Here is a 56,794-nt window from a genome sequence, read left to right as displayed (position 1 = left end):
CCGCACCGGGCGGCCGAGCTGGGCGCCTGCCGCCACCTCGGCCGAGGCCAGGGCGATCGTCCCGTCCGGTCCGTCGGCGTGGTTGCGGTAGGCCATCACGGCGACTGCATCGCTGCGTCGCATGATCTCGAGGTCCAGCGTCGAGCCGTTCGCGGCGACCTCGTCGAACCAGAAGGGGATGTCCGCCTCGATCGCCGTGCCCGCCGCGGCGGTGCGCAGGGTGTCGAGGGTGGCGAGGTACTTCGTGATGACGGCCTTGCGGTTCTTCGTCCAGGCGGGGGTCGTGTAGGGCTCGATGTCGACGTGGAGACCCGTGAACAGGCCGGTCGCGAGCGTCGGTCGCAGCCAGTTGGTGACCACCCACGCCGGGTTGTCGACCCATCCCGGGTCGCCACCGAGGGCGTCGACGCGCAAGCCGGCCGCGTCGGCCAGGGCGACGAGCTGCTGCAGCTCGGCGAGCTTCGGCGAGGTGTCCACGTGCGGGGGCACGGCGGCATACAGCTGGCCGATCCCGCGGGCCGTCGCGAGGGTGACGACCGCCTGTGGGTCGGAGGTGTCCCAGACCCACATGGCTCGTGCGGCCGCAGGGCGACCCGCGCGGTCGACCGCGGTCAGCGGGGCAGCCATCGCCTGACCTGCCACCGTCACACCGACGGCACCGACGATCGCCACGAGGGCGACCATAGCCATCAGGCGGAGGGGAGATGCGGGGCGTGGCACACGTTGTCCTTTCGACGACCTCGCCCATCATCGGGGGCCGGCCGCAGTGCCCCTGACCAACTTGGCCAAGCCTTTAAGGTCGTCTAGTCCCTTTGTGCTGGTTCGCCCAGCCAGACAACTGAGATGACGTGCGGTGGTCGAGTAGAGCACCCTTGACCCCGTGGGACACCTCGACATCAACACCGTGAACTTCACCCTGCCCGACGGCAGGCCGCTGCTCAGCGACGTCTCGCTGCGGGTGGGAGAGGGTGCCAAGGTCGCGCTCATCGGCCCCAACGGCACGGGAAAGACGACGCTCGGACGGATCATCGCTGGGGACCTGGTGGCCCACGAGGGGGCGGTGACCCGCTCCGGGGGCCTCGGCGTGATGCGCCAGTTCGTCGGCCAGGTGCGCGACGAGTCGACGGTGCGTGACCTGCTGCTCTCCGTGGCGCCGGCGCCGGTGCGCGAGGCGGCGGCCGAGATCGACCGCACCGAGCTGCTGATGATGGAGCGTGACAGCGAGGCCGACCAGATGGCCTACGCCCACGCACTGGTGGCGTGGGGCGACGTGGGCGGCTACGACTACGAGACGCTGTGGGACGTCTGCACCGTCGCAGCCCTTGGTATGCCGTTCGACAAGGCCCAGTGGCGCAAGGTCACCACCCTGTCGGGTGGAGAGCAGAAGCGGGTCGTCCTCGAGGCGCTGCTGCGCGGCCCCGAGGAGGTGCTGCTGCTCGACGAGCCGGACAACTACCTCGACGTGCCGGCCAAGCGGTGGCTGGAGGACCAGCTCATCGCCTCGCCGAAGACCGTGCTGTTCGTCAGCCACGACAGGGAGCTGCTCAACCGGGTGGCGACGAGGGTCGCCACCCTCGAACCAGGCGGGGCCGGTTCGACCCTGTGGGTCCACCCCGGCCGGTTCGCGACCTACCACCAGGCTCGCGAGGACCGGAACTCTCGCCTCGAGGAGCTGCGTCGACGCTGGGACGAGGAGCACCAGAAGATCAAGGACCTGGTGCAGATGCTCAAGGTCAAGGCCAAGTACAACGACGGGATGGCGCCGCGCTACCACGCCGCCCAGACGCGCCTGCGCAAGTTCGAGGAGGTCGGGCCCCCGCAGGAGACGCCCCTGCGCCAGAACGTCAACATGCGGCTCAAGGGTGGTCGCACCGCGAAGCGAGCCGTCATTGCCGAGCGGCTCGAGCTGACCGGCCTGATGAAGCCGTTCGACCTCGAGATCTGGTTCGGCGAGAGGGTCGCGGTCCTGGGCAGCAACGGCTCGGGCAAGTCCCACTTCCTGCGCCTCGTGGCCGCCGGCGGGAGCGATCCCGACGCCGAGCACCGCCCGGTCGGCGACATCCAACCGGTGTCGGTGACGCACACCGGTCGCCTGCGGCTGGGCTCGAGGGTGCGGCCCGGCTGGTTCGCCCAGACCCACGAGCAGCCGGCCCTCGTCGGCCGGACCCTGCTCGAGATCCTGCACCGCGGCGACGAGCACCGCACCGGACGTCCCCGCGAGGAGGCGGCCCGGGTTCTCGACCGGTACGGCCTGGCCCGCGCCAGCGAGCAGACCTTCGAGTCGCTCTCGGGCGGCCAGCAGGCGAGGTTCCAGATCCTGCTCCTCGAGCTGTCCGGCGCGACCTGCCTGCTGCTCGACGAGCCGACGGACAACCTCGACCTGCACTCGGCCGAGGCCCTCGAGGAGGGGCTCGCGGCGTTCGAGGGGACCGTCATCGCCGTCACCCACGACCGGTGGTTCGCCCGTGGTTTCGACCGGTTCCTGGTCTTCGGTGCCGACGGCAGGGTCTACGAATCGGACGAACCGGTCTGGGACGAGGGCCGGGTCGTCCGCGCCCGCTGAACCGGCCCCCACGGAGCGTCACCGTGGGGATGCGTGTAAAGGTTTTCGCAGCTAGCGTGCGAGGCACCGCAGCGCGCCGAAGGAGTCGCGCCGCGACCTCGGAGGAGCATCACATGCCAGGTCCACGCCGTCTGTATGCCGTGCTGCTGGGTGCAGCCCTCGCGATCGGTTCGGGGGTGGTGTCGGGGTCTCCCGCGGTGGCGGTGCCACCGACCGCAACGGTCACCCTCGTCGGAGACCTGCAGACCGAGCTCGGCTGCTTCGAGGACTGGTCGCCTCCGTGCGACGCCTCCAAGCTGGCCCGGGTCGGCACCACTGCCACCTATGCGAGCACCTTCACCGTGCCAGCGGGGACGTGGGCCTTCAAGGTCGCCATCAACGACTCGTGGGCGGTCAACTACGGGGTGGACGGCAAGCCCGACGGGGCGAACCTCTCGCTCAAGCTGCTCAGCCCGATGCGGGTGGCGTTCAGCTACGACGACACGAGCCACGTGGTCTCCTTCGCCCCCGCAGACCTTGCCGGGGGCACGACGGCCGCCGACGCGGCATACGCGAAGAGCTCCTTGCGCTCCTCCCTGACCCGTGAGCGCTTCTACTTCGTCATGGCCGACCGGTTCGCCAACGCCTCGACGGCCAACGACGCCGGAGGGTTGACGGGTGGACCCTTGACGACGGGTCTGGACCCGACCGCCAAGGGCTTCTACCACGGTGGCGACCTCAAGGGCGTCGAGAGCAAGCTCGACTACATCAAAGGCCTTGGCACCACAGCGATCTGGCTGACGCCGAGCTTCAAGAACAAGGCGGTGCAGGGCGGCCCGGGGCAGGAGAGCGCCGGGTACCACGGCTACTGGGTCACCGACTTCACGCAGATCGACCCGCACCTGGGAACCAACGCCGACATGACGTCGCTGATCGCCGCGGCCCACGCCAAGGGCATGAAGGTCTTCTTCGACATCATCACGAACCACACGGCCGACGTCATCGACTACGAGGGCGGCAAGTACACGTACCGGTCCAAGGGCAGGTTCCCGTACAAGGACGCATCGGGCACGACCTTCGACGACCGTGCCTACATCGACAAGGCGTTCCCGGAGATGAACCCGGCCACGTCGTTCCCGTACGTGCCCTTCTTCCACCCGGGCGGCGACACCGCCAAGGTCCCGGCGTGGCTGAACAACCCGCTGATGTACCACAACCGAGGTGACTCGACCTTTGCCGGCGAGTCCTCGACCTACGGCGACTTCTCGGGACTGGACGACCTGTTCACCGAGCGCCCCGAGGTCGTCAAGGGCATGGGCGACATCTACAAGAAGTGGGTCGACTTCGGCATCGACGGGTTCCGCATCGACACCGTCAAGCACGTGAACCTCGAGTTCTGGCAGAAGTTCATCCCCGACATCCTCGGCCATGCCAAGCAGGCCGGGAAGCAGGACTTCTTCGCCTTCGGCGAGGTCTTCGACGGAAACCCCGCGGTCATGTCCGAGTACACGACGGCCGGCAAGCTCCAGGCCACCCTCGACTTCGGGTTCCAGCAGCAGGGCGTCGACTTCGCCAAGGGCCGGCCCGCCAAGACCTTGGCCGACTTCTTCGCCAAGGACGACTGGTACACCGACGCCGACAGCAACGCCTACCAGCTGCCGACGTTCCTCGGGAACCACGACATGGGCCGCGTCGCGATGTTCCTCAAGGACTCGGCGACCACCGAGGCCGAGCACCTCAAGCGGGTCCAGTTCGCGGACTCGCTCATGTTCACGACACGCGGCAACCCGGTCACCTACTACGGCGACGAGCAGGGCTTCGTGAGCACCGGTGGTGACCAGGCCGCGCGCGAGGACATGTTCGCGAGCAAGGTCGCCCTCTACAACAACGAGACGGTGCTCGGCGGCCCCGACGGCTCCATGGACCGGTACGGCACCACCAACCCGATCTACCAGCACATCGCGGCACTGTCCCAGGTCCGGGCCAAGCACCCTGCGCTCGCGGACGGTGCCCAGATCAACAGGTATGCCGCCGACGGTGCCGGAATCTTCGCGGTGTCCCGCATCGACGCGGGGCAGAAGGTCGAGTACGTGGTCGCGGCCAACAACGACACCAAGGCTTCCACGGCCACGTTCCCGACGTGGAGCAAGGGCAACGGGGTCGTGTTCACGCCGGTGTTCGGCACCGACACCGCGACCAAGCCGAAGGCTGACGGGTCGGTCACCGTCACCGTCCCGCCGCTCACGGTGAGCGTGTGGCGGGCCAACAAGGCCATCGCCACCTCCGGCGCGGTCCCGACCGTCCAGGCCGAGGTGGTCGGCGCAGACGGTGGCCACGGCATCTACGGCCGCGCCGAGATCACGGCGAAGGTCCAGGCCAGCACCTTCGCCCAGACGACCTTCCTCTACCGGCCGGTCGGGACGTCGACCTGGACGACCCTGGGCACCGACGACAACGCTCCGTTCCGCGTGTTCCACGACGTCTCGGGCTTCCCGGTCGACACCTACCTCGAGTACCGGGCCGTCACCAAGGACGCCGCTGGCCGGGTCGCCGCCGACTCCACCTGGGCTGTGGTCGCGAACCCGCCCCAGCCGGTGATCGACAACGGTGACCGGCCTCCCACGCAGCCGACCAGCGTCACGGTGGCCGGCACGCACAACTCCGAGATGGGTTGCTCGGAGGACTGGATGCCTGCGTGCACCCAGGCCATGCTGGCGTTCGACCCCAACGACGGCATCTGGAAGAAGGCCTTCACCCTCCCCGCAGGGTCCTACTCCTACAAGGCCGCTCTCGATGGCGGCTGGGCGGAGAACTACGGCGACAAGGGGATTCGCGACGGCGCGAACATCTCCTACGACACCGACGACGGCAAGGTGACCTTCTACTACGACCCCACGACCCACTGGGCGACGTCCGACGAACAGGGGCTGATCGTCACGGCGCCGGGCACCTTCCAGTCCGAGCTCGGCTGCTCCGCCGACTGGCAGCCCTCCTGCATGCGACCGTGGTTGCAGGACAAGGACGGTGACGGTGTCTTCACGTGGTCCACGAAGCTGATCCCCGCCGGCGACTACGAGTTCAAGGTGGCCTACGGGCTGTCGTTCGCCGAGAGCTACGGGGACGGCGGTGGTCCGGGCAACATCGCCCTGACCGTGCCTGCTGCCGGCGCGACGACGACCTTCAGCTTCGACTCGGTGTCGCACCTCACGACGGTGACGAGCGAGTGAGGGGCTAGCTGACCAACGCGATGCGACGGCCTTCGAGGTGCACGCGGAAGCCTCCCGCGACCACCTCGACGCTGGTCAGGCGCATGCCCTGGGGCAGTCCCTCGACCTGCTGACGCACGGTCACGAGGCGGCGCACGGCAGCCGAGGCCGCGGTGTTGAGGAGGTCCGGGCCGCCCAGGTCCACCGTCTCCGGCTCGATCACGAGCAGGCCGTCCTCGGCGCGCACGGTGCCCGTCGCGGTCACCGGTACGTCGCGACCCAGCAACGTCACGGTCCGGCGCAGGCCCGCGTGGCCCGACCCCGCGGCATACAGCACCACGCCGTCGCCCACCTGCGCGCCGGCGGACGCGAAGGGGAGGACGGCGTCGATGGTCAGGCTGCCCGCGGTGAGGCCCCGCTCGGTGAGGCTCACCTCGCGCCCTGTCGCGCGCACGTCGGTGAGCGGGCCGTCAGCCGTGAGGACGGCGGCGCTGTCGAGGGCGACTGTCGACAGCCAGGTCTGTCCCTGTCCGAGCCGCGTGGGTGCGCCGGGGATCGCCACCGGCGGCGGGCTCGGTGGCGGGTCGTCGTGAGGGACGGACAGCACCAGGGCCGCAACCCCTGCCCCGAGGAGGAGGGCAGCGGCCAGCAGTCCGGTGAGGAGACCGAGCAGGAACCTGCGCATGCCCCATCCTCTCCCGTGCTGGCGACCCTGCCGGCTCACTGGGTGGTGGCGGCGTCCTCGACCTCGCGCTGTCCCACCTCGAGCTCCTCCACGTCGCGCCCCTCCACCTCGCGCTCCTCCACGTCGCGCCCCTCGACCGGCTGGGCGGGCCGCCGGCGCCAGGCCGGGAGGAAGCAGACGAAGCCCAGGGTGCTGATGGCCCCCGCGACGACCATCGCCGTGGCGATCGACGTGCGCGCAGCCAGGAGGCCGAGCAGGGGACCCGCGACAGCGCCGCCCGCCTGCATGACGAGGGAGCCCAGGGACAGGATCGTCGCTCGGTTCTTCGCGCTCGCCTCGCGGTGCATCAGGCCCATGTACGCGGGACTGGCAGCCCCGTGCAGCGAGTAGGTCACGAGGTAGGCCGCGATGAGGGCGGCAGGCCCCAGGACCAGACCCATCGCCACGACGCCCAGGCCGTTGAGCACGCGACCGAGCACGGCGGCCTGCACCAGCCCGAAGCGGTCGGCTGCGCGCCCGCCGAGCCAGGACCCGACCGAGAACAACGCCCAGCCTCCCGCCGCCGCCGGGCCCATCCACGCTCCGGCCCTGGCCTCCGAGCCGAGGAGGTCGGACAGGCGCAGGGGCATCAGCGTTTCGTAGGCCATCATCCCGATGACCCAGAAGAGCTCGACCGTGACCAGCCCGGCCAACACGCGGTTGCGGGTCACCAGGAGGACGCCGTCGCGCACCACCACGGGCGTCTCACGGACCGAGTCGGCCAGCCGGGCCCGCATCTTGCTGTCGCTGCGCGGGGTCTCGAGCAGCAGCACGACGGTGGCGACCAGGTGCACGACGCACAAGGCCACGAAGACCTGGATCGGCAGGAGCAGCGCGCTCGAGTCGCGGAACGGGTGCCAGGCGACCAAGGCACCCGACACGAGTGCACCGCCACCCATGCCGATCCCGACCAGCACGCCCTGAGCAGACATGGCGCGGTGGACGTCGGCCCCTGGTTCGCGCTCGTGAACCGTGTCGACGTACCAGGCCTCGAGGGGCCCGGAGTCCAGCGCCCGGTAGACCCCCATCAGGCCGGCCGACAGGGCGAACTGCCAGAAGGACTGGGCGAAGAGAAAGGCCACGCCGGCGCCGATGTTGACCACCCCGGCGACCAGCAGGAGCGGACGCCTGCCGAGCGCATCGGCGAAGCCGCTCGTCGGCAGCTCGAGCAGGAAGACCATGATCCCCTGCGCGGTCATGTAGAGCGTGATCTGCTGGATGGTGAGGCCGCGCTCGCGGGCGACGAGGGTGAAGATGCCGACCACGAAACCGACGGGGAGCCACCGGGTCGTGCTGAGGATCAGGAAGACCCGCTTGGCGGCTGTGGGGGAGAGGGTGGTCACGACATGTCCTTGCCGGTCGGGACCCGGTCGAGGTCCAGCGGGTAGATGGCGCTGTAGACGGCCAGCCGCCGTGCTTTCGGGTTGCCCTGCCCCACGCGGCGGTACTTGAGGAGGAGCTCGTCGAGCTCGACCTTCAGCTGCTCCACCTGCTCGGGGGTGGCGACGACGAAGTTGTCGCTCATCCCCGCCGCGTCCCGCCACTCGAGGGGCCAGGTCTCCTGGACATCGAGCCAGCGCTCGAACTGCTGGGCGAAGTGGCGGGCGTAGTCGCGCACCAGCCAGTTGAGCGCCGTCTCGGAGTCCTCGTCGCCGGCGAAGTCGCTCGCCTCCCAGGTGTGGAAGTCGGTGGCCGCCTGCCAGAGCCGTCGCTTGCCCTCACCCTCGCCGGTGTCCGAGACCAGGCCCACCGACTCGAGCTTGCGCAGGTGGTAGGACGTCGCCCCCGAGTTGGTCGAGAGCCGGGTGGCGAGGTCGGTGGCGGTCGCCGGGCCGTCGATGCGCAGTGCGCTCAGCAGTCGTGACCGCAGGGGGTGGGCGAGGACCTTGAGCGCGGCGGCGTCGAGCCGCAGGCCGGTCAGGTCGCCGATCTTCGTGGTGGAGGGGGCCATGCGTGCACAATACCTTTGCATAGTTCGTTTGCACAAGTAGTGTGCAACAAAAATGTGCATGGGTATCGCCGCAGGTCAGGGGCTGTTTCCCGGGCTGTCAGAGGCGATTTGGGTGCACAGCGCGTTGCCCGTAAACTTGAGCACTGTTGTGCCGTGCGCCCTCGAAAGGCGACACCCCGGACCGCCCAGCGGTCCGTGCGCCTCGGGCGCACACGGCATACCGAACCATCGCAGTTCCTCATGACCACCGCATTTCCCAGACATGACCGATGTAAAGGTTCAGAACTTTGCGCACCTTCACCCCGAAGCCGGCCGAGGTCACTCGCACCTGGCACGTCATCGACGCCACGGACATCGTCCTGGGTCGCCTGGCGAGCCAGACCGCGATCCTCTTGCGCGGCAAGCACAAGACCACGTTCGCCCCGCACGTTGACGGTGGCGACTTCGTCATCATCATCAACGCCGAGAAGGTCGCCCTCACCGGCGCCAAGCTCGAGCAGAAGAAGGCCTACCGCCACTCCGGCTTCCCGGGCGGCCTCAAGAGCACCTCCTACACCGAGCTGCTCGCCAAGAGCCCGGCCAAGGCCGTGGAGAAGGCCGTCCGCGGCATGCTCCCGCACACCACGCTCGGTCGTGAGCAGCTGACCCACCTCAAGGTCTACGCCGGCTCCGAGCACCCGCACAGCGCCCAGAAGCCCGTCCCGTTCGAGATCACCCAGGTCTCCCAGTAAGGATTTCTTGTGACTGATATCAACACTGAGACCCCTGTCGAGGGTGACGAGGTCGAGCTGACCGAGTACACCTCCGAGTCCGAGGGCCCCGTCTCCGACGAGCCCACCCGTCGCGCGAGCGCCACGGCGCCCGGCGCCGCGACCGGTCGACGCAAGCAGGCCATCGCCCGCGTGCGCATCGTCCCCGGCACCGGCGAGTGGAAGATCAACGGCCGCACGCTCGAGGCGTACTTCCCCAACAAGGTCCACCAGCAGATCGTCAACGAGCCGCTCACGCTGCTCGAGCTCGACGGTGCCTACGACGTGCTCGTGCGCGTCCACGGTGGTGGCCCCTCCGGCCAGGCCGGCGCGGTCCGCCTCGGCGTGGCCCGCTCGCTCAACGGGATCGACGAGGAGCTGAACCGTCCGGCGCTCAAGAAGGCCGGCTTCCTCACCCGTGACGCCCGCGTCCCGGAGCGCAAGAAGGCTGGTCTCAAGAAGGCCCGCAAGGCTCCGCAGTACTCCAAGCGCTGATCCTGGCTCCTGCCAGCAGCACCGCCCCAGGCGGCACCCGACAGTTCGGGTGCCGCCTGCGGCGTTGTCAGGAGTAGGTTCGCTCCAGTTGCGTCCGTGTGCCCGGGCCAGGCCGACGAGGTATGCCGGGTGCGCACCCTGATCGTCGGAAAGGCTCCCCTCCATGCCCACAACGGCACGACTCTTCGGTACCGATGGTGTTCGCGGCCTCGCGAACGTCGACATCACGGCCGAGCTCGCGCTGCGGCTCAGCGTGGCGGCAGCGCACGTCCTCGGTGACGACGCCCGCCGCGCCGGTCGCCGCCCCAAGGCCGTGGTCGGCCGGGATCCCCGCGCCTCGGGTGAGTTCCTCTCTGCCGCCGTGATCGCGGGCCTGGCCTCGGCCGGGGTCGACGTCTACCACGCGAACGTGCTGCCGACGCCCGCCATCGCGTTCCTCACCGGGGACACCCATGCCGACTTCGGCGTGATGCTGTCGGCGTCGCACAACGCCATGCCCGACAACGGCATCAAGTTCTTCGCCGCAGGTGGTCACAAGCTCGACGACCAGATCGAGGACGAGATCGCCGCCCGGCTGGACCAGGAGTGGGACCGCCCCACCGGCGCCGACGTGGGTCGGGTCGTGACGATGCCCGACGGGCACACCCGCTACATCTCCCACCTCCTCACGGTGTTGCCCAACCGGCTCGACGGCATCAAGGTCGTCATCGACGGTGCCCACGGAGCGGCGAGCTCGGTCTCGCCCGAGGTGTTCCGGCTGGCCGGCGCCGAGGTGTTCGAGATCGGCACCGAGCCCGACGGCCTCAACATCAACGACGGATACGGCTCGACCCACCTCGACCACCTCAAGGCCGCCGTGCTCCGCCGCGGTGCGCACCTCGGCATCGCCCACGACGGGGACGCCGACCGCTGCCTCGCCGTGGACGCGAACGGCGTCGAGGTCGATGGCGACCAGATCATGGCCATCCTCGCGGTGTCCCTGAAGTCGCGGGGAGCCCTCGCCAAGGACACGCTGGTCGCCACGGTGATGAGCAACCTGGGTCTGCTCCAGGCCATGGAGCGCGAGGGGATCGCGATGCGGCAGACCGCGGTGGGCGACCGCTACGTCCTGGAGGACATGCGGGCGTCGTCGTACTCCCTGGGTGGCGAACAGAGCGGCCACGTCATCTTCCTCGACCACGGCACCACGGGCGACGGTGTCCTCACCGGCCTGATGCTGGCTGCTCGCGTGGCCGAGACCGGTCGGCCGCTCTCCGAGCTGGCCACCGTGATGCGCCGCCTGCCTCAGGTCCTGATCAACGTCAAGGACGTCGACAAGTCTCGCGTCGAGTCCGACGAGGAGCTCCAGCAGGCCGTCAAGGCCGAGGAGGTGGCGCTCGCCGGCACCGGTCGGGTGCTGCTGCGCAAGTCCGGCACCGAGCCTGTCGTCCGTGTCATGGTCGAAGCCGGCGAGCAGCAGCAGGCCCAGGCAGTGGCCGACCGTCTCGTCGAGGTCGTCAAGGCCCGACTCTCCCTCTGACGCCACACCGCGCGCCGCGAGGCGAGGCGTGCCGGATGGTCCCCACCCGGCATATCTGCTCGAAAAGCGTTGCTGGCTTAAGCGGACTCGTCGAGGAGGCCGACGATGTGCCGGGCGATCTCGAAGGAGCTGGTCGCGGCCGGCGACGGGGCGTTGAGGACGTGCACGACCGAGCCGGAACGCTCGATCAGGAAGTCGTCGACCAGCGAGCCGTCGCGCTTCATGGCCTGGGCGCGGACCCCTGCCGGGGCCGGCACCAGGTGTTCGTCGCGCACGTCGGGGACGAGGCGGCGCAGGCTGTCGGCGAACCGGTGGCGGGACAGGGACCGCACGATCTCCGCGGAGCCGGCGCGGTAGTTGCGGGCGGCGAGCCGCCAGAAGCCCGGGTAGGTCAGGGTGTCGCGCAGCTCACGCAGCTTGACGGTGCGCCAGTCGTACCCCTCTCTGGCGAACGCGAGCACGGCGTTCGGCCCGGCGTGGATGTGCCCACCGATGCCCCGGGTGAGGTGCACGCCGAGGAACGGGAAGTCCGGGTCGGGTACGGGGTAGATGAGGTTTCGCACGAGCGGTGTCGCTTCGGGCGTCAGCTCGAAGTACTCGCCGCGGAACGGCACGATGCGGGCCGAGGGCTGGTGGCCCAGGCGGCGCGCGACCTCGTCGCAGTGCAGACCGGCGCAGGCCACGACGAGGTCCGCCGCGATGTCGCCCGCCGTGGTGCGCACGATGGTCGTGGCCGCCGAGCGGACGGCACCGAGGACCTCGGCCCCCAGTATGAGGGTGGCGCCTGCCCGTTCGAGGCGCCGCACGAGGGCCTCGCACACGGCGCCGTAGTCGATGATCCCCGTCGCGGGAACGTGGAGGGCGGCGAGCGCGCTGACGTGCGGTTCGTTCTCCCTGGCCTGTTCCCCGGTCAGCCTGTTGACGACCAGACCGTTGGCGAGGCCGCGCTCCTGCAGGCGCGCCAGACCCGGCAGCTCGTCCTCGCGCGTGGCCACGACGAGCTTGCCGCAGATCTCGTGGGGGATGGCCTCCTCCTCCGCGAAGGCAACCATCGATGCGGCGCCGGCTCGGCACATCAGAGCCTTCTTCGAGCCGGGCGCGTAGTAGAGCCCCGAGTGGATCACCCCACTGTTGCGCCCGGTCTGGTGGGCCGCCCAGCGGTACTCCTTCTCGACCAGCGTGACGTGGGCGTCAGGGTGCTCTCGGCACAGCCGCTCCGCGACGGCGAGCCCGATGATCCCGCCGCCGATCACGAGATAGCGCAGCGGCGTCGGCATGCGCCCAGCGTAGAACCGGCCGGGACGGACCCGTGGCGGAACGACCATGATCGGCGCGCCGGAATGCCCATGGCCGGCCAGCGGTTGTCACGACCGGTTGGTGAGCCGAGGATGTCACCACCCGTCACCCCACCGAAGGCGAGCGCCATGCCCCACGAGTCACTCACCGAACCGCTCTACTCCATCGCGGCCACCGCCCAGGGCGGCAGGGCCGGCCACGTCACGAGCGAGGACGGAGTCGTCCACCTCAAGCTGGGCAAGCCCGGCAGCAAGGCCAACCCCAAGGCCAACCCCGAGACGCTCTTTGCCTCCGGCTTCGCCGCCTGTTTCGGCAACGCCCTCAACTCGGTGGCCACGGCGATGGGTCTGGACACCTCGGACTCGACCGTCACCGCCACCGTGACGCTCGGGAAGACCGACACGGGTGTGGGTCTCGCGGTCGCCCTCGTCGCGGACGTGCCGGGCCTCGACCGCGGCACCGCCCAGCAGCTTGTCGACGCCGCCCACGAGCGCTGCCCCTACTCCAAGGCCACCCGCGGCAACATCGACGTCACGGTCGCCCTCGCCTGAGTGCGGTCAGACCAGCCGCGACAGCAGGCCGGTGTCGACGTCGTACATGAAGCCGCCCACGGCGACCTGGTCGCCGATGAGGGGGTGCGACCGGACGGCGCGCACGTCGGCGAGCAGCGCTTCCCGCTGGTCGTCGATGACGTGGAACCCCTGCCACGAGGCGTCCTGACCGGCCGAGGCACCGACGCGCTCGCGCAGCTCGGCCTCGGTGTTGCTGGCCATCGCGCACCGGGTGTGGGGGACGATGAGGATGCGCTCGACCCCGAGCAGGTGCACGCCGAGGACCAGCGCCTCGAGGGCGTTGGCCGTGATGCGCCCACCGGGGTTGCGGAAGATCTTGGCGTCGCCCGGGGACAGGCCGAGCATCCGCAGCGGGTCGATGCGCGAGTCCATGCAGGTGACCACGGCGACGCCGCGGTGCGCGATGCCGTCGAAGCCGCCGAGCGTGAAGCGGGCGGCGAACGCCTCGTTCGCGGCGAGGAGGTCGTCGAATCCTTGGGGGGCAGGAGTTTCGTTCACAGGAGTCCCGGTCGCTTGGGGATGGACATGGCCATCGGCTTGATGGTGGACGCGAAGAAGTCGTTGCCCTTGTCGTCGACGACGATGAAGGCGGGGAAGTCCTCGACCTCGATCTTCCAGACGGCCTCCATGCCGAGCTCGGGGTACTCCAGCACCTCGACCGACTTGATGCAGTCCTGGGCGAGCCGGGCGGCCGGACCGCCGATCGAACCGAGGTAGAAGCCCCCGTGCGTGTCGCACGCATCGGTGACCTGCTTGGAGCGGTTGCCCTTGGCCAGCATCACCATCGAGCCGCCGGCAGCCTGGAACTGGTCGACGTAGGAGTCCATCCGACCGGCTGTCGTCGGGCCGAACGAGCCGCTCGCATAGCCCTCCGGCGTCTTCGCCGGGCCGGCGTAGTAGACGGCGTGGTCCTTGAGGTACTGAGGCATGCCGTCGCCGGCGTCGAGCCGCTCCTTGATCTTGGCGTGCGCGATGTCGCGGGCCACGACCAGCGGACCGGAGAGCGAAAGTCGTGTCTTGACAGGGTATTTCGTGAGCTCCTCGCGGATCTCGTCCATCGGCCGGTTGAGGTCGATGCGCACGACGTCGTCGCCCTCGTCCTCGAGGTGCTCCTCGGTCGTCTCGGGCAGGAACCGCGCGGGGTCGCGCTCCAGGACCTCGATGAAGACACCCTCGGGGGTGATCTTGCCCAGCGCCTGGCGGTCGGCCGAGCAGGAGACGGCGATGGCGATGGGGAGCGACGCGCCGTGGCGCGGGAGCCGGACGACCCGGACGTCGTGGCAGAAGTACTTGCCGCCGAACTGGGCGCCGATGCCGAAGTTGCGGGTCAGCTCGAGGACTTGCTCCTCGAGCTCGGTGTCGCGGAACCCGTGCGCCGCGATGGACCCCTCCCTGGGCAGCTCGTCGAGGTACTTGGCCGACGCGTACTTGGCTGTCTTGAGGGCGAACTCGGCACTCGTGCCGCCGATGACGATGGCCAGGTGGTACGGCGGGCACGCGGAGGTGCCGAGGCTGCGCAGCTTCTCGTCGAGGAAGGCGAGCATGCGCTCGGGGTTCAGGACCGCCTTGGTCTCCTGGTAGAGGAACGACTTGTTGGCGCTGCCACCGCCCTTGGCCATGAACAGGAACTTGTATGCCGTCTCGTGCCCCTCGGCGGTGTCGGCGTAGAGCTCGATCTGGGCGGGGAGGTTGGAGCCGGTGTTCTTCTCCTCCCACGTGGTGATGGGCGCCATCTGCGAGTAGCGGAGGTTGAGGCGGGTGTAGGCGTCGTAGACCCCGCCGGCGATGGCGCGCTCGTCGGTGCCCGCCGTGAGCACGTGCTGGCCGCGCTTGCCCATCACGATCGCCGTGCCGGTGTCCTGGCACATGGGCAGGACACCGCCGGCGGCGATGTTGGCGTTCTTGAGGAGGTCCAGCGCCACGAACTTGTCGTTGTTGCTCGCGTCCGGGTCGTCGATGATGCGACGCAGCTGGGCCAGGTGCGCGGGGCGCAGGTAGTGCGCGATGTCGTGCATGGCCGTCTCGGTGAGCGTCCGCAGCGCCTCGGGCTCGACCTGCAGGAACGTGCGTCCGCCGGGTCCCTCGACGGTGGAGACGCCTTCTGTGGTGACCAGGCGGTACTCGGTCTCGTCCGGGCCGATCGGCAGCAGGTCCGCGTAGTCGAAGTCGTTCTCGGGCATGGTTGGGGATGTTCTCCTTGGTCTACAGCTCGTCGAGGGCGGGGGCGTAGGCCCCGGCCTTCCCGACCGTGACCCCGCTGGTGGCTGTGCCACGGGCGACGGCCGGTCGGACGTCCTCCAGTGTCGCGCTGCGGAGGCGCTCGCGCGCACCCGGGTCGCCCAGCAGGCCGGAGGCGAGCAGGCCGGAGATGAGCCCGGCCATGAAGGAGTCGCCGGCCCCGACGGTGTCGACGACCCGTTCGGCTGCGGTTGCGGCGCTGCCCTCCTCTCCGGTCCCCGTCACGCGGAAGACGACGCCGTGCTCGCCGCGCGTGACGACGCAGAGCGAGGCACCGAGCTCGCCCCAGTGGGCCATCACCTCGGAGGGTGCCTGCCCGGCATACAGCAGCTCGAGGTCGTCCTCGCTGGCCTTGACCACGTCGGCGAGGGCGATGATGCCCTCGACCTGCTCGCGCACGTCGTCGAGGTCGCCCATGATCCCCGGGCGGATGTTGGGGTCGTAGGAGACGGTGCCCAGCTCACGCATGGTCCGCAGGCCCTCGAGCACGCTGGTGGCGCCGGGCGCCAGGACGGCCCCGATCGAACCGGTGTGCAGGTGGCCAGTGCCGTCGGCGGGCTGGATGGGCGGGAGGTTCCAGTGCAGGTCGAACACGTAGGTGGCGGCACCCGACGCGTCGAGCCGAGCCACGGCCGTGGACGTGGGGTCGTCCCCGCGGCTCGTGGGGAGCACGGTCACGCCGTGGCGGGCCAGGTGCCCGGCGATGCGCTCCCCGCGCGGGTCGTGGCCCAGCGACGTGGCGAGGTCGACGGGGTGGTCGAGCCGGGCCAGGCCTACCGCGACGTTGGCAGGGCTGCCTCCGACGTGTTCCACCAACTCGCCGTCCGGGTCGATCACGATGTCGATGAGGGCCTCGCCCACCACGAGGACGCGGGGGCGGGTCACGACGAGGCCCCGCGGGCGTGGTCGAAGTCGATGGACGAGTAGGCGCGCAGCTTGGCGAGCTGGTGGTGGCTCTCGATGAGCCGGATGGTTCCGGACTTGGAGCGCATCACCAGGGAGTGGGTCGTCACCCCGCCCGCGCGGTAGCGAACCCCCTTGAGCAGCTCGCCGTCGGTGATGCCGGTGGCCACGAAGAAGCAGTTCTCGCCGGTGACCAGGTCGTCGGTCGACAGCACCCGGTCGAGGTCGTGCCCCGCGTCGACGGCGCGCTGGCGCTCGTCGTCGTCCTGCGGCCACAGCCGGCCCTGGATGACGCCGCCGAGGCACTTGATCGCACAGGCCGTGATGATCCCCTCGGGCGTCCCGCCGATGCCGAGGAGGAGGTCGATGCCGGTGTCGTCGCGGGCCGCCATGATCGCGCCGGCCACGTCGCCGTCGGAGATGAAGCGCAGCCGTGCCCCGGCGTCGCGCACGTCCGCGGCGAGCTGCTGGTGGCGGGGGCGGTCGAGCATGACCACCGTGACGTCTTCGACGGTCTCCTTCTTGGCCTTGGCGATCCGCTTGATGTTCTCGGCGACCGGGAGGCGGATGTCGACGACGTCGGCGGCCTCCGGACCGGTGACGAGCTTGTCCATGTAGAAGACGGCGCTGGGGTCGTACATCGACCCGCGCTCCGACACGGCGAGCACCGAGACGGCGTTGGACTGGCCCTTGGCCGTGAGCGTCGTGCCGTCGATCGGGTCGACGGCGACGTCGCACTCGGGACCGACGCCGTCGCCGACCTCCTCGCCGTTGTAGAGCATGGGGGCGTCGTCCTTCTCGCCCTCGCCGATGACCACGACGCCCTTCATCGACACCGTGCTGATGAGCGCGCGCATGGCCTCGACGGCGGCGCCGTCGGCGCCGTTCTTGTCGCCGCGGCCGACCCAGCGGCCACCGGCCATGGCGGCTGCCTCGGTCACCCGCACCAGCTCGAGGGCGAGGTTGCGGTCAGGTGCCTCGACACCCACGCGCAGGGACGAGGGGAGGTGCTGCTCGGACATGCATCGATCCTTCACACGGCGACGGGTGAGCGCGTGCAGCCTATCGGTGGCGGGGGCGGTTGGCGCCGAGCGGTGCGCGTCATGGACGATGGGGGTGTGAGCGCGCCCGCACCCCGTAGTTCCTATGCCAACGGCTCCGCGGCCAACATGGTCCGGTCCCTGGTGGTCATCGGCGTGATCGTGGCGGCGCTCATCGCCATCGTGCCCCGGGTCAACAGCGTGTCGCAGCCTCCGGTCGACGTCGCTGGAGCCTCCGTCGAGGTCGCCAGGGAGAGCGGCTGGCCGATCGACCGGCCCGAGGCGCTGCCCGACGGCTGGAAGGCGACCAGCGTGCGCTACGTGCGTTCCACGGGCGGCCTGATGACCTGGCACGCGGGCTACCAGTCGCCGACGGGCAACTACATCGCGATCGAGCAGACCAAGGACGCGACCGACGAGTGGGTCTCCGCCCAGACCAACCGGGCCACCAAGACCGGTGAGGTGCAGGCCGCCGGCAAGACGTGGGGCACCTACGTGCGCAGCGGCAAGCTGCAGAACAGCCTGGTCCACCGGGCGCAGACCCCCACCGAGCTCACCACGATCGTCACGGGCACCGGCACGTTCGAAGAGCTGACGGCCTTCGCCGAGACGCTGCGGCCGGTCGCGACCGGCTGACGCCGCGCCCGCGACGGGTCAGCCGGACCGGCCGGGCTGTTCGGCGTCGTCCTGGGTGAGGGCGGCTTCCGCTCCGTCGAGCCAGGTGCTGCAGTGCGCTGCCAGTGCCTCACCGCGCTGCCACAGGCGCATGCTCTCCTCGAGCCCGAGCTGTCCACCCTCGAGCTGGGCGACCACGTCGATGAGCTCGTCGCGCGCCTGCTCGTAGGACAGCTCCGCCACGTCGTCGAAGGCACTGTCCGTCTCGAGGGCACTGTCCGTCTCGACGGCACCGTCGCTCCCGACGGTGCCGTCGCTCTCGACGGCGGCCGCCGTCGCCTTGTCTGCTCCCTTGGCCATGGTGAAGGAGCCTAACCGGAGGAGTCCGGGAGCCCGACGACGCTCGCCGCGAAGTCACCACGAGCCACCCGAACCCGCAGCACCTCGTTGACCGTCACGTCGGCCTGGTCCATGACCACGCGTCCGTCGCGGTGCTGCACCACGGCATACCCGCGCTCGAGTGTGGACAACGGCGACAGGGTCCGCACCTGGGCTCGGAGGTGGGCGATCTGGTCGGTGGCGCGGTGCACGGACGCGAGCACGCGGCGGTGCGCGCGGTCGGTGAGTGCGTCCAGCTCCTGGCGGCGGGCGTCGATCATCGCGGCGGGCCGTGCCATCACGGGGCGGGAGCGCAGGGCGATGAGGTGCCTGCGCTCGCTGGCGATTCGCGCGTGCAGTGCGCGTCGTCCGCGGTCGCGGGAGTGGCGTACGCCATGGCGTTCGGCCTGCGCATCGGGTACCACCCGCTTGCCCGCGTCGGTCGGTGTCGAGGCGCGCCAGTCCGCGACGTGGTCGAGCAGGGGGGTGTCGACGTCGTGGCCGATCGCCGAGACCACCGGCGTGCGGGCCGCGGCGACGGCGCGGACCAGGGCCTCGTTGCTGAACGGCAGGAGGTCCTCGACCGACCCGCCGCCGCGGGCGATGACGATGACGTCCACCTCGGGGTCGGCGTCGAGCTCCTGCAGGGCCGCCATCACCTCCTGCACCGCCGAACCACCCTGGACGGCGACCTCGCGGATCGCGAACCGGACCGTCGGCCAGCGCCGGCGCGCGTTCTCGACGACGTCCTTCTCGGCGGCACCGGCCCGGCCGCAGATGAGGCCGACGGTGCGTGGCAGGAACGGCAGCGGGCGTTTGCGGTCGGCGTCGAACAGTCCCTCCGAGGCGAGGGTTCGCTTGAGGTGCTCGACGCGCGCGAGGAGCTCGCCCACCCCGACGGGCCGGATCTGGCGGGCGTCGAGCATGAGCGAGCCGCGCTGGGTCCAGAACACCGGCTTGGCCTGGAGCACGACACGGGCGCCCTGGGTCAGCGGGGTCGGCATCGCGTCGAGGGCGTTGACCTGGATCGCGACCGACAGCGACATGTCGACGTCGGGGTCGCGCAGGGTGAGGTAGGCGGTGCGCTGGCCCGGTCGGCGGGTGAGCTGGACGACCTGGCCCTCGACCCAGAGGACCGACATCTTCTCGACGTACTCGGCGATGCGCATGCTCAGCAGGCGCACCGGCCACGGCGACTCGGCCGAGGTGTCTGCGGCCTTCTCGGGCAGCGCCGGTCGCTGTTCTGGGCCGCTCACGCCGCTCACTCTAGGACGTGGCCACCGACAATCCTTCGGGTATGCCGCGTGGTGACCACGCCGCGTACCCTCACCGGCGATTGGGGTGCCGTGCGGAGGCAACCTACGATGGACCCATGACTGACGCCACGGAACGACCCACCAAGCGCGTGCTGCTCGCGGCCCCGCGGGGGTACTGCGCCGGCGTCGACCGGGCCGTCGTGACCGTGGAGAAGGCCCTCGAGCTGTACGGCCCGCCCGTGTACGTGCGCAAGGAGATCGTGCACAACAAGCACGTGGTCACGACACTGGAGAAGCGCGGCGCGATCTTCGTGGAGGAGACCGACGAGGTGCCCGAGGGCGCCACGGTCATCTTCTCGGCGCACGGCGTCGCCCCGGTGGTCCACGAGGAGGCCAAGGCCCTCAACCTCAAGACCATCGACGCGACCTGCCCCTTGGTGACCAAGGTGCACCGCGAGGCGGTGCGGTTCGCCAGCGACGACTTCGACATCCTGCTCATCGGCCACGAGGGGCACGAGGAGGTGGTCGGCACCTCGGGTGAGGCGCCCGAGCACATCACGCTCGTCGACGGGCCCGATGACGTGGCCAACGTGACCGTCCGCGACCCCGACAAGGTCGTCTGGCTGTCGCAGACCACCCTGTCGGTCGACGAGACCATGGAGACGGTGCGCCGGCTGCGGGAGCGCTTCCCCTCGCTGCAGGACCCGCCCAGCGACGACATCTGCTACGCCACCCAGAACCGCCAGCTCGCCGTCAAGCAGATGGCTCCCGACTGCGACCTGATGATCGTCGTGGGCTCCCGCAACTCCTCGAACTCCGTGCGCCTCGTCGAGGTCGCCCTGGAGCACGGCTCCAAGGCGGGGCACCTCGTGGACTACGCCGACGAGATCGACGAGACGTGGCTCGAGGGCGTGGCCACCGTGGGTGTCACGTCCGGCGCCTCCGTCCCCGAGCTGCTCGTCCGTGACGTGCTGACCTACCTGGCGGAGCGCGGCTACGCCGATGTCGCGCCGGTGGTCGCAGCCGAGGAGAGCCTGCTGTTCTCGCTGCCCAACGAGATCCGGCGCGACCTCAAGGCCCGCGGCCTGAGCGACAAGATGCGCCACGACGCGGCGTTCGAAGAGGCCGGCTCGCTCCACTGATGTCGAGCTGACCAAGGGCTTGGTCGCGTCCCAGGTGGCGCACGAGGAACGACCGGGCAGCGAGAGGTCGGTCACGACGCGCGCTGTCCAGCACGATGGTGACCACGAGATGGACCCGGCGCGGGTACCGTCTGAGCCATGATCGGCCTGACGAGTGCGCGAACGCGGCTGACGCAGCGGCTCGTCGCCCGGGCCACGGGTGGCGGGCCCGTCGACCTCACGAGCCTGGAGGCCGTCCCACGCCGGCTCCTGCGACCGTTGCGACGGTCGGGGCTGGACCCCGTCCACCGCATCGGCTCCTCGGCCCCGGACCCCGTGCACCGGCTGGCGCACATGTTCGGCATGAACATCTGGCTCGTGTCGGGCCAGGAAGAGGTCAAGGCCGTGCTGGCCGACCAGCGACGGTTCAGCAACGACATCCGGCCCTACGTCGGTGCGGCCGGGGCGAGTGTCGGTGGGCTCGGGTTCACCGACCCACCCGAGCACACCCGGTTGCGGACCCTGCTCACCCCTGAGTTCACCATGCGCCGGATCAACCGGCTGACGCCTCGCATCGAGGCGATCGTCGACGAGCAGCTCGACCAGATGGAGGCCGGCGGCCCGGTCGTCGACCTCGTCGAGCGGTTCGCGTTCCCGATCCCGTTCCTCGTGATCTGTGAGCTGCTCGGACTGCCGGCCGAGGACCGCGCGCGGTTCATGACCCTCAGCCACGCCAGGTTCGACGTGACGGCCGGCGGCGCGGGCGCCTTCGGTGCCATCTCGCAGAGCCAGGTGTTCCTCCTCGACGCCACCCGCAAGCAGCGGGCTGACCCGGGCGACGGTCTGCTGGGCCGGATCCTCGCCGCAGTGGGCGACGAGGTCGGCGACGAGGAGGTTGCCGGTCTGGCAGACGGTGTCTTCACGGGCGGCTACGAGACGACGGCCAGCATGCTGGCACTCGGCGCACTGGTCCTGCTGCAGGACCGAAAGCACTTCGAGCTGGTCCGCGACGAAGACAGCGCGATCGACCGGGTGGTGGAGGAGATGCTGCGCTACCTCAGCGTCGTCCAGATCGCCTTCCCCCGGTTCGCCAAGGAGGACCTCGACCTCTTCGGCAAGCGGATCCACAAGGGTGACGTCGTGATCGCCGCCCTCAGCCGGGCGGACCGGGACCACCGGGTCGGGCCTGACCTCGGCACCTTCGACCCGAACCGGCCACCGTCGCCCCACGTGGCGTTCGGCTATGGCTTCCACCGTTGCGTCGGCGCCGAGCTGGCTCGCCTGGAGCTGCGGATCGCGTTCCCCAGGCTGCTTCGCCGGTTCCCGGAGCTGGCCCTGACGGTGAAGCCGGAGACCCTGGCGTTCCGCGACAAGTCGATCGTCTATGCGGTGGACTCCCTGCCGGTCCACCTCGGGGCGGCGTCGAGGTCGTCGAAGGCGAGCTGAGGACGCTCCGCGTCGGCGGTGGCCGCCTCGATGAGCTCCATCGCCGTGAGGACCCGGGGCCCCGCCTCGAGCGCCTGGGGGCTGGGCAGCGGCTGCTCGACGATACCTGCCTCGTGCATCCTGCGTGCCGAGACGAGGACGCGCGACTCCAGCGCCCCGACCATCTGGTTGTAGGCCTCGACGGACCTCTGCAGCGCGGTGCCCATCTTCATGGTGTGGCTTCCCAGGGTGCCCAGCCGGTCGTAGAGGTCGCGGCCCAGGGTCATCACCTCCCGCGCGTGGGCCGTGAGGGCGTCCTGCTGCCAGGTGAAGGCGACGGTGCGCAGCAGGGCGAGCAACGACCCGGGGCCGACCAGCACGACCCGTCGGGCCATGGCGTCCTCGTGCAGGGCAGGGTCGGCCGACAGGGCGGCGGCGAGCATCGCGTCGCTGGGCACGAAGCAGACGACCATCTCGGGCGAGTTCTCGAAGGCGGTCCAGTAGTCCTTGGCGGCCAGGGCCGTGACGTGCGACTTCAGGGACGCCGCGTGGGCTCGTAGGAAGGTTGCGCGCTCACTCGCCGACAGGTCCTCCGCCTGGGCCGACAGGAACGCGCCCATCGGCGCCTTGGAGTCGATGACGAGGTACTTGTCCCCGGGCAGCCGCACCACCACGTCGGGGCGCACCTGACGCTGGTGCCGGCTCACGCGGCACACCTGCTCGTCGAAGTCGCACCTCGCGAGCAGCCCCGCGTGCTCGAGGACCCGGCGCAGCTGCACCTCTCCCCATGCACCGCGGACCGTCGAGGAGTTGAGCGAACCGGCCAGTGACTGCGTCTGGCGGCCGAGGGCGGTGGTGGTCTCGCGGACGGCGGCGATCGTGGTCTCGAGGGCGGCGAACTGGCTGGTGCGGTCGCGCTCCAGGGTGCCGACCTGCTGCTCGACCCGGGCCAGGGCGTCGCGCAGGGGGAGCAGTGCCGCTGCTGTCTGCGCGTCGTCGGAGACGGCCGCCTCGAGGTCGACCACGCGCTCGCGCAGCAGGTCGGACTCGGTGCGCGCCGACGCGAGGGCGGCGGCGCCGGAGGTGCGCGCGACCCACCACCCGGCCGCCGCGCCGACGACCAGGCCGAGGATGAGGATGCCCACGAGTTCCATGCGCCGACCTTCCCACCTGGCGCCGACAGCCGTGTCTAGGCTGGCCGGGTGCCCACCCCACACCTGACGGACGGAGACGACCTCAGCCTGCGTGTCATCGAGGACGACGGTGGCCTTGGTGACCACGCCTTCGCGGTCGTGTGGGAGGGCGAGCAGGTGGGGCGCATCGAGGTGATCGAGGACGGTTCGGGGGACGCCGACCTGATCTGGGCGGTCGTCGCGGAGTACCGCGAGGTGGGGATCGTCGAACGCTCCCTTCGCCTCGCCGTCTCCTGGACCTTCGAAACCCTCGATGTGCAGCGGATCGAGGCGCGGGTCGACGATGCCGACCGAGCAGGCGTGCGCGCTGCGCTTCGGGCCGGTCTGCGCAAGGAGGGGGTCGCGCGCGGTGCACTCTCCGGCCCGGGCGACCGCCGCGACACCATGGTCCTGGCCCGGCTGCGCACGGACGCCGCACCCGACAGTCGCGACGGCTTCATCGCGCTGCTCAACTCCTCACTCCCGACCAAGCGCGCCATCGCCCAGGGGGTGCTCCGGGACTCCGAGGGCCGGGTCCTGCTGTGCGAGCTGACCTACAAGGCCGAGTGGGACCTGCCGGGCGGTGTGGTCGACCCATCGGAGTCGCCGGCGCAGTGCGTGGTGCGCGAGGTCAAGGAGGAGCTCGCCATCGACGTGGAGGTCAAGGGACTGCTCGCGGTCAACTGGCTGCCGCCGTGGCGCGGCTGGACCGACGCGACGGTCTTCGTCTTCGACCTCGGGGTCGCACCTGACGACCTCATCGCCCGCACCACGTTGGAACGCCGGGAGATTCGTTCGCTGCACTTCGCGGGCGAAGAGGAGTGGGAGGAACGTGTCGCGCCCTACAACCAGCGCCTGCTCGCCTTCCTCGCCGTCCATGCGGGCCCCACGGCATACCTCGAGGACGGACTCCCGGCCCTGTGAGGTGAGGTCGACCACGTATGCCGCTCGGCAGCCGCCGCTGCGTATGCCGCGCGGCAGCCGCCGCTGCGGCGGCCCGGGGGAGTCCTGGGAGGGCCGTCTCCGTGGCATCGCCGCAGGTCAGAGGGCTCTTCGATGTGCATTGAGGGACTGTGCCCGATAGCCTCACAGGGTCATCGGGCCGGGGAAACCGTCGAACACGGAGTGCACCATGACTGACTCGAGCATGCCGCCGCTGACCGCGGACGACCTGGCCGCCGAGGGCGCCACCGCCCTGCCCGACAAGGAGGTCATCAGCCTCCTGGACCTGAACGCCGACCTCGACATCGGCCTCGACGCCGCGGCCCCCATCGACCTGGCGGTCGCCGCCAACGCCAACGTGGCGGCGCCGATCGACGCCGCGGTGGGCGCGAACGTCCTCTCCGTGGGCTCCGAGGCCCAGGCGCTCGCCGACCAGGGTGTCGTCATCGACCAGGGCATCACCGGCGAGGCCGTGGCGGACGCTGGTCAGGACTCGACCATCGACCAGGCGGCACCGGACGCCGCAGCGGCTGACGCGCCCGTCGACCCGACCACGCCGGCGAGCGGAGCCACGGACGCGGCGGCTCCTGTCACCAGCGACGGTGCGCTCGACGGCGACCTGCTCAACGTCGACGTCGACCTCGCCGCCGACCTCGACCTCGCTGCCCCGATCGCCGGGGCCGTGGCCGCCAACGCCAACGTCGCTGCGCCCATCGACGCCGCGGTCGCCGCCAACATCGGGTCGATCGACTCCGACGCCGCGGCGCTCGCCCAGCAGGACGCGATCATCGTGCAGCACATCGACGCCGACGCGAACGCGACGACCGACCAGTCGTCGGACATCTCCCAGTAGTCGGCGCGGAGTCTTCCTGACGTGACACCTTTCGAGGGCCGAGGGGCCCCCGCTGCACCGGCACCTGCCCCAGACCAGACCCGCGCAGGTACCGCACCCCCACTCTCCGATGGGGGTGCGGTGCCGGTGCGTGCGGACGGAGTGCAGCTCCTCGGCGCGGTGCCCGGGTCTGGCTACCGCGTCGCGCCCGCTCTCGTGCGCCGCGGCGACGGCCAGACGATCCAGCTCACTCCGCTGCTCTACGCCGTGCTGGAGCAGGTGGACGGCCGCCGGTCGCTGGCAGAGGTGGCCGAGGCAGTGGGAGAGGCCGTCGGTCGTCAGGTCTCCGCCGCGGACGTCGAGACGCTGTGTGACAGCAAGCTGCGCACCCTCGGGCTCCTCACGAAGGTCGACGGCTCGGACCCGGAGGTGCGCCGCTCGAACCCGTTGCTCGCGCTGCGGTTCAAGTACGTCGTCTCGGACCCGGAGGCGACCAGGCGAGTCACCGCGCCGTTCGCCCTGCTCTTCGCGCCCGTCGTCGTGGTGGTCCTCGTGGTCGCCTTCTTCGCGGTGTGCGGCTGGGTGCTGCTCCACAAGGGACTCGCGTCGGCCACCCATCAGGCCTTCGACCAGCCGGCCCTGCTGCTGGCGGTCTTCGCCCTGACCGTCGTCTCCGCTGGCTTCCACGAGTTCGGGCATGCCGCAGCAGCCCGCTACGGCGGGGCCACACCGGGGGCGATGGGCACTGGCCTGTACCTCGTCTGGCCGGCGTTCTACACCGACGTGACCGACAGCTATCGCCTGGGTCGCGCTGGGCGGGTCCGCACCGATCTCGGCGGCCTCTACTTCAACGCGATCGTCGCGGTCGCGATGTTCGGTGTGTGGTGGGCCACCGGATGGGATGCCATCCTCCTGATCATCGCGACGCAGGTGCTCCAGATGGTGCGCCAGCTGGCGCCGCTCGTGCGCTTCGACGGCTACCACGTCCTGGCCGACCTCACAGGGGTGCCCGACCTCTACCACCGGATCAAGCCCACCCTTGTGGGCCTGCTTCCCCGGCACTGGAACGACCCGGAGGCCACGGTGCTCAAGCCGTGGGCCCGGGCGGTCGTCACCCTGTGGGTGGTCGTCGTCGTGCCGCTGCTGCTGTTCTCCCTCGTGATGATGGTCCTGAGCTTCCCTCGGGTGGCGGGGACCGCGTGGGCGTCCGTCGGTCGGCAGTGGGCGCGGCTGGAGACCCAGCTCGGAGACGGCGACCTGCTCGCCGTGCTGGTGCGGGCGCTGTCCATCGTCGCCATCGCCCTGCCCGTCCTCGGTGTTGTCTTCATCGTCACCCGGGTCGTGCGGCAGGTCGTCGCGGGCACGTGGCGGGCCACGGAGGAACGTCCGGTGCGGCGTGCCCTCGCCGGCGTGGTCGCGCTGGCAGTGGTGGCCGGGCTCGCCTGGTCCTGGTGGCCGCAGCCGGGCACCTACCGGCCCGTCCAGGCCTACGAGCGGGGAACGTTGGCCGACGCGGTCTCGAGCACGCTTCGGTCGGGAGTGCCCGCCACGCTGCAGGAAGGTCGAGAGGGTGCCGGGCAAGCGGTCTGGCCGCAGGGGGCCGCCCTGCCGACGGCCGAGGAACCGGAGCTGGCCGTGGTCATGGTGCCGCGGAGCGGTCAGGCCCAGGCCGGCGAGGAGCCGCCGACCTGGGTCTTCCCGTTCAACCGACCGTTGCCGCCCGGTGAGGGCGGCAACCAGGCCATGGCCGTGAACACCACAGACGGGTCCACGCTCTACGACGTGGCCTTCGCCCTCGTCTGGGCGGACCGCGACACGGTGGCCAACACCAACGAGGCCTACGCCCTGGCGTCCTGCGCGGGGTGCCAGACGGTGGCCGTGGCCTTCCAGGTCGTCCTCGTCCTCGGGAATGCCCACGTCGTCGTGCCGGAGAACGTCGCGGCTGCCGTCAACTACAGCTGTGTCCAGTGCGTCACCGCGGCGCTCGCGACGCAGCTCGTGGTGACCCTCTCCGGTCCGCTCACCGAGCAGAGCAGCGCCGACCTCGGCGAGCTGTGGAAGGAGATCGCGGCCTTCGGAGAGTCCATCAGGGGCGTCCCGCTCAGCGAGCTTCAGGATCGGCTCACTGAGTACGAGCGACAGATCCTGGCGATCGTCCAGCAGGACCCGGCCTGGGTTGCCCCGGCCGGGAGCAACCCGTCGAGTCCGACCGCGCCCTCGACGGGCACCTCGTCCGCCACCTCGCCGTCAGGAGGCCCGGCCGGCACGGTGTCCCCGACCGCCGGACCCACGGGGTCGACCGGCAGCCCGTCGTCGTCGAGCACGTCCACTGGCCCGGAGGGCTCGACGAGCCCGACGGACAGCACGAACCCGACGGCCCCCTCGTCCGAACCCTCGCCGACTGCGTCAGCGGCCCCTGCGGACGTGGCGGAGGCCACGGCCACGCCCTGACGGGCGGCTGCGCGGCATACCCTCCAGTGACGTCAGGTATGCCGCGCGGCGCACGGATGGGAGCAGCGAATGGTCAACGGGGCCAGCGAGTTCGACACAGGGACAGCGGTTTCGGCACGGGTGGGGGAGCCTGGGGCCTACGACGCCGCCCTCGGCGAGGGCTGGCGGATCGGTGGGGGAGTCAACGGCGGGGTGCTGCTCGCCATCGCCGGCCGCGCCCTGGCCGCTGAGCTCGGGACAGCGGACGGCGACCGCCCCGCGCACCCGGACCCCCTGGCGATCAGCGCCTACTACCTGACACCCGGTGTCCCGGGCCCGGCGACGGTGCGCACCTCGATCGTGCGTCGCGGACGTGCGGTGTCGACCGGCCAGGCGTCCCTGCTCCAGGACGACGGCTCGGGGGGCGAGGTCGAGCGGGTCCGGTTCCTCGCGACCTATGGCGACCTGGAGTCCGTCGACGGCGACCTCACGACGTCAGCCCAGCCACCGGAGCTGCCTCCGCCGGACCAGTGTGTCTCCGCCGCGCAGGCGCCGCCCGACTTCCTCAAGCACGCGTCACTGCTCGAACGCCTCGACATGCGGCTCGACCCAGCCACCACGGGCTGGGCCGTCGGCCAGCCGTCGGGCAACGGCGTGATCCGGGGCTGGCTGCGCATGGCCGACGGCCGCGAGCCGGACCCAATGCTGCTGCTCCTGGCCGTCGATGCGCTTCCTCCGGTGGCGTTCGAGCTCGGGCTGCCGGGTTGGACCCCGACGCTCGAGCTGACCGCCCACGTGCGCGCGCGGCCAGCTCCGGGGTGGCTCAGGGTCAGCCTGACGAACCGGACGCTGGCTGGAGGCTTCCTCGAGGAGGACGCGGAGGTCTGGGACAGCGAGGGTCGGCTGGTGGCACTCTCGCGCCAGCTCGCCCGGGCGACGCCCCCGAAGGCCGGCTGACCGGCATACCCCTGCCCTTGCGTGGTCGGTCGGCGTGCGGGGCGCCGGTAGACTCTCGGCCTCGTGGCCCTCACTATCGGAATCGTCGGACTGCCCAACGTCGGCAAGTCCACGATGTTCAACGCCCTGACCAAGAACAACGTGCTCGCCGCGAACTACCCGTTCGCGACCATCGAGCCGAACGTCGGGGTCGTCCCCCTGCCCGACGCGCGACTGCAACGGCTGGCCGAGATCTTCAGCTCCGAGCGGATCCTGCCTGCGACGGTGTCGTTCGTCGACATCGCGGGGATCGTGCGCGGCGCCTCGGAGGGTGAGGGGCTGGGCAACAAGTTCCTCGCCAACATCCGCGAGGCCGACGCCATCTGCCAGGTGGTCCGCGCGTTCGAGGACGGCGACGTCGTCCACGTCGACGGCAAGGTCTCGCCCGCGTCCGACATCGAGACCATCCACACCGAGCTGATCCTCGCCGACCTGCAGACCCTCGAGAAGGCCGTGCCGCGCCTCGAGAAGGAGTCGCGGATCCAGAAGGAGAAGAAGGCGTCGTTCGACAACGCCGTGCTCGCCCAGAAGGTGCTCGAGGAGGGCAACACGCTGTATGCCGCGGGCGCGGCTGCCGGTGTCGACCTCGCCGAGGCGCGGAGCCTGGGCCTGCTCACGACCAAGCCGTTCATCTACGTCTTCAACCTCGACGAGGACCAGCTGGCCGATGCCGAGCTGCACGCCTCGCTGCGTGAGCTCGTGGGACCGGCGGACTCGGTGTTCCTCAACGCCAAGCTCGAGGTCGACCTCATGGAGATGGAGCCCGACGAGGCCATGGAGATGCTGGAGTCCTTCGGCGCGGAGGAGTCCGGGCTCACGCAGCTGGCTCGCACCGGGTTCCACACCCTCGGCCTGCAGACCTACCTGACGGCCGGTCCGAAGGAGTCCCGCGCCTGGACGATCGGGCAGGGCTGGACGGCGCCTCAGGCCGCAGGGGTCATCCACACGGACTTCCAGCGCGGCTTCATCAAGGCCGAGATCGTCTCGTTCGAGGACCTGGACGCCACTGGCTCCATGGCCGCGGCCAAGGCTGCCGGCAAGGTGCGCATCGAGGGCAAGGACTACGTCATGTCCGACGGCGACGTAGTGGAGTTCCGCTTCAACGTGTAGCGCATCTGTGCAGGTCCGTCGCTGAGCTGACCCCCGGCGCTCGGTCGCGAGCACAGTCACCGTGGTGGCGACGTCCCTCACGCAAAATACGCCAAACGCGCGATGACAAGGCTCACCCGGGCATGGAGAGTCGAAGCGTGGGCAAACGCAGTTCACGCCTGTGCAACCGCACCGCACTGGGCTCAGGTGGCGGGAACGGCCACGCGGGCTTGCGCGGGTGCATGGTCGGCCGCCCACCGACTGGTGTCCACCGTGAACGGTGAGCGGCGGGTGCCGGAGGCCGAAGATCTCATACCTTCGGGATCTTCCGGCGTCATGGAAGGCGGCAACCCCAAGGTCACTGCCCATGTCACCGTCTGCCCCTCGGGGTTGAACCCCGACGGAACCGCGCTCTTCGACGACATGCATGACGTGCTCACCGAGAAGAGAGCCGAGCCGCACTTCCTCTACGACCCCGTCACGGACCGGCTGGGTCAGTACTTCCCGCTCGACCGGTCTGCGCGGGCGCTGTCGAACGAGCTCAACCCTGACTTGACCGTGAAGCGTCGCACCAACGGGTCCGGGCTCGTCAACATCCAGATCGAGTTCATCGCCTGGCCGGGCCCGATCACCGACGCCCACGGCGTCACGACGCAACACGCGGTCTTCACGGACGAGTGGAAGCCAGGACCCGGCTACCGGGCCATGATGCGCGCGATCCACTCCTGGGGAGTTCCGGACCAGTGGAACGGCCGACTCTCGAAGACGCAGTTCGACCCCGTGCCGCGGACGTGGGCCAACTACAGCAGGGCCGGGTGGTTCGGCCACTGCCAGGTGCCCGGCAACGACCACTGGGACCCCGGCGACATCGACCAAGCCGCCATTTTCGCGGCAGCAGACGCCATGTTTATCGCAGCACAGGAGGATGACGTGAAACCCGAAGAGCTGATGGACTTCGACACGGTCCCGTCGCCGATGTTCCCGGACAACCCGACCGTCAGCGTGCGCTCCGCGCTCAAGTTCGCCATGCAGTGGTCCCTCGCGGGCCGCAACGCCGCGCAGGCCGCTGCCCGCGATGCGGCGTCGGGACTCGAGATCATCAAGGCCCTTGCTGCGGCACAGAGCAACCAGCTCACCGAGGCCGAGATCGAGGCCGCGGCCGAACGCGGTGCCCGCAAGGCGGTGGAGGAGGGCAATGGCCCTGTCTGATGCGCTCCGTGAGGAGTACAACGAGCTCTTCGCGTCCTGCACCGTCCGCGCTGCACGGGTGGCCACGATCGACGCGGTCGCCGACCGGGCGGTCGCGAACCAGAGCCGCTATGAAGCTGTCGCCAACAAGGTCGGAACCCCTTGGTACGTCGTGGCGGCCATCCACAGCCTCGAGTCGGGCCAGAGCTTCAACGGCCACCTGCACAACGGAGATCCGCTGACCGCCCGGACGGTCCAGTTTCCACCGGGCCGACCGACTCATGGCAACCCTCCCTTCACCTGGGAGGAGAGCGCCGAGGATGCCCTGAGGGGCCACGGTTTCCATGAGGTCGGTACCTGGACGGTCCCCGTGTTGCTCTTCAAGCTCGAGGAGTACAACGGCTTCGGCTATCGCGACTTTCATCCCGAGGTCCTCTCGCCGTACCTCTGGAGCTTCACCAACCACTACACCCGCGGCAAGTTCGTGTCGGACGGCAACTTCAGTGCCACGGCGGTCTCCGAGCAGTGTGGTGGCTTGGCGCTGCTCAAGCGGATGCTCGACCGACAGCTGATCCCGCCTGCGGACGCGGCTGGCATCTTGGCAGTCGAGGTCGACACGACCCCAGAGGAGCTGATGGACTTCGACACCGTCCCGTCGCCGATGTTCCCGGACAACCCGACCGTCAGCGTGCGCTCCGCGCTCAAGTTCGCCATGCAGTGGTCCCTCGCAGGCCGCAACGCGGCGCAGGCCGCTGCCCGCGATGCGGCGTCCGGACTCGAGATCATCAAGGCCCTTGCTGCGGCACAGAGCAACCAGCTCACCGACGCCGAGATCCAGGCCGCGGCCGAACGCGGTGCCCGCAAGGCGCTGGATGCCGAGGACCCACCCGCCTGACTCACACCTCGAGGACCTTGAGCTGGTTGGTCCAGAGCCGGCCGAAGGCGAAGAGCTGCAGGGTGAACAGCAAACCTGCAGGTCAGGCCCGAGTAAATCGTCGGTCGTCTCCGGTGTGGCAGCCGGATCCTCGTCACTTGGGGCACTAGACCAAGCGTGTGAGCACCCAGATCCACCGCAAGCAGCACCCGGGCGAGGTCCGCCTTCCCGCAGCCCTGGCGGTCCTCGTGGCCATCAGCCTCTACGCAGCCTTGCCTGCGGGACTGGTGCTCGGCCCGCGCCTTGCCGTGCCCGTGCTCGAAGCGGTGCTGTTCATCCCGCTCGTGGCCGCCAACCCGCGCCGGATGACCCGTGACAACCGCTGGCTGCGCAGGGTCTCGATCGCGTTGGTGCTGCTCATCGCCGCGACGAACGCCGGTTCCCTGGTCCTGCTCGTGCGAGCCCTGGTGGGCGGAACCGCCGAGGATGGACCCGGACTGCTGCTCGCCGCTGGTCAGGTGTGGCTGACCAACGTCCTGGTCTTCGCGCTCGCCTACTGGGAGCTGGACCGCGGCGGTCCGGTCAAGCGCACGCAGACCGCACGGCCGGGCCTTCCGGTGGCGGACTTCCGCTTCCCGCAGGACGAGGACCACGACGCGATCTACGAGGTGGCCGCCCGCTCGGCGGCCAAGTCGGGGTGGGTGCCGGGGTTCGTCGACTACCTGTACGTCTCGGTGACGAACTCCTCGGCGTTCAGCCCGACGGACACCATGCCGCTGTCGCCGCGCGCCAAGATGTTGATGGCACTCGAGTCGGTCTCCGCCCTCATGCTGTCGGTGCTCGTCATCGCGCGCGGGGTCAGCCTGCTGAAGTAGGGGCTGCGCGGGCGTCGCCGTCGCGAGTCCGGTCAGGTTTGGATCGTCTGTTTGGGCAGGATTGTCCCGTTCGGTCCACGAGGATGTCGGCCCCGCCTAGCGTTGCGGCATTGCCACCTCGCCGAGCGAAAGTGCCTGTCCCGCCTCATGATCCGCCGTCCTGACCTCCACTGGCCCACCGCTGCCGGTGCACTCTTGACGGCGCTTGTCGTGTCGGCCTGCGGCCCGGCGGTTGCCGACTCGCTGAGCCCCGACACCTCAGCGGGGCCGGCGTCTGCGTCCGCAACGCCGACCGTCGCCGTCGCCGCCTCCTCGTCGTCAGCGACCTCGAGCACCGAGCCGCCAACGGCGCAGACGCCCGCCGCAGGCCTCCTCCCGACGGACCCCACCCCGAGGGCCACCCCGCAGGCCACGCCCACGCCGAGCAGGACCGTCCGACCCGGCACCGCGGTCACCACGCTGGCCACGCTGGTCATCAAGGGACGAGCGCCCAGGACCGGCTACGACCGTGCCCGCTTCGGCCAGGCCTGGGCCGATGTCGACCGCAACGGCTGCGACACCCGCAACGACATCCTTCGCCGCGACCTCGAGCGCTTCACCCTCAAGGCCGGCACCCACGGCTGCCTCGTCCTCATGGGCACGCTGAACGACCCCTACACCAGCTCCACGATCAGCTTCGTCCGCGGGCAGGGCACCTCGAACGCCGTCCAGATCGACCACGTCGTCGCCCTGTCGGACGCCTGGCAGAAGGGCGCCCAGCAGTGGTCGCTGACCCGGCGGACAGCCTTCGCCAACGACCCGCTCAACCTGCTCGCCGTCGACGGGCCCACGAACCTGCGCAAGGGTGACGGAGACGCCGCCACCTGGCTGCCGCCGCGCAAGGCCACCCGCTGCGCCTACGTGGCCCGCCAGATCGCGGTGAAGCACCGCTACGGACTGACGGTGACCACCGCGGAGCGGGACGCCATGGTGCGGGTGCTCACGGCCTGTCCCGGGCAGCCACTGCCCAAGGCTGGGGCCATCCCGCTCGGCGGTGGCCGCGAGCAGGCTGCCCCGACACCCAGCCGGACCACCACCCCCGAGCCCTCCACCTCCGGCGGCACCGACCCCAGGTTCGGCACCTGCCGCGAGGCCAACGCGGCAGGCTACGGCCCCTACCGCAGCGGCATCGACCCCGAGTACGGCTGGTACCAGGACCGCGACCACGACGGGATCGTCTGCGAACGGTGACGTCACCACCGGACGCCACCCGACGTGGGGACTCTGGCAGATTGGGTCCATGACCGTCTCGGTGCCCGTGGGGTGTCGCGTGTGGGTCCTGCTCGAGGGCGCCAGCGACGCGGCGGCCGTGCGGGTGGTGGCCGAGCGCTCGGGGGTCAGCCTCGCGGACGAGGGCATCCAGCTGGTCGACATGCACGGGGCCACCAACATCCGGCGGCATCTGCTGGCCGCGGCCGAAGCCGCCGACAGCCCGCGCGTGCTGGGCATGTGCGACGCCCCCGAGGCGCGCTTCTTCGTCCGCGCGCTTCGACGAGTCGGGTGTGCCGTCGCGACCGTGGACGAGCTCCCGTGGTGGGGCTTCCAGGTCTGCGACCGCGATCTCGAGGACGAGCTGATGAGAGACCTGGGCGAGCACGGTCTCCGCACCCTGCTGGACGACCTCGGCCTCACGCAGCGGTTCGCCATGCTCACCCAGCAGCCCGCCTGGGTGTCCGGGAGCTTCCACGAACAGGTGCACCGGTTCGCCGGTGCGGCATCCGGACGCAAGGAGCTCATGGCGGCCGCGATGGCGGCGACGCTGGACATGGCTGCGCTGCCCACCCCCCTCGCCGGCCTGATCGAGGCACTGACCGGCGCCGGGCCGACGTTCGAGCAGCTCCGTGGTGCGCCCCCGGACCAGTTCGGCGACCGGCTTGCCGACCGGCTCGGCGACTGACGCCGGAGTCCCGTCTGCCCGCCAGACCGCCCGGGTGAGGTCCACAGCAACCCCACAGCGGCGGCATACCGGGGCCGGAGCCCGACCACCGAGGGTGGAGCCATGACCACCGCAGCCGCCACCCTCCGTCCCGTGCCCCTCACGTCAGCCGCCGTGCGTCCGGTGTCCTTCCGTCAGCGCAGCCATCGCCTCGCAGCCACCGCCCTCGTCCTGGCCGGGCTGTCCATCCCCCTCACGGGGACGGGCAGGGCAGTCGGCGCCACCCACGCCCCCGCCCAGGTCAAGGTCGCCGCCGTCGCCGATGCCGTCGTCGGAGCCGTCGCCACCGGCAAGCACGATGTGTAGACGCCGAAGCGACGACGCCCTCGTGGGGCGCCGCCGCTTCGGCGAAAAAGGTGCGGGATCAGCCGGCGTGGCTCACTCCGAACTCGGTGAGCAGCCAGGTCTGGACGACGGGGATGTCAATCCGCTGGAGGCCACCGAGGTAGCGGCAGTTGTTCGTGTAGCCGTAGCTCGTCACCGTCACCTGGTAGCCACCGTTGAACGACGGGCCTCCGGAGTCACCGAAGCAGGTGCCACCGCCACCACGCGGGTCGTTCTCGTTGCCGTTGACCTGCAGGACCTGCGGCGTGAGCTTCTGGCCCACCTCGTCGGTGACCCGACGCACGATCGGGTAGGACATCGGCGTCGGCTTCTGCGGACCGCTGGCGGCCTGACGCGCCTCGGTGCCGTAGCCGACCGCCGTGAACAGCGTCTTGTTCAGCACGTTGGGCGTGTACTTGTCGAGGTAGTTCGTCGGGGCGATGGTGGCTGGCACGATTCCGGTCACTGGGGCGTCGAGCACGATGACCCCGACATCGTTCCAGTTCCTGAGGTCGGTGAAGTTCGAGTAGCCCGGGTGGGTGTGCGCAGTGCCGCTGAGGTAGCCCGCGGCCGCGAGCTCCGCGGAGGTGTAGCCCGCGGCAGTGTCGGCTGCGATGGGAAGCGGCGACGGCGGCGCCTCTGCCACGACGGACTTGAACGTGACAAGGGTCTTGCCGACGGTCCCGTCGGTGCAGTGCGCGGCGGTGACCAGCACCGTCGGTGAGACGAGGGTGGCGCTGCAGCGGAACCGTCCGGTCCCGTCGTAGAACGCGATCATGCCCACGTTCGGGTGGGCGTTGCCGTCGAGGTCGCCCCCGGTGATGGCTGATGCGGCGAGGGTCGTGCCCCCGACCATGGCGGTGGTGATGCCGAAGACGGCCAGTGCGCGGCGAAGCTTCATGCGGACTCCCTGCGGTCGTGTCGCCCCGGTGGGCGACGACCCGCATTCAACAGCGAGCCTCGCCACCTGTCCAGACTCATCGAGGGGATTCCCCGCAGGTATGCCGTGTGCTCACGTGTGCCGCGTGCTCACCCGTGCGAGCTGCTCGCCGCCGGGTGTTCGGCCTCCGCCGCAGCTCGAAGGCCGGGTGTCGCGCCAGTGTGGGCGACTCAGACCTGGGTGCCGACGAGGGCGCCGATGCCGTAGGTGACCAGCATCGCCAGGACGCCACCGGCAACGTTGCGCAGCACCGCGGGTCGCGGAGGCGCCTCGCCGAGCCTGGCGCTTCCCCACCCGGTGAGGGCCAAGGCGGTCACGACGGCCACCGCGGTCACCCAGACGCGGGCGCCGATCGGTGGCAGCAGGATCGCTACGAGGGGCAGCAGGGCGCCGAGGGTGAACGACACCATCGACGCGAAGGCGGCGTGCCAGGGGTTGGTCAGCTCCTCCGGGTCGATGCCCAGCTCGGCCTCGGCGTGAGCGCCCAGCGCGTCGTGGGCGGTGAGCTGGCGCGCCACCTCGGCGGCGAGGCCGGGCGTGAGCCCCTTGTCCTGGTAGATCTGGGTGAGCTCCTCGAGCTCCTCCTCGGGCATGTCCCGCAGCTCGCCGCGCTCCTTGTCCAGCAAGGCCTGCTCCGTGTCACGTTGGGTGCTGACCGAGACGTACTCGCCCGCGGCCATGCTCATCGCGCCAGCGGCCAGCCCTGCGATCCCGGCCGTCGCGATGGTCGAGCGCTCGACAGTGGCGGCAGCGACACCGATCACGATGCCTGCCGTGGAGACGATGCCGTCGTTGGCTCCGAGCACGCCGGCGCGCAGCCAGTTCAGGCGGGCCCCGATGCCATGGCTGTGCTCCTCACCCTCGTGCGGCTCGAGCTCGGCGGCCACGGCCTCAGCCACCGCTGGTCGCCCCCAGCCGTGCCGATGCCTGGGCCACGCGGTGGGCGAGCTCGACGTCCAGCTGGGTGAGTCCGCCCTCGGAGTGGGTCGACAGCACGAACTTGACTGTGCGCCAACGGATGTCGATGTCTGGGTGGTGGTCCATGCCCTCGGCTTCGATCGCGACCTCGTCAACCAGTCGGATCGCCGTGGGGAAGTCCGGCGCCTCGTAGCTCGCCGAGATCTCGTCACCGTCGCGGGTCCACCCTGGCAGGTCGCCCAGCTGGCGCCCGATCTCCTCGTCAGTCAGCAGTCGGCTCATGCCTCCTACTCTGGCAAGGAAGTCCGCACCTGTCACCGAAGCCGAGCCTCACCTCACCCGCCGGCTGCGGGGGCTGCCGGTGAGACGTTCTCGGGGAAGTGGCAGGCGACCTGGTGCCGCGGGGCGAGGTCGACCAGGGGTGGTTCCTGCGTGCTGCAGATCTCCTGGGCCTTCCAGCAGCGTGTGTGGAAGCGGCAGGCCGGCGGCGGGTTGATCGGGCTCGGGACGTCGCCCTGGAGGCGGATCCTCTCGCGCTTGGTCCGGCGGCTGGTGTCCGGGATCGGCACGGCCGACAGCAGTGCGGTCGTGTAGGGGTGCATGGGGCGCGTGTAGAGGTCGTCACGGTCGGCCAGCTCGACGATCTTGCCGAGGTACATGACGGCGACGCGGTCGGACATGTGCCGCACGACCGACAGGTCGTGGGCGATAACCACGTAGGTCAGGCCGAGCTCGTTCTGGAGGTCCTCCAGCAGGTTGATGACCTGGGCCTGGATCGAGACGTCGAGGGCCGACACCGGCTCGTCGGCGACGATCAGCTTGGGCCGCAGGGCGAGCGAGCGGGCGATGCCGATGCGCTGCCGCTGGCCGCCGGAGAACTCGTGCGGGTAGCGGTTGTAGTGCTCGGGGTTGAGCCCCACCAGCTCCAGCAGCTCCTGCACCGCCTTCTTGGTGCCCTGCTTGGGCTTGACCCTCTGGAGCTGGAAGGGGGCGCCCACGATGGTGCCGACCGTGTGCCGTGGGTTCAGCGAGCCGTAGGGGTCCTGGAAGATGATCTGGACGTCACGGCGCAGCGGCCGCATCTTCCCTGTCGACAGGTGCGTGATGTCCCGGCCGTCGAACACGATCTTGCCGTCCGTGGGCTCGATCAGCCGGGTGAGCATCCGACCCGTCGTGGTCTTGCCGCAACCGGACTCGCCGACCAGCGAGAGCGTCTCGCCCCTGGCGACGTCGAAGGTGAGACCGTCGACTGCCTGCACGGCCCCGACCTGACGCTGCAGGAGCCCGCGCCTGATGGGGAAGTGCTTGGTCAGGTTGGTGACCGACAGCAGCGCATCACCGCTCGTCGCGGGCCGCGACGGCGTGGCCTCGGTGGTGTCGGACGTTGTGTTCACGATGTGGCTCCCAGGTGGGTGGGGTCAGCGATGGGTTCGTCGGGCGGCGGTGACGGGATCACAGCTTCGGGAGGATCTCCGTCTCCCAGATCCGGCCACGCTCCCCGTCGTCGAGGTGGCACGCAACGTAGTGGCCAGGAAGGGTTTCGCGAAACGCCGGGCGCTCACTCGTGGCCAGGCCGTTGGTGCGGTCCCCGAAGGCACACCGTGGGTGGAAGGGGCAGCCCGAGGGAACGTTGATCAGGCTGGGCGGAGTGCCCTTGATTGGGAGCAGGCGCTCGGTGCGTTCGCGGTCCAGCCGTGGCATCGACCCGAGGAGGCCCCAGGTGTAGGGGTGCTGCGGTCGCTCGAAGATCTCCTCGGAGGAGGAGTACTCCACGGACCGGCCGGCATACATCACCATGATGTCGTCGGCCAGCTCGGCCACGACCCCCAGGTCGTGGGTGATGATGATGACCGCCGAGTTGAACTCACTCTGGAGGTCGCGGACGAGGTCGAGGATCTGCGCCTGGACCGTGACGTCGAGTGCGGTCGTCGGCTCGTCGGCGATGAGCAGGTCTGGGTCGCACGAGAGGGCCATCGCGATCATGGCGCGCTGCCGCATCCCACCGGAGAACTGGTGGGGATAGTCGTCCACCCGCGAGCTGGGCTGGGGGATACCGACGCGCTTGAGCAGGTCGATCGCGTGCTTGCGGGCGGTCGCCTTCGGGACGTCGTTGTGGACCCGGTAGGCCTCGATGATTTGGTGGCCCACCGTGTAGAACGGGTGCATCGCCGACAGCGGGTCCTGGAAGATCATCGCCATCTTCTTGCCCCGCAGCGCCCGGATCTGGTTGGGCGTGGCGCCGACGAGCTCCTCGCCGTCGAGCAGGATGGACCCGGACATGTTGACGGTTCCCGGCTTGTGCAGGCCCATGATGGACATGCTCGTCACGCTCTTGCCGGAGCCTGACTCGCCCACGATGCCGAGCGTCTTCCCGCGGGCAAGGTCGAAGGACAGCCCGTCGACGGACTTGACCACTCCGTCGTCGGTGGGGAAGTGGACGCGCAGGTCGCGCACGGACAGGAACGCATCCTTGGCCGGCGCGCCCATACCGCCGATGCCCACCGTGTCCGGGCGGCTTGCCGTGCGGTCGGTGGTCTGGGTCATGAGGCTCGCACTCTCGGGTCGATGACGGCATACAGGAGGTCCACGACCAGGTTCGCCAGGATGATGAAGAAGGCGCCGATCAGGGTCACGCCGAGCACCTTGGGCAGGTCGTTGTTGGTCACGGCCTGCACTGCGTACTGCCCGATGCCCGGCAGGGAGAAGGTCGTCTCGGTGAGGATCGCGCCGCCGAGAAGCAGACCGAGGTCGAGGCCGAAGATGGTCAGGATCGGGGTGAGGGCCGCCCGGAGGCCGTGCTTGATGACGACGTCGCGCTCGCCGAGCCCCTTGGCCCGGGCGGTGCGGATGTAGTCCTCGTTCATGGTCTCGAGCATGCCCGCCCTGGTGAGCCGCGCGTAGGCGGCGGCATACAGGAAGGCCAGGGTGATCCACGGGAGGAGCAGGCGGTAGGCCCAGTCGAGGGGGTTGCTCGCGTCCATCGGGTTCGCGCCGCCGGGCGCAGTGATGCCGAGGGCATAGCTGAAGACGCTCAGGCTGAGCAGTCCGGTGAAGAAGATGGGGAGGGAGACGCCGGCGAGGGCGACGCCCATCATCGACCGGTCAAGGGCGGTGCCTCGGCGTAGCGCCGAGACGACACCCGTCGCCACCCCGCCGAGGAGCCACAGGAAGGCCGCGCCGGACGCGAGGGAGAGGGTGACCGGTAGCCGGTCGAGCAGATCGGGCAGCACAGGGTTCTGGCTGACGAAGGAGTACCCGAGACAGGGTGCGGGGCAGTGGTCCACACCCGCGCCCGTGCTGTAGTTGGCCCCTGCGACGATGCCCTTGGCGAACCGTCCGTACTGCTCCCAGAGGGGGTCGGTGAAGCCGAGGCGCAGGGCAGCGGCGTGGATCTGCTCCTGGCCGGCACTCTTGCCGACGTAGCGGGAGGCGAGGTCATCGGCGGTGGCGCCGCCGATACGGGGGACGAGGAAGAAGATGCAGAACACGACCGCGCTCACGATGAAGAGCAGGATCGCCGCGCCGAAGACTCGCCGGATGATGTAGGTCAGCACTGTGAGTGGCTAGACGCGGTGGCGGTCAGCCAGCCTGGCCGGCTGACCGCCACCGTGTCGACGCCCCACCTACTTTCTTGGGTGGCGTTGGTGGGTGGGAGTGGAGCTGCTACTTCTTGGACGTACCCATCGCCGTGTAGTCGTACTGGTTGAACCCGTCGTTGACGAAGATGTTCGTCAGGTTGTCGGGGCGGAAGAGCAGACCCTTCGACCAGACGCCCGGGATGACTGCGGCGTTGTCCATGACGAGCTTGTCGGCGTCGCCCCAGATCTTCTCGCGCGCGGTCTTGTCGTTCTCGGCGAGAGCCTTGTCGATCAGTGCGTCGACGGCGGGGATCTTGATACCGAGGTTGGTGTTACCCGACGGACGGATGACCCGGCTGTCGATGATCTGGCTCAGGAAGCCGAAGCCGTCCGGCCAGTCAGCGCCCCACCCGTAGATGATCAGGCCGAGCTTGTTCTTCTTGGCGTAGTCGGGCTTGCCGGCGTAGAGCTTGGTGTAGTCCGAGGTCGGGAACGGCTTGATGTTCAGCTTGATGCCGACCTTGGCCAGCGACTGCTGGAGCGACTCGGCCGTTGCCTTCTCCTTCGGGCGCTCGGCACGGTACGAGACGGTGGTCTCGAAGCCGTTCGGCTGACCGCACTTGGCGAGCGCGGCCTTGGCGCCTTCGACATCGCCTTCAGGCTTCGACTTGAAGTTGTAGAGGTCGAAGTCGACGTGACCCGGGACGACCGGCGGCATCAGGCTGGTCGCGATGTCGCCACCCGTGGCGCCACCGTAGGCGCGCTGGTAACCGGTCTTGTCGTAGGCCAGCTCGACCGCCTTGCGGCAGTCCACGTTGTCGAACGGTGCGACGTCACTGTTGATGACGGTGAACCAGGTGCGCGCGGCGGCGGCGTTGTCGGTCTTCGCCTTGAGGTCGGCGTTCGCGAGGATCTTGCCCTGCGACGCGGCCTGGACTCCGGTACCGGCGATGTCGACGTCGAGGTCACCCGCCTCGAGGCGGTTGTCGATGTCGGGCGCGTTGAGACCGAGCTCGACCGTGAGCTTGTCCGGAAGAGCCTTGCGGCCGGACTCCGGGTCGGTCTTGGGGTCGTAGTTCGGGTTGCGGTCGAGCTCGTACCGCTTGCCGAACTGGTAGGTCGTGAACTTGTACGGACCCGTCGAGATGACGTGCTCGCGGTACTTGGTACCGGTGTCCTTCGCCACGGGGACCGGCGAGGTGGCCGGGAGCTGGGCGAAGTAGTCGAACCCGGAGAAGGCCGTCTTCAGGTGGAAGACGATGGTCTTGTCGTCCGGGGTGTCGATGGCCTTCAGGTTGTCGAGGTTCTTATCCTTGTAGACCGAGTACCCCGCCGGGACGTCCGCGAGGAAGTCGTTGAAGTAGGTCGGCCCGTTCGGGAACGTGTCCTTGTCGAGCTGGCGCGCCACGGCGTACTTGACGTCCTTGGACGTGATCGCGGAGCCGTCCTCGTACTTCAGCCCGTCACGCAGGGTGTAGGTCCAGGTCTTGTTGCCGTCGCTCGCCTTGCCCAAGGACGTCGCGAGGTCCGGAACGAGCTCGGTGCCACCCGAACCGGGTGCCGACTTGAACACGACCAGGGTGCGCGCGTAGTTGCGCAGGAAGTTCCAGGAGAGTCCGTAGTACGTGTCTCCGGGGTCGACCGAGTCCCAGTCACCCGCCATACCGAAACGGAGCGTGCCGCCCTTGGTGTCGGAGGGCCGGAAGATCTTGCCAACCGCGGCGTTGGCAGCCGGCTTGGCGTCGGCTCCGCTGCTCGAGCTGCCGGAGCTGCCCGAGCCACCCGAGTTGTCGGCACACGCGGACAACCCCAGGGCAAGGGCAGATGCCGAGGCGATCGCCAGAATGCGTTTGTTCTTCATGTGTGGTTGCGCTCCTTGTTCGGTGTAGGAGGGAACTGCGTGGGTGCGGTGGGTTCTACCGCGCCCGTGGGTCGAGGGCGTCACGAAGGCCGTCCCCGAACAGATTGAAGGCCAGCACCGTCACGAAGATGGCCAGGCCGGGAGGCAGCAGGAACCAGGCGTCCACCTGGTACCACTGGGCGGCGTCGGAGAGCATGCCGCCCCAGGTGGCGCGCGGCGGCTGGACGCCGACCCCCAGGTAGGACAGTGCTGCCTCGAAGAGGATGTTCGTCGGGATGAGCAGCGTCGAGTAGACGAGGATCGGCGCGACGAGGTTGGGGAGCAGCTCCTTGACGAGCACACGCGGCGACCGTGCGCCGAGGCTGCGTGCCGCATCGACGAACTCGCGCTCGCGCAACGACAGGGTCTGTCCGCGGATGATGCGGCCGACGTAGGGCCAGTTGAAGAAGCCGATGATGAAGACGATGACGGAGATCCGCAGCGCATCGCCCCTGAGGCCGAACGCGCGGTCCGGGATCACGCCGGCGAGGGCCAGCGCGAACAACAGGATGGGGAACGCGAGGAAGATGTCCATGACGCGGCTGATGATCGTGTCGACGATCCCCCCGGCAAACCCGGCGATGGCACCGAGCGCGGTGCCGATGACCACCGAGACCAGGGTCGCCAGGAAGGCGATCAGCAGCGAGATCTGCGAGCCGTAGAGGACGCGGCTGAACAGGTCACGGCCGTTGACCGGCTCCAGGCCGAAGGGGTAGTCCGCGGAGGCGCCGCCGTACTTGCCGATCGGCACCTGCGTGTCGGGGTTGATGAGCTTCTGGTGGAACTCGTTCGGGGGGTGGCCCAGCAGGCCGACGATCAGGGGCGCGCACACCGCGATCACGATGAGGGCCAGGACGACGAGCCCACCGGCCAGCGCAAGCTTGTCGCGCTTGAGGCGACCCCACGCGATCTGGCCCAGCGAGCGCCCCTCGATCTTGCCGGCACCCTCCAGCACGCTCTCGGGCGTCGCTGTCGTGGCGCCCGGCTCGAGCTCTAGGGGAGCACTCATGGGTGGCGCACACCTCCATTGTTGACGACCGTGTCCCTGCCTGTTCGTCGGGCAGCGTAGCGTCGGACAACCCGACTGTGGGACGGAACGCGCTGAGCCCTTCGGCGCCCATCATCCGGCTCGCGTGGGTCCCTCACAACAACCTGATGCCGAATCGTGACGCGGCGACGGAGATCCTCCGGACCGCCACCGCCGGTCCACGAAATCCCGAGTCCGCGGCGAGCAGGGACAAAACTGGCACAGTGGGACGCATGACGACCCAGCCGGAGGGGGCTCGCGTGGCGGCAGTGGTCGGCGCGGCCATCGTCGACGACCTCCTGCACCCCACGGTGTTGCTGGCTGCCCGACGGACGGAGCCACCGGCGCTCGCGGGCGGCTGGGAGTTCCCCGGCGGCAAGGTCGACCCGGGGGAAACCCAGGAGGAGGCGCTGCACCGCGAGGTTCGCGAAGAGCTCGGCGTGGAGGTGGAGCTGGGCGCGCAGGTGCCGGGCCCGCTCCAGGACGGCCGCTGGCCCCTCGGCGAGGCGTTCGCCATGACGGTGTGGCTGGCTCGTGTGACCGCCGGTGTCGCGGCTCCGATCGAGGACCATGACCAGCTGCGCTGGCTGCGCCGGGAAGAGCTCCACGACGTCTCGTGGCTGCCCGCAGACCTGCCGATCGTCGACGCGATCGCGCCCCGCCTTTATCGGGTCTAGGGACAAAGGCTGCCTTCACCCCGAAACGGTTCCGGGGTGAAGTCGCCCCAAACCCCTAGACCCGATAAAGGTGAGGTATGCCGCGTGGCCCCGTGCGGCATACCTCACCACCCGTGGTGGCGGTGTGGGCGTGCTCACGCGCGCAGGCGCGCATGGTCAGCGCGTGCTCAAAAGCCTGAGACAATGGTGCTCATGCCTATGAAGACCCGCGATGACATCCGCAATGTCGCCATCGTTGCCCACGTTGACCACGGAAAGACCACTCTGGTCGACAAGATGCTCTGGCAGGCCGGTGCCTTCGGCGAGCACCAGCACGTCGACGAGCGGGCGATGGACTCCGGTGACCTGGAGCGCGAGAAGGGCATCACGATCCTCGCCAAGAACACCGCGATCCACTACGCCGGCAAGGCAGCCGCAGAGGCCGGTCTGCCCGACGGTGCCACCATCAACATCATCGACACCCCGGGTCACGCCGACTTCGGTGGCGAGGTCGAGCGCGGCCTCAGCATGGTCGACGGTGTCGTCCTCCTCGTGGACGCGTCCGAGGGGCCGCTCCCGCAGACCCGGTTCGTGCTGCGCAAGGCGCTCGCGGCCAAGATGCCCGTCGTCCTGTGCATCAACAAGGTCGACCGTCCCGACAGCCGCATCGCGGAGGTCGTGGACGAGGTCTACGAGCTGTTCATGGACCTCGACGCCGACGAGCACCAGATCGAGTTCCCCATCGTCTACGCCTCGGCCAAGAACGGCCGCGCGTCCATGAACCGCCCCGAGAACGGCGGCCTGCCGGACGCCGAGGACCTCGAGGCGCTGTTCGAGACGATCCTGTCGACGATCCCCGCCCCGGTCTACGACGACGAGGCGCCGCTGCAGGCCCACGTCACCAACCTCGACGCCTCCAACTTCCTCGGCCGTCTGGCTCTCCTGCGCGTCCACAACGGCACGATCCGCAAGGGTCAGTTCGTGGCTTGGTGCAAGGTCGACGGCACCGTCGAGCGGGTCAAGATCACCGAGCTGCTGATGACCGAGGCCCTCGAGCGCAAGCCTGCCGAGTCGGCCGGTCCCGGCGACATCATTGCCATCGCGGGCATCCCCGAGATCATGATCGGCGAGACCCTCGCCGACGCCGAGAACCCCATCCCGCTGCCCGTCATCACGGTCGACGAGCCCGCGATCTCCATGACCATCGGCACCAACACCAGCCCGATGGTCGGTCGGGTCCGTGGCTCCAAGGTCACCGCCCGCATGGTCAAGGACCGCCTCGACAAGGAGCTCGTCGGCAACGTCTCGTTGCGCGTGCTCCCCACCGAGCGCCCCGACGCCTGGGAGGTGCAGGGCCGTGGTGAGCTGGCTCTGGCGATCCTCGTCGAGCAGATGCGCCGCGAGGGCTACGAGCTGACCGTCGGCAAGCCGCAGGTGGTCACCCGCGAGGTCGACGGCAAGACCCACGAGCCGGTCGAGCGCCTCACCATCGACACGCCCGAGGAGTTCCTCGGCGCCATCACCCAGATCCTGGCCACCCGCAAGGGGCGCATGGAGCAGATGACCAACCACGGCACCGGCTGGGTCCGGATGGAGTTCCTGGTGCCGTCGCGCGGCCTCATCGGCTTCCGCACGCTCTTCCTCACCGAGACCCGCGGCACGGGCATCGCCCACCACGTGTTCGAGGACTACGAGCCGTGGTTCGGCACCATCACGACCCGCACCAGCGGCTCGCTCGTCTCCGACCGCACCGGCGTCGTGACGGCCTACGCCATGGTCAACCTGCAGGAGCGCGGCACCCTGTTCGTCGACCCGACCACCGAGGTCTACGAGGGCATGATCATCGGCGAGAACTCCCGCGCCGACGACATGGACGTCAACATCACCAAGGAGAAGAAGCTCACCAACGTGCGCGCCTCCTCCTCGGACAACTTCGAGAAGATCGTGCCCCCGCGCAAGCTGAGCCTCGAGCAGTCGCTCGAGTTCTGCCGCGAGGACGAGTGCGTCGAGGTCACACCCGAGGCGGTCCGCATCCGCAAGGTGGAGCTCGACCAGACCGTGCGCGCGCGCAGCGCGGCTCGGGCCCGCAACGCCTGAGCGCGTGCTGGGAGCGATGCAGGCACAGCGGATCCCGAGGACGGCCGCCCTCCGGGGCGGCATCCTCGGGCAACGCGTCCGCAGGGTTCAGGCCCTCGCCGTGGGGGTGGCCGTTGCCGCCCTCGGGGTGTCCGGCTGCACGGGAGTCGGGTCCGATGGCGGCGGCGGTGCCGCCGAGGCGGGCCGGTTGTCCGTCCTGAGCCTGGGACCGGTCGCGACCTGGGACCCGCAGCGCATGTCGACGGCGCAGGACATCGCCTTCGCGGGCAGGGTCTTCGTGCGCACCCTGACGGCGTTCCCGGCGGGTGCCGACGCAGCCCACCAGCGCACTGTCGAGGGTGACCTCGCCACCACGGCGGGCACGGTCGACTCCACGCTGAAGACCTGGTCCTTCACCCTCCGCAGCGGTGCGTCCTGGCAGGACGGGTCGCCGGTCACGTGCGAGGACCTGCGCTATGGCGCCTCCCGGTCCTTCGCGGAGCCGTTTGCCTCCGAGGGCCTGAACTACCCGCTGGCCTACCTCGACATCCCCCGCAAGGCGGACGGGTCCTCCAGCTACTCCGGTCCCGATGCCAAGGACCCCAAGGGGCAGGCGGCCTTCGACAAGGCGGTGTCCTGCGACGGCTCGACCGTCACCTACCGGCTGAGCACGCCGATGGCCGACTTCAACCAGGTCGTCGCACTGCCCGTCTTCGCCCCCTTCAAGCAGTCGCAGGACAAGGGCAAGGACGGCACCTATGCCGTGTTCTCCAACGGCCCCTACCAGCTCAAGACGCCCTGGGACCCGAGCTCCGGCGGCACCTTCGTGCGAAACCCCAAGTGGGACAAGGGATCTGACCCCATTCGCCAAGGGCGGCCGACGTCCATCGACTACGTCGAGGGCACGGAGTCGCAGACCGCGGTGCAACGGGTGGTCAACGACGACGAGGCAAACCGACAGTCGCTGACCCTCGACTCGGCGCCCCCGGCGATGCAGCAGCACATCCTCTCCGACGCAGCCCTCTCGGCCCGGTCGGTGAACCCTTCGGCACAGTTCGTGGACTACCTGGCCCCCAACCAGGTCAAGGGCGTGATGCGCAACGCCAAGGTGCGCCAGGCCTTTGCCCTCGCGACGAACCGCGAGGGGTACGTCACGGCTCTGGGCGGCGCGAGCGCAGCCAGCGCGGCCCACACGCTCATCGGTCCCTCCCTGCCCGGACACAGCGACGTCGACCCGGTCGGGTCAGGTCCGTCCGGTGACGCCGCGCGGGCCCGGGCGGCGCTGCAGGAGTCGGGACTCACCCTGCCGGTGAAGGTCCGCGTCGCCTACCGGTCGACCCCCACGTCCGACAAGGCACTGGCCGCCCTCGTGAACGGGTGGGAGGAGGCGGGTTTTGCCATCCAGCTCCAGCCGATCGCCAAGGACTACTTCGCCGAGGTGTCGGCTCCCGGACGCACTGACCAGACCGATGTGTTCTGGGCCAACTGGGCGCCCGCATGGCCCTCCGCCTCCACGGTGATCCCGCCCCTGTTCGACAGCCGGATCAACGTGACCAAGAACGGCAACGGCCGCGACTTCGGCGGCTTCTCCGACCCGGCGGTCAACCAGGAGATCACCCGCATCGGGGCCCTGCACGACCTCAGCAGCCAGGCGACGGCGTGGGCAGCCCTGGACGCGTCGTTGGCCGAGCGCGGCGCCTTCATCGCCCTCGCGCAGCGCAAGGCGCTCTACGTCGCCGGCAGCTCGGTGACCGGCCTGGGCGCCAACGAGGCGCTGGGCGGGTTCGTCGACCTCGCCACGGTGGGTGTGAAATAGCGCCGTGACCGTCCCCGCCCAGCCGCTGCTATTCGTCCACGCCCACCCCGACGACGAGACGCTGACGGCTGGCCTCACGATGGCCCACTACGTGCGGGCCGGTCACCCCGTGCACGTGCTGACGTGCACGCTGGGCGAGGAGGGTGAGGTGATCCCGCCCGGGCTCCAGCACCTGGATGCGGCGCACGAAGACGCGCTCGGGCCCCATCGCCTCGCCGAGCTGCGGGCCGCCATGGAGACGCTCGGGGTCACCCACGAGGTGCTGGGGGAGGACGCCGAGACGGGCGCACTGTCGCGTTACCGCGACTCCGGCATGGCCGGCACGCCCAGCGCCGCCAACCCTCGCGCGTTCGTCAACGCCGACCTCGGCGAGGCCGCCGACCTGGTCGCCGGCGTCGTGCGCCGGGTCGGGCCGGTCGTCGTCGTCACCTACGACGAGCAGGGCGGCTACGGCCACCCCGACCACATCCAGACCCATCGGGTCACCTGCGCGGCCCTCCGTGCCCTGCCCGAGGACGAACGACCGCCCTTGTATGCCGTGCTGACGCCGGCCTCATGGGCCCGTGAGGACCGCGAGTGGCTGGCCGAGCACCCGCCCGTCGGGACCGGCTGGTCGCTGCCCGACCCCGACGGGGAGTACCCGCCGTCGGTCGTGGCCGACGCCCTGGTGACCCACGAGGTGGTCGACCCCGCCTTGGTGCCCGTGCAGGCAGACGCCCTGCGGCACCACGTCACGCAGGTCACCGTGGCCGACACGGGAGACGTGTACGCCCTGTCGAACGACATCGCCGCCCGGATCCCCGGGCGAGAGGGTTTCGCGCTGCTCGACCCGGTCACCGGACGGCTGGCGACAGCCGGGGCGTACGACGAGGCGGCAGGCGCCGCGGGGGCGACCACGCGGCATACCGGGCTTCTCGCTGGGCTTCTCGCTGGGCCGCTGGATGGGCCGCGATGAGCCCGCTGGACGCTGCGGGGGACTCCGCGCTGCCGCTGGGCGTGGGCCCGGTCGACCCCGACCAGTTCCGGCTGGCCATGGGGCGGTTCGCCACGGGGGTCGCCGTCCTGACGACCTTCAGCGGGGGACACGACCACGCGATGACCGCCAACGCCCTCACCTCGGTGTCGATGGACCCGATGCTCCTGCTCGTGTGCGTCGAGGTGGATGCGCGGTTCCACGACGCGATCATCGACTCGGGGGTCTGGGGAGTCAGCGTGCTGGGGGCGGCGCAGCGGCCCGTGGCGGACTGGTTGTCCACGCAGGGGCGACCGCTGCACGGCCAGCTCGACCGGATCGCGCACGGTCGAGGTCCGGCCACCGGCGTCGCGCTGCTGAGTGACGCGCTCGCCACCATCGAGCTGCGCACCACGGCCGTGCACCCGGCGGGAGACCACAGCGTCGTCCTGGGCGAAGTAGTGTCGCTGTCGAGCAACGAGCACCCCGCAGATGCGCTGGTGTACTACCGCAGCCGCTACCAGGCGCTGAAGTGATGGGAGTCCACCCGTGAAGGACAGCGGTTCATCGGCGCTGCGTCTCGGGGTCGCCGTGGCGGTCCTGCTGGCCGCCTACCTGGGCATGGCCTGGTTCCTCGGCCGGCACATCCCCGCCAACTCGACGGTCGCGGGCGTGCCCGTGGGCGGCATGTCGCCCCACTCGGCCGAGAGCACGCTGCGCCGGGCCCTGGGGGCCAAGGAGTCCGCCAAGCTGACCCTCAAGGCCGGTGACAAGACCTTCGAGATCGACCCCAGGTCTGCCGGGCTCGCCATCGACTACGCCGGCACGGTCGACGGGCTTTCCGGCTTCAGCGCCCAGCCGGCGGACCTCTGGGACAAGCTCACGGGCGGCTCGGACGAGAAGCTGCGAACCACTGTGGACCGGCCTCGGCTCGAGGCGGCGGTGAAGGGGGCCGAGGCGACCCTGGACACCCCCGTCGTGCAGGCTGCCATCACGTTCCCGGGTGGGAAGGTCGCCGTCGTCAAGCCCGAGACTGGCGCCACGCTCTCGGTCGCCGAGACCGCCGACGAGATCGTTGCGCGATGGCCGACCACGTCAGGGATCGCTCCCCGCCTGCACCAGGTTGCCCCCGCGGTGTCGGCCGAGGAGGTCGACCGGGCCGTGGCCGAGTTCGCCAACCCAGCCATGTCGGGCCCCGTGACGGTCAAGGTCGGCGCCAAGTCTTTCGCCGTCGCGCCCGCTGCCTACGCGCCCAGCATCTCGATGCAGGCCGACCCCACGGGCAAGCTCGCACCGGTGGTCGACAACGCGAAGCTCGTTGCGGCAGTGCGCAAGGCTGCCGCGGCCGCCGGTCTCGAGGCGAAGCCCAGAGACGCCAAGATCACCTTCAAGGGCACCAAGGTCGTCGTGGTCCCTGCCGCTGCTGGGGCGACCCTCGAGGAGAAGTCTGTGGTCGCGGCCTTCGTCCCGGCCATGACCGACCCGGCCCGGACCGCAACGGTCGTCACGACGGTCGTGCAGCCCAAGCTGACGACTGCGGAGGCCGAGAAGATCAAGCCGCGTGAGGTGGTCTCGACCTTCACGACCAACTTCCCCTACAACCCGCCGCGCACCAACAACATCACGATCGCGGCGCGCACCCTGAACGGCACCTACGTCGGTCCCGGCGAGCAGTTCAGCCTCAACGCCACGCTGGGCCAGCGCACGGCGGCCAAGGGGTACATGTCGGCCCCCGTCATCGAGGACGGCCGGCTGAAGAAGGACTACGGCGGCGGCGTCTCGCAGGTGTCCACGACGACGTTCAACGCTGCCTTCTTCTCCGGTGTGCGGATCGACCAGTACCTGCCGCACAGCTTCTACATCTCGCGCTACCCCGAGGGCCGCGAGGCGACGGTCTCCTGGCCGGACGTGGACCAGAAGTGGACCAACGACACCGGCTACGGGATCCTCATCCAGGCCTCGGTGTCCTCGAGCTCCATCACCGTGACCTTCCACGGCACGAAGGTCTGGGACATCGAGTCCGTGAAGGGCCCGCGCCGCAACGTCGTGCAGCCCAAGACCATCGTCGACGACCGGCCGGGCTGCGTCACGCAGTCGGCGAGCACCGGCTTCGACGTGACGGTCACGCGGGTCTTCAAGAAGGGCGGCAAGACGGTGAAGACGTCCAGCTTCTCGACGCACTACATCCCCGAGGACAAGGTCACCTGCACGCACCCCAGCGCCGGCTGACGTCTCGACGGCTGACGTCTCGGCGGCTGAGGTCAGCTCACGAGGTGGGCATAGGGGTCGGGACGCTCGGACTCGCTGCGCAGCACGCAGAACTCGTTGCCCTCGGGGTCGGCCAGGGTGACCCAGCCCGTGCCCGGACCGTGGTGGTCGCGCAGGTCGTCGACCAGCGTGGCTCCGTCGGCGAGCAGCCGTTCGACCTCCTCGTTCATCGTCCGGTCGGTCGGCCAGAGGTCGAAGTGGATCCGGTTCTTGACGGTCTTGCCCTCGGGCACCTCGATGAACAGCACCCGTTGGCGCCCGTCGGGGGAGAAGATCATGCACTCCTCGTGACCGGGGAGGTTGGGGTCGCGCGGGTCCTCCGAGAACCCGAGGAGGCGGCCCCACCAGACGGACTGGTCGTGGGCGTTGGCTGAGTCGACGGTCGTGTGCGAGATGCGGGAGGTCATGCGACGACTCTGTCGGCCGGGGCCACCTGTGCGCCAGCCGGTTTCGGCTGCGGTCACTGCTGCGTGAGGTAGACGTAGGACGAGTGCACGTCGAAGCCGAGCCGTCGGTAGAGCCGGATGGCGGTGTCGTTGTCGTGCTCCACCTGGAGGTGGATCAGGGCGACGTCCTCGTGGCGCAGGAAGGCGGCCAGGGCGGCGGTGAGGTGCGCGGCCAGGCCGCGTCCCCGGTATGCCGGGTCCGTCCAGACCGCGCCCAGCCCCGCCCAACCGGCGCCGATCCCCAGTCGTGCCAACGCGATCGGCGTGGTGCCTGCCGCGCCGGGCGCACGCAGGCCCAGCTGCTGCGAGAGCCCGCCACCGGGAGCGATGCTGGCGAAGACGACCCGGGGGCTGTCGCGCAGCACCGTCTCGGTGGCGCCGGGCACCGTGGCCCGGGTGCGCCGGTAGGCCTCCAGCCACTCCGGCGTGAGCTCGTCGCTGAGGGTCAGGCTCGGACCCCCGGGGTCGGCGGCCGCGATGGTCTCGCGGGCTGCCGTCAGGTTCAGGGTGCGGCTCCCCGCGGCATAGCCCCGGGCGACGAGCAGCGCGCCCAACGGGTCGCCTGCGGGGTCGAAGCCCTGCGGCCCCGCGAGGGCGAACTTCGCTGGGAGGCCGCGCGCGGCATACCAGGCCTCGACCTCGCTGACGGCGTCCTCGAGGGGCTTGCCGGGGCTGCCGACGGGCACCACGGAGTTGCCGCGCTGGGTGTAGCCGGCGGAGGCGCGGAGCACCCAGTCCCCCAGGGTGCCCCGTTCGACGGCACCCCAGGAGGGGGTCATCACGCGCTGGAGGTCCTCGATCGACAGGGCGAGGTGCGCTGCGCCGCGGCGCGAGGGTTTCGGAGGGACCTCCTTGGCCGCGGTGATCCGGTCCACCGCGATGGTGACGGGGCCGCGCGAGGTCTCGACCGACACGGTGTCGGCATCGCGTCCGACGAGGGTGCCGACGCTGTCGGTGAGGGTCGCTCCGGTGGCCGCGTCGGGGTTCTCCAGTCGCCACCTGACCACGACTCGGGACCCGAGGGGGAGGTTGCTGACGTCGGTCGACATGGGCCGCATAGTATGTGCGCCATGACGTACGTGATCGCCCAGCCTTGTGTGGACCTCAAGGACAAGGCCTGCATCGAGGAATGTCCGGTCGACTGCATCTACGAAGGTGAGCGGTCGCTCTACATCCACCCCGACGAGTGCGTCGACTGCGGTGCCTGCGAGCCGGTCTGCCCGGTCGAGGCGATCTACTACGAGGACGACACCCCCGAGCAGTGGGCCGACTACTACAAGGCCAACGTCGAGTTCTTCGACGACCTCGGCAGCCCCGGCGGTGCGGCCAAGCTCGGCCTGATCCCCAAGGACCACCCGCTGATCGCCGACCTGCCGCCGCAGTCCCACGACGAGTGATCGACGGGTGATCGGCGGCGAGGGCCTGCGCGCCCTGCCTGACTTTCCCTGGGACTCGCTCGCTCCGTACAAGGAGCGGGCGAGTCTCGCTGTTGGGGGACCGGCCGGTGGCTTGGTGGACCTGTCCGTCGGCACGCCCGTGGACCCGACACCCGCCGTCGTCCAGGAGGCGCTGCGTGCCGCCTCCGACGCGCCGGGCTACCCGCAGACCTACGGCACGCCCGCGCTGCGCGAGGCGGTGGCGGCGTGGTTCGCCCGACGTCGCGGCGTGCCTGGCGTCGACCCGGACGGGGTCCTGCCGACCATCGGCTCCAAGGAGCTGGTGGCCTGGTTGCCGACCCTGCTGGGCCTGGGTGCCGGTGACATCGTGGGCTTCCCGGGCGTGGCCTACCCGACCTACGACGTCGGTGCTCGGCTGGCCGGGGCGCGACCCCAGGTGGTCGACGGACTCGCCGCGCTGGGACCGCTGACCCCCGCCACGACGCCGAAGCTGTTGTGGCTCAACAGTCCCAGCAACCCGACCGGTCGCGTCCTGGGTGTGTCGCACTTGGCCAAGGTCGTCGCCTGGGCTCGCCAGCACGGTGTGGTCGTGGCCAGTGACGAGTGCTACGCCGAGCTCGACTGGCGGCCCGATTCCGAGCGCGACCCCGACGTCCCCACGACGCCGAGCATCCTCGACCCGCGGGTCTGCGGTGACAGCCACGAGGGACTGCTGGCGGTCTACTCGCTGAGCAAGCAGTCCAACCTCGCGGGCTACCGAGCAGCCTTCGTGGCCGGCGACGTGACGTTGGTTCGCCGACTGCTCGAGGTGCGCAAGCACGCCGGGATGATCGTGCCGTGGCCGGTGCAGCAGGCCCTCACGGTCGCCCTCGGCGACGACGCCCACGTCGCCGAGCAGAAGGCCCGGTATGCCGCGCGGCGCACCACCCTCCGTGCCGCCGTCGAGGCCTTCGGCCTGCGGGTGGAGCACTCCGACGCCGGCCTCTACCTGTGGGCGACTCGGGGCGAGGACGCCTGGGTGACCATCGGCGCGCTGGCCGCCCGCGGCATACTGGCGGCTCCTGGCAGCTTCTATGGCGCCGCTGGCCGCGAGCACGTGCGCATCGCCCTCACCGCCACCGACGAACGCATCGCCGCGGCCGCCGAGCGTCTCGCCAGGTAGCCGGGCCGATTCCCGACAGCCCCGTGAGTTGGGGTAGCGTCGCAGTGCGCGAGAAGCGCCCGGCACGCACACCAGATCGGGGCGCCCGCACGACGTGGAGGATGGATTTCGGATGACAGACGCAACCGCTGGCGCCACCCTGACGGCCGGGGGCAAGACCCTCGAGCTCCCGCTGGTCAAGGCAGCCGAGGGCAACGACGGCTACGACGTCTCCAAGCTGATGAAGGTGACGGGCAACGTCACCCTGGACTCCGGGTTCGTCAACACCGCGTCGTGCAGCAGCGCGATCACCTACATCGACGGTGACGAGGGCATCCTGCGCTACCGCGGCTACCCGATCGAGCAGCTTGCCGAGAAGTCGAGCTTCCTCGAGGTGTCGTACCTCCTGATCTACGGCGAGCTGCCGAGCCAGACCCAGCTCGACGACTTCGACCAGAAGATCCGGCGCCACACGCTGCTGCACGAGGACCTCAAGGCGTTCTTCGGCGGCTTCCCGCGCGACGCCCACCCGATGCCGGTGCTGTCGTCCGCCGTGTCCGCGCTGTCGACGTTCTACCAGGACAGCCTCGACCCGTTCGACAAGGAGCAGGTCGAGATCTCGACGGTCCGCCTGCTGGCCAAGCTGCCGACCATCGCGGCCTACGCCTACAAGAAGTCGGTCGGCCAGCCGTTCCTCTACCCCGACAACTCGCTGTCGCTGCCCGAGAACTTCCTGCGCATGACGTTCGGCTTCCCGGCCGAGCCGTACGACATGGACGAGGACATGGTCAAGGCCCTCGACCTGCTCCTGATCCTGCACGCCGACCACGAGCAGAACTGCTCCACGTCGACCGTCCGTCTCGTCGGCTCGTCGAACGCCAACCTCTTCGCCTCGGTCTCGGCCGGCATCAACGCGCTGTTCGGCCCGCTGCACGGTGGGGCCAACCAGGCGGTCCTGGAGATGCTCAACACGATCCACCAGGACGGTGGCAACGTCGACACCTTCGTCAAGAAGGTCAAGAACAAGGAGGACGGGGTCAAGCTGATGGGCTTCGGCCACCGGGTCTACAAGAACTACGACCCGCGCGCCGCCATCATCAAGAAGACCGCCGACAAGATCCTCACCAAGGACGGCGTCTCCGACCCCCTGCTCGACATCGCGCTCCAGCTCGAGCAGCGGGCCCTGGAGGACGACTACTTCGTGGAGCGCAAGCTCTACCCGAACGTCGACTTCTACACCGGCCTGATCTACAAGTCGATGGGCTTCCCCGAGCGCATGTTCACCGTGCTGTTCGCCCTCGGCCGCCTCCCGGGCTGGATCGCCCAGTGGCGCGAGATGATCGAGGACCCGCAGACCAAGATCGGCCGCCCGCGCCAGATCTACACCGGTGCGACCGAGCGCGACTACGTCGCCATGGGCGGCCGCTGACCCTCCCTGCTTCTGCAGCAACCTTTGCTAGCAAAGGTTGGGTGATGGTGGACAGGTTGCAACCCGTCCACCATTGACTTCCCTGTGCTGGGACGCGCCGGGATAGGGCGTTGCCGAGCTCCCTGGTATGCCGCGTGCTCACGTCAGGCCGGGCGGCGCAGCCTTGCGCGCGCCACGGCTGCGTCGATTCGCTCCCGGACGAGGGGGAGGTTGTCGACCTCTGACCAGGTGAACCGGACGAACTCGTGGGCCGACCTACGAAGGACGTCCTCCTCGCGACGCTTCTCTGCGGCGAGGTTCTGACGGTGGGCGGCGGCGCTGCCCTCAGCGGCGGTCGGTGTGGCCAGCGCGTACTTGCCCAACCCATCGAACTCCACGACGACAGGATCCTCGTCCAGGAGGAAGTCACCGCGGTATCCGCGACCACCCGGTAGGGGTGCCTGTGGAGTGAACCGATAGCCGATCAGACGCATCGTGTGGGCCAACCTGGTCTCCCCGGGGGATTCGTGGCGGTGGTCAGCCTTGGCGAGCAGCGCCCGCACCGTGGGGATCCCGGGGTGGTGGGCATGCTGGGCGATCGCCGTTGCGAGGGCTTCTTCGGTGACAAGCTCATGGTGCAGTGCGAAATCAGCCGCGATGAGGCTGTCCATCGGCGCCCGGCGGGCGTGGTCGTCGGTGGGGTAGAGCCCAACCTGCACCACGGCCTGCGCCAAGGGGACGGTCTGGAAGCCTTCCGTCGTCGTCACGGGCGCCTGGACGATCTGGGGGTGGATGACCGCCGATCGACGGTGCCGGGTGTGGTTCGTTCTTGTCCGACTGACATGGGCCGTGCCGAGGTCCGCCTGCCACAGCGGTATCCCATGCAGGACCAGGGCGGACTGGTGACTGGCTACCACCCGTCCCTCGAACGATTTCAGCAGTGCGATGGCAAGCAGGCGATGTTGGAGCCGAGCCTGTTCGAAGGCGTCCGCACCCTCCCACGGCGCCCGTTCCTGACCGGGTGCGCGCACGGCATACCAGCCTCGAATAACGCGGCGGATGGCGCCGGCCTTCACCAGTCGGTGCAAACCAGAGGGGTCCACTCCGATCGACGCAGCGGCGGCGGCGGACACGAGGTCGTGCTCCGCGAGGTCGTGCAGGTCCATGTCGCGAGCGTGCCAGAAATCGCCAAGGCGCTCTGAGGTCCCTGTGGACAACCAGCTGTCGGAGCACGACCCAGCACAGGAAACTTGTTCGCGGACATGGTGCAACCTGAGCGCCTGCGAGCAACCTTTGCTAGCTGTACTGACCGGACAGGTTGGTCAAGCGGGTGATGGGTGGCTTGTTCCCGCAGGCGGTGTGGGGTCGGTGGTGGTTGTACTCGTGGATCCATGCTGACAGGGCGGCTCGTCGCTCGGCTTCGGATTCGTAGCAGCGGGCGTAGCCCCACCCGTCGGCCAGGGTGCGGTGGAAGCGCTCGATCTTGCCGTTGGTCTGTGGGCGGTAGGGGCGGGTCTTGCTGACCTTGATGCCCAGCTCGCCGC

At 69.8% G+C, this 56,794-nt stretch carries 53 protein-coding genes (1 of these 53 cut by a window edge); 29 read left to right on the top strand and 24 right to left on the bottom strand.

The window, feature by feature from the left end; genetic code table 11:
• A protein-coding gene (locus tag AC1DWP_RS05630) for a hypothetical protein (protein ID WP_477613491.1) crosses the window boundary here: on the bottom strand, positions 1–690 show its 5' portion. 183 nt of this gene lie to the left of the window's left edge; only the first 690 of its 873 coding nucleotides appear in the window; its start codon is at positions 688–690; its stop codon lies off the left edge, out of view.
• 190 nt (positions 691–880) lie between these two features.
• Between AC1DWP_RS05630 and AC1DWP_RS05625 the strand changes: the two genes are divergently transcribed.
• Both AC1DWP_RS05625 and AC1DWP_RS05620 read left to right on the top strand, forming a co-directional pair.
• Positions 881–2,563 carry an ABC-F family ATP-binding cassette domain-containing protein gene (locus AC1DWP_RS05625; RefSeq protein WP_477613490.1) on the top strand — a complete coding sequence of 561 codons (1,683 nt, stop codon included), beginning with the start codon at positions 881–883 and terminating at the stop codon, positions 2,561–2,563.
• A 113-nt stretch (positions 2,564–2,676) separates the two neighbouring features.
• Entirely contained in the window at positions 2,677–5,769 is a 3,093-nt protein-coding gene (locus tag AC1DWP_RS05620; protein ID WP_477613489.1) for a pullulanase X25 domain-containing protein, read from the top strand.
• 4 nt (positions 5,770–5,773) lie between these two features.
• Here AC1DWP_RS05620 and AC1DWP_RS05615 read toward each other — a convergent pair whose 3' ends face one another.
• Genes AC1DWP_RS05615 through AC1DWP_RS05605 form a run of 3 tightly spaced genes read right to left on the bottom strand, consistent with a single transcriptional unit; the run spans position 5,774 to position 8,423 of the window.
• Complete coding sequence (locus tag AC1DWP_RS05615) at positions 5,774–6,433, bottom strand: LmeA family phospholipid-binding protein (RefSeq protein ID WP_477613488.1); 660 nt, start codon at positions 6,431–6,433, stop codon at positions 5,774–5,776.
• 35 nt (positions 6,434–6,468) lie between these two features.
• Entirely contained in the window at positions 6,469–7,815 is a 1,347-nt protein-coding gene (locus AC1DWP_RS05610) for an MFS transporter (protein ID WP_477613487.1), read from the bottom strand.
• Entirely contained in the window at positions 7,812–8,423 is a 612-nt protein-coding gene (locus AC1DWP_RS05605; RefSeq protein WP_477613486.1) for an ArsR/SmtB family transcription factor, read from the bottom strand. The genes AC1DWP_RS05610 and AC1DWP_RS05605 overlap by 4 nt, the downstream gene beginning before the upstream one ends.
• A gap of 287 nt (positions 8,424–8,710) precedes the next feature.
• Between AC1DWP_RS05605 and rplM the strand changes: the two genes are divergently transcribed.
• The 3 genes from rplM to glmM all read left to right on the top strand — a co-directional run bounded on the left by rplM (position 8,711) and on the right by glmM (position 11,186).
• Positions 8,711–9,154, top strand: coding sequence for a 50S ribosomal protein L13 (rplM, locus tag AC1DWP_RS05600; RefSeq protein ID WP_140743592.1), 444 nt, complete (start codon positions 8,711–8,713; stop codon positions 9,152–9,154).
• A gap of 9 nt (positions 9,155–9,163) precedes the next feature.
• On the top strand, positions 9,164–9,667 hold the full coding sequence (gene rpsI, locus AC1DWP_RS05595; RefSeq protein WP_477613485.1) for a 30S ribosomal protein S9: 504 nt from the start codon (positions 9,164–9,166) through the stop codon (positions 9,665–9,667).
• Positions 9,668–9,830: 163 nt separating this feature from the next.
• Entirely contained in the window at positions 9,831–11,186 is a 1,356-nt protein-coding gene (glmM, locus tag AC1DWP_RS05590) for a phosphoglucosamine mutase (RefSeq protein ID WP_477613484.1), read from the top strand.
• Positions 11,187–11,263: 77 nt separating this feature from the next.
• Here glmM and lhgO read toward each other — a convergent pair whose 3' ends face one another.
• Positions 11,264–12,463, bottom strand: a complete 1,200-nt coding sequence (gene lhgO, locus AC1DWP_RS05585; protein WP_477613483.1) for an L-2-hydroxyglutarate oxidase — start codon at positions 12,461–12,463, stop codon at positions 11,264–11,266.
• Positions 12,464–12,610: 147 nt separating this feature from the next.
• Here lhgO and AC1DWP_RS05580 point away from each other — a divergent pair, with 147 nt between their 5' ends.
• Positions 12,611–13,033, top strand: a complete 423-nt coding sequence (locus AC1DWP_RS05580) for an Ohr family peroxiredoxin (protein ID WP_477613482.1) — start codon at positions 12,611–12,613, stop codon at positions 13,031–13,033.
• Between the two features lie 6 nt (positions 13,034–13,039).
• Here AC1DWP_RS05580 and AC1DWP_RS05575 read toward each other — a convergent pair whose 3' ends face one another.
• The 4 genes from AC1DWP_RS05575 to glpX are packed head-to-tail and all read right to left on the bottom strand — an operon-like array spanning position 13,040 to position 17,217.
• Complete coding sequence (locus tag AC1DWP_RS05575) at positions 13,040–13,552, bottom strand: beta-class carbonic anhydrase (protein ID WP_477613481.1); 513 nt, start codon at positions 13,550–13,552, stop codon at positions 13,040–13,042.
• Positions 13,549–15,234 carry a fumarate hydratase gene (locus tag AC1DWP_RS05570; protein WP_477613480.1) on the bottom strand — a complete coding sequence of 562 codons (1,686 nt, stop codon included), beginning with the start codon at positions 15,232–15,234 and terminating at the stop codon, positions 13,549–13,551. Before AC1DWP_RS05570 ends, AC1DWP_RS05575 begins: the two co-directional genes overlap by 4 nt.
• A 22-nt stretch (positions 15,235–15,256) precedes the next feature.
• Entirely contained in the window at positions 15,257–16,177 is a 921-nt protein-coding gene (locus AC1DWP_RS05565; protein WP_477613479.1) for a carbohydrate kinase family protein, read from the bottom strand.
• A complete protein-coding gene (gene glpX / locus AC1DWP_RS05560) occupies positions 16,174–17,217 on the bottom strand; it encodes a class II fructose-bisphosphatase (RefSeq protein ID WP_477613478.1) in 1,044 nt (347 codons plus the stop codon). The genes AC1DWP_RS05565 and glpX overlap by 4 nt, the downstream gene beginning before the upstream one ends.
• 96 nt (positions 17,218–17,313) lie before the next feature.
• Between glpX and AC1DWP_RS05555 the strand changes: the two genes are divergently transcribed.
• Positions 17,314–17,871, top strand: coding sequence for a DUF4245 domain-containing protein (locus tag AC1DWP_RS05555; protein WP_477613477.1), 558 nt, complete (start codon positions 17,314–17,316; stop codon positions 17,869–17,871).
• An 18-nt stretch (positions 17,872–17,889) separates the two neighbouring features.
• On the opposite strand, the gene AC1DWP_RS05550 is transcribed toward AC1DWP_RS05555, so the two are convergent.
• Entirely contained in the window at positions 17,890–18,210 is a 321-nt protein-coding gene (locus AC1DWP_RS05550; RefSeq protein ID WP_477613476.1) for an exodeoxyribonuclease VII small subunit, read from the bottom strand.
• 11 nt (positions 18,211–18,221) lie between these two features.
• Entirely contained in the window at positions 18,222–19,484 is a 1,263-nt protein-coding gene (gene xseA / locus AC1DWP_RS05545; RefSeq protein WP_477613475.1) for an exodeoxyribonuclease VII large subunit, read from the bottom strand.
• Between the two features lie 116 nt (positions 19,485–19,600).
• On the opposite strand from xseA, the gene AC1DWP_RS05540 reads away from it, so the two are divergent.
• Positions 19,601–20,626, top strand: a complete 1,026-nt coding sequence (locus AC1DWP_RS05540; RefSeq protein WP_477613474.1) for a 4-hydroxy-3-methylbut-2-enyl diphosphate reductase — start codon at positions 19,601–19,603, stop codon at positions 20,624–20,626.
• Positions 20,627–20,764: 138 nt separating this feature from the next.
• Positions 20,765–22,051, top strand: coding sequence for a cytochrome P450 (locus tag AC1DWP_RS05535; protein ID WP_477613473.1), 1,287 nt, complete (start codon positions 20,765–20,767; stop codon positions 22,049–22,051).
• Here the strand turns inward: AC1DWP_RS05535 and AC1DWP_RS05530 are convergent.
• Positions 21,988–23,184, bottom strand: a complete 1,197-nt coding sequence (locus AC1DWP_RS05530) for a DNA recombination protein RmuC (RefSeq protein WP_477613472.1) — start codon at positions 23,182–23,184, stop codon at positions 21,988–21,990. The genes AC1DWP_RS05535 and AC1DWP_RS05530 overlap by 64 nt on opposite strands.
• A 48-nt stretch (positions 23,185–23,232) precedes the next feature.
• Here AC1DWP_RS05530 and AC1DWP_RS05525 point away from each other — a divergent pair, with 48 nt between their 5' ends.
• The 11 genes from AC1DWP_RS05525 (at position 23,233) to AC1DWP_RS05475 (ending at position 34,709) form a co-directional block, all read left to right on the top strand.
• Entirely contained in the window at positions 23,233–24,126 is an 894-nt protein-coding gene (locus tag AC1DWP_RS05525; RefSeq protein ID WP_477613471.1) for an NUDIX hydrolase, read from the top strand.
• Positions 24,127–24,334: 208 nt separating this feature from the next.
• The gene (locus tag AC1DWP_RS05520) at positions 24,335–24,997 is read left to right on the top strand and encodes a peptidoglycan-binding protein (RefSeq protein ID WP_477613470.1); all 663 of its coding nucleotides are present in this window, start codon (positions 24,335–24,337) and stop codon (positions 24,995–24,997) included.
• Between the two features lie 120 nt (positions 24,998–25,117).
• The gene (locus AC1DWP_RS05515; protein WP_477613469.1) at positions 25,118–27,427 is read left to right on the top strand and encodes a zinc metalloprotease; all 2,310 of its coding nucleotides are present in this window, start codon (positions 25,118–25,120) and stop codon (positions 27,425–27,427) included.
• Between the two features lie 69 nt (positions 27,428–27,496).
• Entirely contained in the window at positions 27,497–28,363 is an 867-nt protein-coding gene (locus AC1DWP_RS05510) for a thioesterase family protein (RefSeq protein ID WP_477613468.1), read from the top strand.
• Between the two features lie 63 nt (positions 28,364–28,426).
• The gene (ychF, locus tag AC1DWP_RS05505) at positions 28,427–29,512 is read left to right on the top strand and encodes a redox-regulated ATPase YchF (RefSeq protein WP_477613467.1); all 1,086 of its coding nucleotides are present in this window, start codon (positions 28,427–28,429) and stop codon (positions 29,510–29,512) included.
• 243 nt (positions 29,513–29,755) lie between these two features.
• Positions 29,756–30,700 (top strand): hypothetical protein, encoded by a 945-nt coding sequence (locus AC1DWP_RS05500; protein ID WP_477613466.1) that lies wholly within the window; start codon positions 29,756–29,758, stop codon positions 30,698–30,700.
• Positions 30,687–31,574: a hypothetical protein gene (locus AC1DWP_RS05495; protein ID WP_477613465.1), complete on the top strand. Its 888-nt coding sequence runs from the start codon at positions 30,687–30,689 to the stop codon at positions 31,572–31,574. The genes AC1DWP_RS05500 and AC1DWP_RS05495 overlap by 14 nt, the downstream gene beginning before the upstream one ends.
• Before the next feature lie 158 nt (positions 31,575–31,732).
• Positions 31,733–32,428 (top strand): hypothetical protein, encoded by a 696-nt coding sequence (locus AC1DWP_RS05490; protein ID WP_477613464.1) that lies wholly within the window; start codon positions 31,733–31,735, stop codon positions 32,426–32,428.
• Positions 32,429–32,623: 195 nt separating this feature from the next.
• Positions 32,624–33,658, top strand: a complete 1,035-nt coding sequence (locus AC1DWP_RS05485; protein WP_477613463.1) for a GmrSD restriction endonuclease domain-containing protein — start codon at positions 32,624–32,626, stop codon at positions 33,656–33,658.
• 49 nt (positions 33,659–33,707) lie between these two features.
• Positions 33,708–34,364, top strand: a complete 657-nt coding sequence (locus AC1DWP_RS05480) for a TOPRIM nucleotidyl transferase/hydrolase domain-containing protein (RefSeq protein ID WP_477613462.1) — start codon at positions 33,708–33,710, stop codon at positions 34,362–34,364.
• Positions 34,365–34,466: 102 nt separating this feature from the next.
• Positions 34,467–34,709, top strand: coding sequence for a hypothetical protein (locus AC1DWP_RS05475; protein WP_477613461.1), 243 nt, complete (start codon positions 34,467–34,469; stop codon positions 34,707–34,709).
• A 58-nt stretch (positions 34,710–34,767) separates the two neighbouring features.
• Here the strand turns inward: AC1DWP_RS05475 and AC1DWP_RS05470 are convergent, their stop codons facing one another.
• The 8 genes from AC1DWP_RS05470 to AC1DWP_RS05435 all read right to left on the bottom strand — a co-directional run bounded on the left by AC1DWP_RS05470 (position 34,768) and on the right by AC1DWP_RS05435 (position 43,072).
• A complete protein-coding gene (locus AC1DWP_RS05470; RefSeq protein ID WP_477613460.1) occupies positions 34,768–35,628 on the bottom strand; it encodes a trypsin-like serine protease in 861 nt (286 codons plus the stop codon).
• A gap of 209 nt (positions 35,629–35,837) precedes the next feature.
• Positions 35,838–36,566, bottom strand: coding sequence for a VIT1/CCC1 transporter family protein (locus AC1DWP_RS05465; protein ID WP_477613459.1), 729 nt, complete (start codon positions 36,564–36,566; stop codon positions 35,838–35,840).
• Positions 36,559–36,867, bottom strand: a complete 309-nt coding sequence (locus tag AC1DWP_RS05460; protein WP_477613458.1) for a 4a-hydroxytetrahydrobiopterin dehydratase — start codon at positions 36,865–36,867, stop codon at positions 36,559–36,561. The genes AC1DWP_RS05465 and AC1DWP_RS05460 overlap by 8 nt, the downstream gene beginning before the upstream one ends.
• 53 nt (positions 36,868–36,920) lie before the next feature.
• On the bottom strand, positions 36,921–37,979 hold the full coding sequence (locus AC1DWP_RS05455; RefSeq protein ID WP_477613457.1) for an ABC transporter ATP-binding protein: 1,059 nt from the start codon (positions 37,977–37,979) through the stop codon (positions 36,921–36,923).
• 58 nt (positions 37,980–38,037) lie between these two features.
• Positions 38,038–39,129 carry an ABC transporter ATP-binding protein gene (locus AC1DWP_RS05450; RefSeq protein WP_477613456.1) on the bottom strand — a complete coding sequence of 364 codons (1,092 nt, stop codon included), beginning with the start codon at positions 39,127–39,129 and terminating at the stop codon, positions 38,038–38,040.
• The gene (locus AC1DWP_RS05445) at positions 39,126–40,139 is read right to left on the bottom strand and encodes an ABC transporter permease (protein ID WP_477613455.1); all 1,014 of its coding nucleotides are present in this window, start codon (positions 40,137–40,139) and stop codon (positions 39,126–39,128) included. Before AC1DWP_RS05445 ends, AC1DWP_RS05450 begins: the two co-directional genes overlap by 4 nt.
• A gap of 109 nt (positions 40,140–40,248) precedes the next feature.
• A complete protein-coding gene (locus tag AC1DWP_RS05440; protein WP_477613454.1) occupies positions 40,249–42,024 on the bottom strand; it encodes an ABC transporter substrate-binding protein in 1,776 nt (591 codons plus the stop codon).
• Between the two features lie 55 nt (positions 42,025–42,079).
• The gene (locus AC1DWP_RS05435) at positions 42,080–43,072 is read right to left on the bottom strand and encodes an ABC transporter permease (protein ID WP_477613453.1); all 993 of its coding nucleotides are present in this window, start codon (positions 43,070–43,072) and stop codon (positions 42,080–42,082) included.
• 251 nt (positions 43,073–43,323) lie between these two features.
• Between AC1DWP_RS05435 and AC1DWP_RS05430 the strand changes: the two genes are divergently transcribed.
• From AC1DWP_RS05430 to AC1DWP_RS05405, 6 genes are all read left to right on the top strand, one after another.
• Complete coding sequence (locus AC1DWP_RS05430; protein WP_477613452.1) at positions 43,324–43,767, top strand: (deoxy)nucleoside triphosphate pyrophosphohydrolase; 444 nt, start codon at positions 43,324–43,326, stop codon at positions 43,765–43,767.
• A gap of 192 nt (positions 43,768–43,959) precedes the next feature.
• Positions 43,960–45,843, top strand: a complete 1,884-nt coding sequence (typA, locus tag AC1DWP_RS05425; RefSeq protein ID WP_477613451.1) for a translational GTPase TypA — start codon at positions 43,960–43,962, stop codon at positions 45,841–45,843.
• Between the two features lie 16 nt (positions 45,844–45,859).
• Positions 45,860–47,638, top strand: a complete 1,779-nt coding sequence (locus AC1DWP_RS05420; RefSeq protein WP_477613450.1) for an ABC transporter substrate-binding protein — start codon at positions 45,860–45,862, stop codon at positions 47,636–47,638.
• A gap of 4 nt (positions 47,639–47,642) precedes the next feature.
• Positions 47,643–48,593 (top strand): N-acetyl-1-D-myo-inositol-2-amino-2-deoxy-alpha-D-glucopyranoside deacetylase, encoded by a 951-nt coding sequence (gene mshB, locus AC1DWP_RS05415; protein WP_477613449.1) that lies wholly within the window; start codon positions 47,643–47,645, stop codon positions 48,591–48,593.
• Complete coding sequence (locus AC1DWP_RS05410) at positions 48,590–49,126, top strand: flavin reductase family protein (RefSeq protein ID WP_477613448.1); 537 nt, start codon at positions 48,590–48,592, stop codon at positions 49,124–49,126. The genes mshB and AC1DWP_RS05410 overlap by 4 nt, the downstream gene beginning before the upstream one ends.
• A gap of 13 nt (positions 49,127–49,139) precedes the next feature.
• Complete coding sequence (locus AC1DWP_RS05405; protein WP_477613447.1) at positions 49,140–50,819, top strand: VanW family protein; 1,680 nt, start codon at positions 49,140–49,142, stop codon at positions 50,817–50,819.
• Positions 50,820–50,851: 32 nt separating this feature from the next.
• Here AC1DWP_RS05405 and AC1DWP_RS05400 read toward each other — a convergent pair whose 3' ends face one another.
• Together AC1DWP_RS05400 and AC1DWP_RS05395 are read right to left on the bottom strand one after the other, a co-directional pair.
• Positions 50,852–51,265, bottom strand: coding sequence for a VOC family protein (locus tag AC1DWP_RS05400; RefSeq protein WP_477613446.1), 414 nt, complete (start codon positions 51,263–51,265; stop codon positions 50,852–50,854).
• A gap of 53 nt (positions 51,266–51,318) precedes the next feature.
• Complete coding sequence (locus AC1DWP_RS05395) at positions 51,319–52,353, bottom strand: GNAT family N-acetyltransferase (protein ID WP_477613445.1); 1,035 nt, start codon at positions 52,351–52,353, stop codon at positions 51,319–51,321.
• A gap of 21 nt (positions 52,354–52,374) precedes the next feature.
• On the opposite strand from AC1DWP_RS05395, the gene fdxA reads away from it, so the two are divergent.
• The 3 genes from fdxA to AC1DWP_RS05380 all read left to right on the top strand — a co-directional run bounded on the left by fdxA (position 52,375) and on the right by AC1DWP_RS05380 (position 55,271).
• Positions 52,375–52,701 (top strand): ferredoxin, encoded by a 327-nt coding sequence (gene fdxA / locus AC1DWP_RS05390; protein WP_066673553.1) that lies wholly within the window; start codon positions 52,375–52,377, stop codon positions 52,699–52,701.
• 7 nt (positions 52,702–52,708) lie between these two features.
• Entirely contained in the window at positions 52,709–53,863 is a 1,155-nt protein-coding gene (gene dapC / locus AC1DWP_RS05385) for a succinyldiaminopimelate transaminase (protein ID WP_477613444.1), read from the top strand.
• Between the two features lie 112 nt (positions 53,864–53,975).
• Positions 53,976–55,271 (top strand): citrate synthase, encoded by a 1,296-nt coding sequence (locus tag AC1DWP_RS05380; protein WP_477613443.1) that lies wholly within the window; start codon positions 53,976–53,978, stop codon positions 55,269–55,271.
• A 143-nt stretch (positions 55,272–55,414) separates the two neighbouring features.
• On the opposite strand, the gene AC1DWP_RS05375 is transcribed toward AC1DWP_RS05380, so the two are convergent.
• Positions 55,415–56,416 carry a type IV toxin-antitoxin system AbiEi family antitoxin domain-containing protein gene (locus AC1DWP_RS05375; protein WP_477613442.1) on the bottom strand — a complete coding sequence of 334 codons (1,002 nt, stop codon included), beginning with the start codon at positions 56,414–56,416 and terminating at the stop codon, positions 55,415–55,417.
• Positions 56,417–56,546: 130 nt separating this feature from the next.
• A partial coding sequence (locus AC1DWP_RS05370) for an integrase core domain-containing protein (RefSeq protein ID WP_477613441.1) occupies positions 56,547–56,794 on the bottom strand: 248 nt, incomplete at its 5' end.

The organism is Pedococcus sp. P2_F6, from assembly GCF_056403675.1.
Note: the sequence above shows the minus strand (reverse complement) of the source record. Positions and strands in the feature narration are given on the sequence as shown.

Bases quoted from the DNA above. Each gene is read 5' to 3' on its own strand.
- AC1DWP_RS05615 (WP_477613488.1), bottom strand. From the start codon at position 6,433: ATGCGCAGGTTCCTGCTCGGTCTCCTCACCGGACTGCTGGCCGCTGCC.
- AC1DWP_RS05570 (WP_477613480.1), bottom strand. From the start codon at position 15,234: ATGCCCGAGAACGACTTCGACTACGCGGACCTGCTGCCGATCGGCCCG.
- AC1DWP_RS05580 (WP_477613482.1), top strand. From the start codon at position 12,611: ATGCCCCACGAGTCACTCACCGAACCGCTCTACTCCATCGCGGCCACC.
- glpX (WP_477613478.1), bottom strand. From the start codon at position 17,217: ATGTCCGAGCAGCACCTCCCCTCGTCCCTGCGCGTGGGTGTCGAGGCA.
- AC1DWP_RS05410 (WP_477613448.1), top strand. From the start codon at position 48,590: ATGAGCCCGCTGGACGCTGCGGGGGACTCCGCGCTGCCGCTGGGCGTG.
- AC1DWP_RS05375 (WP_477613442.1), bottom strand. From the start codon at position 56,416: ATGGACCTGCACGACCTCGCGGAGCACGACCTCGTGTCCGCCGCCGCC.
- AC1DWP_RS05475 (WP_477613461.1), top strand. From the start codon at position 34,467: ATGACCACCGCAGCCGCCACCCTCCGTCCCGTGCCCCTCACGTCAGCC.
- AC1DWP_RS05535 (WP_477613473.1), top strand. From the start codon at position 20,765: ATGATCGGCCTGACGAGTGCGCGAACGCGGCTGACGCAGCGGCTCGTC.
- typA (WP_477613451.1), top strand. From the start codon at position 43,960: ATGCCTATGAAGACCCGCGATGACATCCGCAATGTCGCCATCGTTGCC.
- AC1DWP_RS05450 (WP_477613456.1), bottom strand. From the start codon at position 39,129: ATGACCCAGACCACCGACCGCACGGCAAGCCGCCCGGACACGGTGGGC.
- AC1DWP_RS05520 (WP_477613470.1), top strand. From the start codon at position 24,335: ATGACTGACTCGAGCATGCCGCCGCTGACCGCGGACGACCTGGCCGCC.
- AC1DWP_RS05460 (WP_477613458.1), bottom strand. From the start codon at position 36,867: ATGAGCCGACTGCTGACTGACGAGGAGATCGGGCGCCAGCTGGGCGAC.
- AC1DWP_RS05395 (WP_477613445.1), bottom strand. From the start codon at position 52,353: ATGTCGACCGACGTCAGCAACCTCCCCCTCGGGTCCCGAGTCGTGGTC.
- glmM (WP_477613484.1), top strand. From the start codon at position 9,831: ATGCCCACAACGGCACGACTCTTCGGTACCGATGGTGTTCGCGGCCTC.
- AC1DWP_RS05380 (WP_477613443.1), top strand. From the start codon at position 53,976: ATGACAGACGCAACCGCTGGCGCCACCCTGACGGCCGGGGGCAAGACC.
- AC1DWP_RS05430 (WP_477613452.1), top strand. From the start codon at position 43,324: ATGACGACCCAGCCGGAGGGGGCTCGCGTGGCGGCAGTGGTCGGCGCG.
- AC1DWP_RS05495 (WP_477613465.1), top strand. From the start codon at position 30,687: ATGGCCCTGTCTGATGCGCTCCGTGAGGAGTACAACGAGCTCTTCGCG.
- AC1DWP_RS05550 (WP_477613476.1), bottom strand. From the start codon at position 18,210: ATGGCCAAGGGAGCAGACAAGGCGACGGCGGCCGCCGTCGAGAGCGAC.
- AC1DWP_RS05620 (WP_477613489.1), top strand. From the start codon at position 2,677: ATGCCAGGTCCACGCCGTCTGTATGCCGTGCTGCTGGGTGCAGCCCTC.
- AC1DWP_RS05470 (WP_477613460.1), bottom strand. From the start codon at position 35,628: ATGAAGCTTCGCCGCGCACTGGCCGTCTTCGGCATCACCACCGCCATG.
- AC1DWP_RS05435 (WP_477613453.1), bottom strand. From the start codon at position 43,072: ATGAGTGCTCCCCTAGAGCTCGAGCCGGGCGCCACGACAGCGACGCCC.
- fdxA (WP_066673553.1), top strand. From the start codon at position 52,375: ATGACGTACGTGATCGCCCAGCCTTGTGTGGACCTCAAGGACAAGGCC.
- AC1DWP_RS05400 (WP_477613446.1), bottom strand. From the start codon at position 51,265: ATGACCTCCCGCATCTCGCACACGACCGTCGACTCAGCCAACGCCCAC.
- AC1DWP_RS05510 (WP_477613468.1), top strand. From the start codon at position 27,497: ATGGTCAACGGGGCCAGCGAGTTCGACACAGGGACAGCGGTTTCGGCA.
- AC1DWP_RS05605 (WP_477613486.1), bottom strand. From the start codon at position 8,423: ATGGCCCCCTCCACCACGAAGATCGGCGACCTGACCGGCCTGCGGCTC.
- AC1DWP_RS05530 (WP_477613472.1), bottom strand. From the start codon at position 23,184: ATGGAACTCGTGGGCATCCTCATCCTCGGCCTGGTCGTCGGCGCGGCG.
- AC1DWP_RS05480 (WP_477613462.1), top strand. From the start codon at position 33,708: ATGACCGTCTCGGTGCCCGTGGGGTGTCGCGTGTGGGTCCTGCTCGAG.
- AC1DWP_RS05420 (WP_477613450.1), top strand. From the start codon at position 45,860: ATGCAGGCACAGCGGATCCCGAGGACGGCCGCCCTCCGGGGCGGCATC.
- AC1DWP_RS05540 (WP_477613474.1), top strand. From the start codon at position 19,601: ATGACTGACGCCACGGAACGACCCACCAAGCGCGTGCTGCTCGCGGCC.
- AC1DWP_RS05440 (WP_477613454.1), bottom strand. From the start codon at position 42,024: ATGAAGAACAAACGCATTCTGGCGATCGCCTCGGCATCTGCCCTTGCC.
- lhgO (WP_477613483.1), bottom strand. From the start codon at position 12,463: ATGCCGACGCCGCTGCGCTATCTCGTGATCGGCGGCGGGATCATCGGG.